Source organism: Ensifer sp. LC11 (assembly GCF_001695835.1).
Taxonomy (GTDB): domain Bacteria; phylum Pseudomonadota; class Alphaproteobacteria; order Rhizobiales; family Rhizobiaceae; genus Ensifer.
Genome location: NZ_MBSO01000001.1, coordinates 56711 through 112977, shown reverse-complemented (window position 1 = coordinate 112977; position 56267 = coordinate 56711). Strand labels below are relative to the sequence as shown.

Sequence of the window (56267 nt, the reverse complement as noted above, 5' to 3'; positions counted from 1 at the left end):
GACGTAGATCATCGTCGTCTTCAGGTCCTGGTGCAGCTGGCTGATTTCCAGCCGCATGTTGACGCGCAGTGCCGCGTCGAGGTTCGACAATGGCTCGTCGAACAGGAACGCCTTCGGCTGGCGCACGATCGCCCGGCCGATCGCCACGCGCTGGCGCTGGCCGCCGGATAGCTGCCGCGGCTTGCGGTCGAGATAGTCGGTGAGGTTCAGCACCCGTGCTGCATCCGACACCTTCTTGTCGATGACCGCCTTGTCCTCACCCGCCATCTTCAGCGGAAAGGCGATGTTCGAGCGCACGCTCATATGCGGGTAGAGCGCATAGGACTGGAACACCATCGACAGGCCACGTTGGGCCGGCGGCAGTTCGGTGGCGTTCTTGCCGTCGATGACGATGTCGCCGTCACTGACGTCTTCGAGGCCTGCGATCAACCTCAAGAGCGTCGACTTTCCGCAGCCCGACGGTCCGACGAAGACGACGAACTCGCCGTTGTTGATGTCGAGATCGATCGACGGGATGACGGCATGGGCGCCGAAGACCTTCGATACCTTGCTGAGTGTAATGCTTCCCATTGTCGTATCCCTTATTTGACCGCGCCGAAGGTGAGGCCGCGCACGAGCTGCTTCTGCGAGAACCAGCCGAGTATGAGGATGGGGGCGATCGCCATTGTCGAGGCGGCCGAGAGCTTGGCGTAGAACAGACCTTCCGGGCTCGAATAGGAGGCGATGAAGGCGGTCAGAGGTGCTGCCTTGGCGGCGCTGAGGTTCAGCGTCCAGAACGCCTCGTTCCAGGCGAGGATGATGTTCAAGAGCAGTGTCGAGGCGATGCCGGGGATCGCCATCGGCGTCAGCACATAGATGATCTCCTTGGTGAGCGAAGCGCCGTCCATGCGCGCCGCCTCCAGGATCTCGCCGGGGATCTCCTTGAAGTAGGTGTAGAGCATCCAGATGATGATCGGCAGGTTGATCAGCGTCAGCACGATGACCAGGCCGGTGCGGGTGTCGAGCAGGCCGGTGTTGCGGAACAGCAGATACATCGGCACCAGCACGCCGACCGACGGCATCATCTTGGTGGAGAGCATCCACATCAGCACGTCCTTGGTGCGTTTGGTCGGCGAGAACGCCATTGCCCAGGCGGACGGGATGGCGATGATCAGGCCGATCAGCGTCGAACCGAAGGAGACGACGACCGAGTTCATGAAGTGCAGGAAGTAGTTCGAGCGGCTCTGCACCTCGTGATAGTTCTCCGTTGTCCAGTCGAAGAAGAACAGGGACGGCGGCGAAGCGATCGCCTCCGCCTCGGTCTTGAAGCTCGTCAGGAACGTCCAGAGGATCGGGAAGAAGATCAGGATGCCGATCGTCCAGGCGACGACGGTCACGACGATCTTTCTTTGGGTGGAGACGTTGCGTGCCATGGTTTTCAAGCCTCCAGCGTCTTGCCGATCATGCGCATCAGGAAGAATGCGACGATGTTGGCGAGGATGACGGCGATGATGCCGCCGGCCGATGCGCCGCCCACGTCGAACTGCAGCAATGCCTGCGCGTAGACGAGGAAGGTCAAATTCGTGCTCTGCGTGCCAGGTCCGCCATTGGTCGTCACCAGGATCTCGGCGAAGACCGAAAGCAGGAAGATCGTCTGAATGAGGATGACGACGGTGATCGCGCGGGAGAGATGCGGCAGCACCAGGTAGATGAAGCGGCTCCAGGCGCCGGCACCATCCATCTGCGCGGCTTCCTTCTGCTCCTCGTCGAGCGACTGCAGCGCGGTCAGAAGGATCAGCGTCGCAAAGGGCAGCCATTGCCAGGCGACGATCAGGATGACCGACATCAGCGGCGCATTGGCGAGGAAGTCGAAGGGTTGCAGCCCGAAGAGCTTGGCAACCCAGGCAAAGAGCCCGTTGACCGGGTTCATGAACATGTTCTTCCAGACGAGCGCGGCCACCGTCGGCATGATCAGGAAGGGCGCAATCACCAGGATGCGCACGATCCCCTGCCCGAACATCGGCTGGTCGAGCAAAAGCGCCAGCGCGATGCCGCCGACAACGGTGATGAACAGCACGCCGAGCACGATCGCCAGCGTATTGAAGATCGCCTGGAAGAAGGCGGGGTCGGTCAGGAAGTAGCTATAGTTCGAGAAACCGGCGAACTCTTCCATTCCCGGCATCAACAGGTTGTAGCGCAGGAACGAGAAGTAGATCGTCATGGCCAGGGGAACAATCATCCAGGCCAGAAGCAGAAGCACCGAAGGCGCGATCATCAGCCGCGCGGCGGAGCGTGTGTGCAAGGTCGCCATGGCGTCCCCCCAAAGACGGAATTCAACGCTTGTTCGAAAGCTCGGACCGGGCGCGCACGGGTCACCGCGCGCGCCGCGGAACGTCCTCCGGGAGAGCGGCCCGGAGGAGAATTACCGGGGCACCGGCCATTTGCGACCAGCACCCCGGGCCCTTGGGAGCCTCACTTGATGTAGCCGGCCTTGGTCATCTCACGCTCGGTGAGCTGCTGGGCACTGGCAAGTGCATCGTCGACGCTCATCTGGCCGGCAAGTGCCGCCGAGAATTGCTGGCCGACCGCCGTGCCGAGCCCTTGGAATTCCGGGATCGCCACGAATTGCACGCCGACATAGGGAACCGGCTTGACCGCCGGGTTCTTCGGGTCGGCCGCGTTGATCGAGTCGAGCGTCATCTTCGCGAACGGCGCCGCCTTCTGGTACTCGGCATTCGCATAGAGCGAGGTGCGCGTGCCCGGAGGCACGTTGGCCCAGCCTTCCTTGTCGGCAACGAGCTTCAGATAGTCCTTGCCGGTTGCCCAGGCGATGAACTTCTCTGCAGCTGCCACCTTCTGCGAGCCTGCGGGGATCGCAAGGTTCCAGGCCCAGAGCCAGTTGCCGCGCTTGCCAAGACCGGTGTCGGGAGCGAGCGCGAAGCCGACCTTGTCGGCAACCGTCGATTCCTTCGGGTTGGTGACGAAGGAGGCGGCCACCGTCGCGTCGATCCACATGCCGCACTTGCCGGTCTGGAACAGCGACAGGTTCTCGTTGAAGCCGTTCGAGGATGCGCCGGGCGGTCCGGCGTCGTTCATCAGCTTGACGTAGAAGTCGAGCGCGTTCTTCCACTCCGGCTGGTCGAACTGCGGCTTCCAGTTCTCGTCGAACCAGCGCGCGCCAAACGCGTTCGCGGTCGCCGTCAGGAAGGCCATGTTCTCGCCCCAGCCGGCCTTGCCGCGCAGGCAGATGCCATAGATTTCGTTGTTCTTGTCGGTGATCTTGCGCGCCGCATCGGCGATGAAATCCCAGGTCGGCGCATCGGGCATCGTCAGCCCCGCCTTCTCGAACAGGTCCTTGCGGTACATCACCATCGAGCTTTCGCCGTAGAACGGCGCTGCATAGAGCTTGCCGTCGATGGTCAGGCCCGAACGGATCGCCGGCAGGAGGTCGTCGACGTCATACTCGGCGCCGAGATTGTCGAGCGGCAGCAGCCAGCCCTGCTTTGCCCAAATCGGCACTTCATAGGTGCCGATCGTCATGATGTCGTACTGCCCGCCCTTGGTGGCGATGTCGGTCGTCACGCGCTGGCGCAGCACGTTTTCCTCGAGCGTCACCCACTCGAGCTGAATGTCCGGATTCTTGGACGTGAAATCATCCGTCAGCTTCTGCATCCGGATCATGTCGCCGTTGTTCACGGTCGCGATCGTCAGGGTTTCTGCTTGGGCCAGACCCGACAGCGCGACTGCCGAGCACGTGCCCAGCAGGAAAGTTCTCAAATTCATCGACTTCCTCCCAGAAGAAAATGAGCATTTGCCTTGCTCATGGGCAATTACTCACTTCTCGTGACAAATTGTCAATGCGCAATCGTTGCTGCGCCGCACACGAAAACATTAGAAGATTGTTTTGATTGCTGATTTTTTCATCACGCAAATGCGAAAGGCCGGCACATCGGCCGGCCTTTTCAAACGTTTCGTGTTGCGATCACGCGTTGAGCAGATAGCTCGCTGTCGCCTCATCGGTGATAAGACCGTTGATGATTCCGCCCTTCACGGCCGCCCGCAGCGCCTCGTACTTGCGCCGGCCCTTGGCGAGACCGATCACCGACGCCTTGTCGCGCGACGGAAGCGGCACCGACGCAACGCGCTCGTTGAAGCTGCCGGATAGCAGCGCGCCGTCGTGGTCGAACATCCAGCCGCAGATCTCACCCGCCGCTCCAGCCTTGGTGAGATCAGCCATCTCGTCCTGGGCCAGAAACCCGTCCTGACAGAGCGGCGCGTCGGGGCCGAGTTCGCCAACGCCGACAAACGCAACATTCGCCTCAGCACCAAGCTTCAATGCCACCTGCACCAGGCTCTGGCTGTGCAGCACCTCGCGCTCCTCCGGCGAGGCGGCGAGCACCGGCAGCGGCATCGGAAAATGCCGCGCCTTGACCGCATCAGCCATGCTGAAGATGACGTTGTAATAGGCGGCCGAGCCGTCAAGACCGATATTGCCGGTGAGCGATACGATGCGGTGCTGCGGACATTCCATCGGCGGCAACTGGTCGACCGCTGCCTTCAATGTGCGGCCGGTACCGATCGCCAGCACCTGCGGTTCGGTCGACTTCAGCCAGCGCTCGATTTCGGCAGCACCCGCTTCGGCGATGCCGACCGTCGTCGAGGTGGACCCCGGATCGCTCGGCACCACCTCCACATACTTCAGTCCATATTTGTCGCGCAGGCCCGCGGCAGCCTCCAGGCAGGCGGCGATCGGATGATCGAGCCGAACCTTGATCAGCCGCTCGGCCATGGCGAGCGAAACCAACCGCTGCGCCGACTGCCGCGAAATTCCCATAACGGTCGCGATCTCGTCCTGGGTGCGGCCGGCGACATAGTATAGCCAGCCCGCCCGGGCAGCATCGTCAAGCCTGTTGTTCGCCTCGCTCCTGCGCGCCATGCCTGTTCTCCGTTCCCCTCTTGATCTGCTGCCACTATTGCCCCGCCCTGTCAAACATCGGTCAAGAACAAGGGCTTGGCAGGTGTGCCGCAAAGCCCGACATCACAAGGCTTTTTGGTCGTTTCGACCTCAAACTTTTACCGTTTGATAAAAAAATAAAGCGTGTTACCGTTCCATCATCCTGAGAAAACATTGGGAGCCAAAAATGGGAACGACACAATCTGGGATCCTCGGCGGCCGCTTGCCGCTCGGGGAGTACGAGAGCAATTTCTCCGACCTGCATCCACCGCTCGACAAGCACGAGGCCCTCGTCGCTTCCGACCGCTGTTACTTCTGTCATGACGCGCCGTGCATGACGGCCTGTCCCACCTCCATCGATATCCCGCTGTTCATTCGGCAGATATCGACGGGCAACCCGATCGGATCGGCCAAGACGATCTTCGATCAGAACATTCTGGGCGGCATGTGCGCCCGCGTCTGTCCCACCGAAACGCTGTGCGAACAGGCCTGCGTTCGCAACACCGCCGAGGAGCGTCCAGTCGAGATCGGCCGCCTGCAGCGCTACGCGACCGACGTGGCGATGAAGGAGAACAAGCAGTTCTACACCCGCGCCGAAACCTCCGGCCGCAAGGTTGCCGTCGTCGGCGCCGGCCCGGCGGGACTGGCGGCGGCGCACCGCCTTGCCGTCAAGGGCCACGACGTGGTGATCTACGACGCGCGTCCGAAGTCCGGCGGCCTCAACGAATACGGCATCGCCGCCTACAAATCCGTTGACGACTTCGCCCAGAAGGAAGTCGACTACGTGCTGTCGATCGGCGGCATCGAAGTGAAGAACGGCCAAGCGCTCGGCCGTGATTTCACCCTTGCCGATCTCTCGGAACAATATGACGCCATCTTCCTCGGTCTTGGCCTTGCGGGTGTCAACGCGCTGCGCCTCGAAGGCGAAAACGCCGCGGGCGTCGATGACGCCGTCGACTTCATCGCCGCCTTGCGCCAGTCGAAGACCAAGGCCGATATCCCCGTTGGCCGCCGCGTCGTCGTTCTCGGCGGCGGCATGACCGCGATCGACGCCGCCGTTCAGGCGAAGCTGCTGGGCGCCGAAGAGGTGACGATCTGCTACCGCCGCGGCAAGGAGCACATGAACGCGTCCGAGTTCGAGCAGGATCTGGCCGCCTCCAAGGGCGTCACCATCCGCCATTGGCTGCAGCCGAAGCGCATCGCCGAGAAGGATGGCAAGGTTGCCGGCATCGAGCTCGAATATACGACGCTCGCAGACGGAAAACTGACGGCGACGGGCGAAACGGGTATCATAGCAGCCGACCAGATCTTCAAGGCGATCGGCCAGAGCTTCCTCGGAAGCGGCCTTGGCGCGCTGCAACTCGAAGGCGGCCGGATCGTTGCGGACGCCGAAGGACGCACGTCGATCGACAACGTCTGGGCCGGCGGCGACTGCGTGCTCGGCGGTGAGGACCTGACGGTTTCCGCCGTCGCCATGGGCCGCGACGCCGCTGAATCGATCAACCGGGCTTTCGCCGCGGCTGCGCCGCGCGCGAGCGCAGTTGCCTAAAGGATCGGGAGGAAGAACCAATGGCTGATCTTCGCAACAATTTCGTCGGCATCAAGTCCCCGAACCCCTTCTGGCTGGCATCCGCCCCGCCGACGGACAAAGCCTATAACGTCGAGCGCGCCTTCAAGGCGGGCTGGGGCGGCGTCGTCTGGAAGACGCTCGGCGAGGAAGGACCGCCCGTCGTCAACGTCAATGGACCACGCTACGGCGCAATCTGGGGTGCGGACCGGCGGCTGCTCGGTCTCAACAACATCGAGCTCATCACCGACCGCGACCTCTATGTGAACCTGCGCGAAATGAAGCAGGTGAAGATGAACTGGCCGGACCGGGCGCTGATCGCCTCGATCATGGTGCCCTGCGAGGAAGAGGCGTGGAAGGCGATCCTGCCGCTGGTCGAAGAGACCGGCGCCGACGGCATCGAGCTCAATTTCGGCTGTCCGCACGGCATGTCCGAACGCGGCATGGGTGCCGCGGTCGGCCAGGTGCCTGAGTATATCGAGATGGTCGTGCGCTGGTGCAAGCAGTACACCCGCATGCCCGTCATCACCAAGCTGACGCCGAATATCACCGACATTCGCAAGCCCGCCCGCGCCGCCAAGGCCGGCGGCACCGACGCCGTGTCGCTGATCAACACGATCAACTCGATCACCTCCGTCAACCTCGACACCTTCTCGCCAGAGCCGTCCATTGATGGTCGCGGCAGCCATGGCGGCTATTGCGGCCCGGCGGTCAAGCCGATCGCGCTCAACATGGTCGCCGAAATCGCCCGCGATCCGGAAACCCACGGCCTGCCGATCTCGGGCATTGGCGGCATCACCACCTGGCGCGACGCGGCCGAGTTCCTGGTGCTCGGCGCCGGCAACGTCCAGGTCTGCACCGCGGCCATGACCTACGGCTTCAAGATCGTCCAGGAAATGATCTCGGGCCTATCCGACTGGATGGACGCCAAGGGCCACCGCACGCTCGACGACATCACCGGCCGCGCGGTTCCGAATGTCAGCGACTGGCAGTATCTCAACCTCAACTATGTCGCCAAGGCAAAGATCGACCAGGATGCGTGCATCAAATGCGGTCGCTGCCACATCGCCTGCGAGGACACCTCGCACCAGGCGATCACCCAGTTCGTCAACGGCGTGCGCCACTTCGAGGTGATGGAAGACGAGTGCGTCGGCTGCAATCTCTGCGTCAACGTCTGTCCCGTCGAGAACTGCATCACCATGGAAGAACTTCCGGCCGGCACGCTCGACCAGCGCACGGGCAAGCTTGTCGACCCGAACTATGCCAACTGGACGACGCACCCGAACAACCCGATGGCCCGCCAGGCCGCGGAGTAAAGATCTCGTTGCAACCGATAGAAACGCCGCCGGACCCACGATCCGGCGGCGTTTTCCGCTTCAAGGTCAGAATTCGACCACGACCTTGCCGAACGGCCCGCGGTCGAGATGCGCCAGCGCATCCTGGAACCGCTCGAACGGATAACGGGCATCGATGACCGGCTTGATCCCGGTGCGGTCGATGGCACCGACCAGATCCGCAAGCGCCCGGCGATGGGCGACGCCGATGCCCTGAATGACAGGCGATTTCAAAAGAACCGGCGTTACCGGCGCCGAGATTTCGGCACCCTCGAACACCCCGATGACCGAGATCCTCCCCTGCACGGCAACCGCCTGCAGCGACTTGCCGAGATTGGCGCCGCCGGCGATCTCCAGGATATGATCGGCACCGCGATCGCCGGTGATCTCAAGGACACGTTCCGCCCAGTCCTCGGCCAGGCGGTTGATGCCATGGTCAGCGCCCAGAGCAAGCGCGCGTTTGAGCTTGTCCTGACTGGCCGAGGTGACGATGACCTCGGCCCCATGCGCCTTGGCGATCTGCAATCCGAACAGCGACACACCGCCGGTGCCCTGCACGACGACACGGTCGCCGGCCTTCGGATGTCCCTTCTCGACCAGAGCAAACCAGGCCGTCACCCCGGCGCAGGGCAATGTGCTCGCCTCGCCATCGTCAAGGCTTTCGGGCGCCTTTACGAACCAGTCTTCGGGGAAGGCGACATATTGCGAAGCAACGCCTGGGTTGAGGCCGCCGAGCGCAAACGACGTTGGATGGCGGGCGGTTCCCGGCTTTTGACCGTCGATCCAAGTGGGATCGAAAACCGAAATCACGCGCTCGCCGGGCTGGAAACGCGTCACGCCGCTCCCGACGGCCTCAACGACGCCGGCCATGTCGGAGCCCGGCACGAAAGGGAAGGACAGCGGCATGCCCATGCCGTTTTCCAGCACCAGCTTGTCACGAAAGTTGAGCGACACGGCGGTCGTGCGAACCAGCACCTCGCCCGGTCCTGCTTCTGGAACGGGTCGCTCCGTGATCTTGAGGTTCTCGGCTCCAAGTGTGTCGATCGTCCATGCCTTCATCAGTCTCGCCATGGTTCGCTCCTTTGCTGGATTGATCTGATGGCGAAACCATAGCGTTGAAATTATCTCGCCAGTTGCGATAAGATTTCGCCATATTGGTTCCAGAAAGGATACAATTATGGAGCGATTGGGAGGGATTTCCGCCTTTGTCGAGGCGGCCGAAGCCGGTGGATTTTCGGCCGCAGCCGAGCGGCTCAATCTCTCACGCTCCGCAGTCGGCAAGGCGATTGCCAAGCTCGAACAAAGGCTTGGCGTGCGCCTCTTCCATCGCACCACCCGCACCCAGAGCCTGACTGTTGAAGGCCAGCTCTTTTACGAAAGCTGCCTGAGGGCGCTGGGCGAAATCCGGACCGGCGAAGCACTGCTTGAATCGGGAAAGCAGGACATCCGCGGCCGGTTGCGGATGTCCATGCCTGTGGTTTTCGGACGGCAATGCATCATGCCGCTGCTGTCGGAGTTGCTGCGCCAGCACCCGCATCTGGAACTCGATGTCAATTTCAGCGACCGAAGGATCGACCTCGTCGAGGACGGCTTCGATCTCGCCATTCGCACCGGCCCGCTGCAGGACGACCCGGATTTGATGGCGCGCAAGGTTGCCGACCAGCCAATGACGGTCTGCGCCTCCCCTGCCTACCTCGAGACGCACGGTACCCCACGCAGCATCGACGACCTTCTTAGCCATCAGGCAATCCTCTACCGGCGCAGCAGTGATGCACTGTCATGGTCTTTCCCGATCAAGGGAGCAGCGCCGCGGCAGGTGACGCCGCCGGCGCGGCTGAAGCTCGACGATCTCACGTCGATCGCCGATGCGGCGGCTGACGGTTTCGGCCTTGCCTGGCTGCCATGCTGGCTCGTGCGCGGTCACGTCGCCTCCGGGCGCCTCGTCAGGATCCTCACCGATGTGCCCGCCCTCTCCTTCGGAGCGCACGCCGTATGGCCGCGCACGCAATACATGCCGCCGAAATTGCGCCTGATGATCGACACGCTTGCCGAGCGGCTGGCTCCCATGATGGAATGAGTGGGAAAGCAGCCGTGACTTTCGGAGGTGCTCGACATGCAGAAAGCGACCGGCATTGGCGGCCTCTTCTTTCGCAGCAGCGATCCCGAGGGGCTTGCGGCCTGGTATGAGACCCATCTCGGCCTCAAGTCCGTGCCGTCGAACTATGGCGATCCGTGCTGGCAGCAGCGCGCCGGCAGCACGGTCTTTGCCCCGTTCAATCGGGACACGGACTATTTCGGCCGAAAGGAACAGATGTGGATGGTCAACTTCCGCGTCGACGATCTCGACGCAATGGCGGCGCAGCTGCGGGCCGCCGGCATTGACGTGACGATCGATCCCGAAGCCTATCCGAACGGCCGCTTCGCCCGACTCCGCGACCCTGAAGGCAACCCGATCGAGCTCTGGCAGCCGAACCCCGGTGAATAACGTTCCCGGCCGATAACGAACAGGACACGAAAACGAAACAGATTGTGTAAAAATGGTAAGTTGTCGGCCCGCACGATCTGGATAATAAGGGAGAACTCATACGGGGTGCGTGACGCGTTCGATCAAGGGCTGCGGCGCATTTTCCGACGTTCTGACACTGCAGCCGGACGAAGCTCCGGCAGAGCCGGACCAGCTGCTTGACGATCATTTCGGCCAACCGACGCAAGCGAATGCACCTCGTTTCCGGGGCGATTCTCGGCACGTTCATCCTGGCGCATTTTTTCAATCATGCGCTTGGCCTGATCTCCATCGAGGCGATGGAAACCGCGCGCAAGGCTTTCAACCTCATCTGGCACAGCGTTCCCGGCACCGTGCTCCTCTATGGCGCCTTGTTCCTGCATTTCGCCATGGCGCTCGACAGCCTCTACCGGCGCCAGACGCTTCGCATGCCCGCCCGCGAAGCGCTGAAGATCATCTTTGGCCTCAGCCTGCCCTTCCTGTTGATCGGCCATGTGACCGCTGCCCGGGTCGAACCGCTGCTTACCGGCATCGATACGGACTATCCGACCATGCTGAGGGTATTGTGGTCGAGTTCGACCAACGCGATCAGGCAGTCGGCAGCGCTCTTGCTCGCCTGGGGTCATGGCTGCCTCGGCGCCTGGTTTTGGATGCGCGGGCGAACCTGGTTTCCCCGTTACGAAATCCTTCTCTACACGGTCGCGATCCTTGTGCCGATCTTCGCCCTGCTCGGCTTTGTCAGCGGCGCCCGCTCGCTCGAAAATGACTATGCCGAACATGGCGGCTACGGCGACCGGGCCTACACGAAGCCAGCCGTAGACCTCACGCTTCTCGAGGATATCCGCCTCGGCCTCTATTTCGGCTTCAGCGGGCTGATCGGCGGCACCTTCCTGCTGCGCGCCATGCCGAAGGGCGGCCGCATTCGCGTCCGCTATCCCGATGGCCGGGTCGCAACCGTCAATCTCGGATTCAGCGTGCTCGAAGCAAGCCGCGCCGCCGGTATTCCGCATGTCTCGGTCTGCGGCGGCCGCGGCCGTTGCTCGACCTGCCGCGTGCGCGTCATCCAGGGCATGGAGGACCAGCCCGCCCCCGAGGATGCGGAGCTTGCGACCCTCACCCGCATCGGCGCGCCTGACAATGTGCGGCTCGCCTGCCAGTTCCGCCCAGTGCACAACGTCACGGTCGTGCCGATCCTCGACAGTGACAGCCTCGGCATCAAGAAGCAGCTCGGACGCGAGGGCGGCGAAGGCCGGGAGCGGCGGATCGCCGTGCTCTTCTGCGACCTGCGCGATTTCACCAGCATCGCCGAGCACAAGCTGCCCTTCGACACCGTGTTTCTGCTCAACCGCTACTTCGAGATGGTCGGCGAAGCCGTCGAGGATTCCGGCGGCATCATCGACAAGTTCATCGGCGATGGCGCGCTGGCGATCTTCGGCCTCAAGAGCACCTATACCGAAGCCTGTCGGCAATCGCTGGCAGCCGCGGTACGGCTCTCCAAGGGTATCGAGGCCCTCAACCAGACCTTCCGCGGCGAGCTCGACGAGCCACTGCGCATTGCGATCGGGCTGCATGCCGGTCCTGCCATCATCGGCGAGATCGGCTACGGCCAGGCAACCTCGCTGACGGCCGTCGGCGATACGATCAACACCGCAAGCAGGCTCGAGGGCCTGGCCAAGGAACACGACGTCCAGCTCGCCGTCTCGGCCGAGCTCGTCAACCGCGCCGGCCTGATAATCGAAGGACACGAGCGGCTGGACATCAGCCTGCGCGGCCGGCAGGCGACGCTCGAAACCTGGATTGTCGAAGATGCCGCGCGCATCTCCGCGGCCTTGCAACCGGCGCCGTCAAACGCTTAGGTAGACTTCCTTCGCCCCAGTGTCCCGGAAGCCCGCATGAAACAAGACGTCTCCCCGAAAACGGCTCACCAGGTTCATGCGACGGGCATAGAGAAACTCAAGGCGCATCTGGCGATGCTGACCTTCGCCATCCTGATCGCCGGGTCCTTTTCCTTCGGCGGGCTTGCCACCCAGCACATGGGCGCCGGACCACTGACCCTCTGGCGCTACCTTTTGACCGTCGTCGTGCTCGGGCTGATGACCTTCGGCTACGCGCGCGTTCCCCTCCATTTCCCCAAGCAATCGTGGCGCTTCCTGATCCTCGGCGGCCTGATCGCCGTTTACATGCTGACGATGTTCAAGGCGCTCGAGTTCACCAATCCGGTATCGACGGGCGCGGTCTTCACCCTGATGCCGCTGTTGAGCGCCGGCTTTGCCTTTCTGCTGCTTGGCCAGCATACCCGCCCGGGCGTGCTCGCCGGCCTCATCATCGCAGCACTCGGCGCGGTCTGGGTGATCTTCCGCGCCGATATCGGGGCGATCCTTGCCTTCGATGTCGGCCAGGGAGAGCTGATCTTCTTCGTCGGCGTCGTCTGCCACGCGGCCTATGTGCCGCTGATCCGCAAGTTTGGCCGCGAGGAAAGCCCATTTGCCTTTGGATTCTGGGTTGCCGTTTTCACGGTACCCTGGCTGCTGGTGCCGGGCGGCGTTGGCCTCGTCACGGCAGACTTTGCGAACCTGCCTCCAGTCGTCTGGATCGCCGTCCTCTACCTGGCGGTGGTCACCACGGCGATCACCTTCCTGCTGCTGCAGTATGCCTCGATGCGGCTGCCGGCGTCGAAAGTGCTCGGCTACGGCTATCTGACGCCAAGCTTCATCATCCTGCTGGAAGGCCTGCTCGGCCACGGCTGGACCAGCCTGCCGGTTCTTGCCGGCGCACTGACCACGGCCTGCGGGCTCCTGTTGATGGCGCTCTTGCCCGATTGACCAGTTGAAGGCCCTATGGGGTCGGCTGCTCGCTCACCTGCAGTCCGTCGACGAAGAGCCGTTCGAGAAAGCGGGCCGCGTCTTCGAAGCGCCCGTCGCCTGAATTGCCCTGGCCGAGCACAGCGCGCACCTGCACGTCGAAGTCGGCATAGTGCTGGGTGGTCGACCAGATCGCGAAGATCAGGTGATAAGGGTCGCATTTGGCGATCTTGCCCGCCTTCGCCCAGGCACGGATTACCTCGGCCTTCTCGTCGACCAGCGCCTTCAGCGGCCCCTTGAGTTCGTCTTCGATATGGGGAGCGCCCTGCAGCACCTCGTTGGCGAAGAGCCGGCTTTCACGCGGATAGTCGCGGGCCATCTCGAGCTTGCGCCGGATATAGCTGCGGATTTCGGCAACCGGATTTCCCTCGGCATCGAACGCGCGCAGCGGGTCGAGCCAGGTATCGAGCACCCGGTCGATCAGCGCCCGGTGCATGGCCTCCTTGGTGCGGAAATAATAGAGCAGGTTTGGCTTCGACATGCCCGCCACGTCAGCGATCTGGTCGACGGTCGCGCCGCGAAAACCATTGGCCGAGAAGACTTCGAGCGCGGCTTCCAGGATGCGCTCTTCCTTCTCCTCCTGGATGCGTGTCCGCCTCTGGGTCCTTGCCGCTCTCGGTAGTACCATCTGTCCCCCTGCCGGTATCCGCGCGCCTCGCCGCGCAGGAACCGATCTGCCCAATTTCCGGCCTCGCCATCTTCTTGGGCAACAACCTCGTTTTTTTGTTTTTCCGGCTTGAGTGCCGCAACGGAAGTTGTAATGTTTACCAACCGGTCAAATTATCAGCCAGTTCACCGCCAAAGGCAACGGCTGATCGAAGGGCACCAGAAAAAACCAAGCCTGGATTTGACCACGGGAACAGGAGGGCCCGCCGACGAGGCAAAGCCCTGAAAAAGAAGAGGAGACCGCCGTGGCTGCACCTGGCGAGAACATGCGCGTCAATGCCGACCGCCTGTGGGATTCACTTATGGAAATGGCCAAGATCGGCCCTGGTGTCGCCGGCGGCAACAACCGCCAGACGCTGACCGACGCCGACGCCGAAGGGCGCCGCTTGTTCGAGTCCTGGTGCGAGAAGGCGGGTCTCTCCATGGGCGTCGACACCATGGGCAACATGTTCTTCACCCGACCCGGCACCGACCCGGATGCGCTCCCCGTCTATGTCGGCTCGCATCTCGACACGCAGCCGACCGGCGGCAAGTTCGACGGCGTGCTCGGCGTGCTTTCCGGCCTTGAAGTCGTGCGCTCGATGAACGACCTCGGCATCAAGACCAAGCATCCGGTCGTCGTCACCAACTGGACGAACGAGGAAGGCGCACGCTTCGCGCCGGCGATGCTCGCCTCCGGCGTCTTTGCCGGCGTCCACAGCCAGGACTTTGCCTATGGCCGCAAGGATCCGGAAGGAAAGACCTTCGGCGACGAATTGAAGCGCATCGGCTGGGCCGGCGACGAAGAGGTCGGCGCCCGCAGGATGCATGCCTATTTCGAATATCACATCGAGCAGGGCCCGATCCTCGAAGCCGAGGGGAAGGACATTGGTGTCGTCACCCACTGTCAGGGCCTGTGGTGGCTGGAATTCACGCTGACCGGACGCGAAGCCCATACGGGCTCGACGCCGATGAACATGCGTGTCAACGCCGGGCTCGCCATGGCCCGCATCCTGGAAATGGTCCAGGGTGTCGCCATGGAGAACCAGCCGGGCGCCGTCGGCGGCGTCGGCCAGGTGATCTTCTCGCCCAATTCCCGCAACGTGCTGCCGGGCAAGGTGGTCTTCACCGTCGATATCCGCTCGCCCGACAGGGCCAAGCTCGACCGCATGCGCGCCAAGATCGAGGCGGAAGCGCCAAAGATCACCGAACCGCTCGGTGTCGGCTGTTCCATCGAGGCGATCGGCCATTTCGAGCCGGTCACCTTCGACCCGAAGCTGGTCACGGCAGTGCGGAGCGCCGCCGAACGCCTCGGCTATAGCCACATGAACCTCATCTCCGGTGCCGGCCACGACGCCTGTTGGGCCGCCAAGGTGGCGCCGACGACGATGATCATGTGCCCCTGCGTCGGTGGCCTCAGCCACAACGAGGCGGAGGACATCTCCAAGGAGTGGGCCAGCGCCGGCGCCGACGTCCTCTTCCACGCCGTCGTCGAAACGGCCGAAATCGTCGAATGAGTTTGCGGGCGGGACGAAAGTTCCGCCCTTTTTCGTGGCGCCGCCTGGGCGCCGGAAGCGCAATCGCGAGGATTAAGAACCATGAGCAGTGTCATCAAGGGTGGAACCATCGTCACGGCCGACCTCACCTACAAGGCGGACGTCAAGATCGAGGGCGGCAGGATCGTCGAGATCGGCCCTGATCTCTCCGGCGACGAGACGCTGGATGCGAGCGGCTGTTACGTGATGCCGGGCGGCATCGACCCGCACACCCACCTCGAAATGCCCTTCATGGGCACCTACTCCTCCGATGATTTCGAAAGCGGAACGCGGGCGGCCCTTGCGGGCGGCACGACCATGGTGGTCGACTTTGCGCTGCCCTCGCCCAACCAGTCGCTGCTCGAAGCGCTCACCATGTGGGACAACAAGTCCACCCGCGCCAACTGCGACTACTCCTTCCACATGGCGATCACCTGGTGGAGCGAACAGGTCTTCAACGAGATGGAGACCATCGTCAAAGACAAGGGCATCAACACCTTCAAGCACTTCATGGCCTACAAGGGCGCACTGATGGTCGACGACGACGAGATGTTCTCGTCCTTCCAGCGCTGTTCGGCCCTCGGGGCACTGCCGCTGGTGCATGCGGAAAACGGCGACGTCGTCGCCCAGTTGCAGGCAAAGCTGCTTGCCGAAGGCAACAACGGACCGGAAGCGCATGCCTACTCGCGCCCGGCCGAAGTGGAGGGCGAAGCCACCAACCGCGCGATCATGATCGCCGACATGGCCGGCTGCCCCGTCTACATCGTGCACACCTCGTGCGAGCAGGCGCATGAAGCGATCCGCCGTGCCCGCTCCAAGGGCATGCGCGTCTTCGGCGAGCCGCTGATCCAGCACCTGACGCTCGACGAAACCGAATATTTCAACAAGGACTGGGACCATGCGGCCCGCCGCGTGATGTCGCCGCCCTTCCGCAACAAGCAGCATCAGGACAGTCTCTGGGCCGGCCTTGCCTCGGGCTCGCTGCAGGTGGTGGCGACCGACCACTGCGCCTTCACCAGCGAACAGAAGCGCTTCGGCGTCGGCGACTTCACCAAGATCCCGAATGGCACCGGCGGCCTCGAGGACCGCATGCCGATGCTTTGGACCCATGGCGTCAACACCGGCCGCATCACCATGAACGAGTTCGTGGCGGTGACCTCGACCAACATCGCCAAGATCCTCAACATCTACCCGAAGAAGGGCGCGATCCTCGTCGGCGCCGATGCCGATCTCGTGGTCTGGGATCCGAAGCGGACCAAGACGATCTCGGCCAAGAGCCAGCAGTCGGCGATCGACTACAACGTCTTCGAGGGCAAGGAGGTCAAGGGCCTGCCGCGCTTCACGCTGACCCGCGGCGTCGTCGCGATCGAGGAAAGCACGATCAAGACCCGCGAAGGCCACGGCGAGTTCGTCTCCCGCGATCCGTTCCCGGCGGTCAGCTCCGCGCTTTCGACCTGGAAGGAAGTCACGGCCCCGCGCGCCGTCCAGCGCACCGGCATTCCGGCGACCGGCGTCTGAGGCCTCATGTTTCGCGGCTTGCACTTCTTCGCGCCGCTCTGTCCCACCGGACATGCCTCGCCAGATCGGCGCGGCGGTTCGGCTTGGGATGCTTCAGGCCGGCACGAGCGCATCGAGTTCGGGGAGAAGCACGAGGCTTTCGCGCTGGTTCGGGTCGGTGCGCGCGATGACGGCCGAACAGGGCGCGTCCGAACGGTTTTCGGGCAGATGCGGCACACCGGCCGGAATGTAGACCATCTCGCCCGCCCGCGCGACGACGTGCTCCTCCAGCCGCTCGCCAAACCAGGTCCAGGCTTCGCCAGAAAGCACGTAGATCGCCGTCTCGTGGCTTTCGTGCAGATGCGCCTTGGCGCGCGCACCGGGCGGGATCGTGACGATATGCATGCAGAGGCCTGTCGCCCCGACGGTCTCGGCCGCGATGCCCTCGAAATAGTTGAGCCCCTGCTGGCCGGCCATGACGCCTGCGGGACGAACCACGCGACAGCCCGGATTGGATGATCGAGACATGAGCGTTCTCCAGAATTCCCTGAAAAACCAGCAACAAACGGCTCCGCAGCCAAATCCGCGATTGCATGTTGCCGGTCCGGATAGCAGTCTGACACAGACCAGCCAGAATGAGTATTTGCCGATGACGTCCAATACCGCATCCGTGGTTTCGGCCCGGGACCTCTGCCTGACTTTTGAAACCGCCGATGGGCCGGTGCATGCGCTGACCGGTGTCAACCTGGACGTCGCCAAGGGCGACTTTGTTTCCTTCATCGGCCCGTCCGGCTGCGGCAAGACGACCTTTCTGAGGGTCATCGCGGATCTCGAAAAAGCAACCTCCGGCAAGATCAGCGTCAACGGCATGAGCGCGGAAGAAGCGCGCAAGCAACGCGCCTATGGCTACGTGTTCCAGGCCGCGGCGCTCTATCCCTGGCGCACGATCGAGAGCAACATCGCCCTGCCGCTCGAGATCATGGGCTATTCCAAGGAAGAGAAGAAGGCACGCATTGAGCGCACGCTCGACCTCGTCAATCTCACGGGCTTCGGCAAGAAATATCCCTGGCAGCTCTCCGGCGGCATGCAGCAGCGCGCATCGATCGCCCGCGCGCTCGCCTTCGACGCCGATCTGCTCCTGATGGACGAGCCCTTCGGCGCGCTCGACGAAATCGTCCGCGACCACCTCAACGAACAGCTGTTGAAGCTCTGGGCGCGCACCAACAAGACGATCTGTTTCGTCACCCATTCAATCCCCGAGGCCGTCTACCTCTCCACCAGGATCGTGGTGATGAGCCCGCGCCCCGGCCGTGTCACCGACGTCATCGAATCGACGCTGCCGCGCGAGCGCCCGCTCGGCATTCGCGAAACGCCGGAATTCCTGGAAATCGCCCATCGCGTTCGCGAGGGCCTGCGCGCGGGACACAGCTATGACGAATAGTGCCGTGATCCGCCCGGCCGAACGGACCGACATGGCCGCCTGTGCCGGCATCCTCAACCGCTGGATCGACGCCACGCCGTGGATGCCACGCGTGCACGATCATGCCGATGTCGAACGCTACTACGCCGACACGGTGTTTGCCGAGCGCAGGGTGATCGTCGCGGAGCGGAAGAACGACGTCGCGGGCTTCCTTGCTCTTTCCGACGACCGCTATGTCACTGCGCTTTACATCGACGCGCCTCATCGAGGCGCCGGCATCGGCTCCCAGCTCGTGGAGGCCGCCAAGGACTTGTCCCCGGAAGAACTCAATCTCTGGACCTTCGAACACAATCGTGGTGCCCGGCGCTTCTACCAGAACCAGGGCTTCAACGTCGTGAGGCGGACGGACGGCGACAACGAAGAAAGGCTTCCCGATATCCTCTATCGCTGGCGGGCCAAGGAGATGCAGGCATGAACCTCGCCTATGGCCTCTGGATGCTGCTGGCAACGACGATCTTCCTTGGCGGCGCGACGGCCTCGCGCGCCTACGTTTCGAACAACCATCTCGGCATGCTCTGCCTCGCCCTCGGGCTCTATGTGATCGGCAACATCATCATGGTGAAGCTGATGCGCGAAGGCGGTCTGGGGCTCGCGATCTCGCTTTCGGCGATCGTGCAGCTCGTGCTCGTCAACGTCATCGCCTTTGCAGTCTTTGGCGAACGGATGAGCCTGACACAGGCCGCCGGCGTGCTTCTGGGCATCGTCGCCATGGGCCTGATGCTGTTCCCGGCAAGCGGAAAGGCGTGACGATGCAGGAACCAAGCTTCCTCAGGGACAAGTTGCTGCCGGTCGGCACCGTCGTCCTGTTGTTGATCGCCATTTGGTATGCCGCGGTCGTCTTCCTCAACGCCCCCTTCGAGCGCGACACGGCGGCGCGCGCCGGCACCGAGATCACCTTCTCAGAAATCGCGCGCAACACCATGGCGCAGGAACGCCCGGTGCTGCCGGCGCCGCATCAGGTGATCGCCGAAATCTGGGACACCACCTTCAACAAGGCAATCACCTCCAAGCGCAGCCTCGTCTATCACGCCTGGATCACGCTCTCGGCAACCCTGCTCGGCTTCGGCATCGGTGCAGCACTCGGCATCCTGCTTGCGGTCGGCATCGTGCATAACCGCGCCATGGACCGCTCGCTGATGCCCTGGGTCATCGCCAGCCAGACGATCCCGATCCTCGCCATCGCGCCGATGATCATCGTCGTCCTGAACGCCATCGGCATTTCCGGGCTCTTACCGAAGGCGCTGATCTCGACCTACCTGTCCTTCTTTCCCGTCGTCGTCGGCATGGTGAAGGGACTGCGCAGTCCCGAAGCGATCCAGCTCGACCTGATGCACACCTATAACGCTTCCTCGGCGCAGACCTTCTGGAAGCTCCGCTGGCCGTCGTCCATGCCCTATCTCTTCACCTCGCTGAAGGTCGCCGTCGCCATCTCGCTTGTCGGCGCGATCGTCGGCGAGCTGCCGACCGGCGCCGTCGCCGGCCTCGGCGCCCGTCTGCTTGCGGGCTCCTACTACGGCCAGACGGTGCAGATCTGGGCAGCGCTGTTCATGGCAGCGGCCCTTGCAGCAGTCCTCGTCATGATTGTCGGCTTCGCCCACACGGCCGTCCTGAAGCGCATGGGAGCCAAGCCATGAACCTTACCGTCCTCGCCGCGGCGATCATCTTCTGGCTCGCCGCCTGGGCCTTCAACGAGTGGCTGGTGCGGCAGAAGTTCCAAAGCGATGCCGCCAACAGTGCCGCGCGCTTTGCCGTGCCGCTGATCTTCGGCATCACCATCCTCGTCCTCTGGGAAGGCATCGTGCGCGGCTTCCAGGTCCCGTCGGTGCTGCTGCCGGCGCCCTCGATGATCTGGCAGAAGCTGATCAATTCGCTGCCGACGCTTGGCGCCGACTTCCGCCAGACGTTCCTGAAGGCCGTTCTGATCGGCTACACGCTCGGCTGCGGGCTCGGCTTCGCCGTCGCGATCCTGATCGATCGCTCGCCCTTCCTGCAAAAGGGCCTGCTGCCGCTCGGCAACTTCGTCTCGGCCCTTCCTGTGATCGGCGTCGCACCGATCATGGTCATGTGGTTCGGCTTCGACTGGCAGTCGAAGGTCGCCGTTGTCGTCATCATGACTTTCTTCCCGATGCTGGTGAACACGGTCGCCGGCCTTGCCGCCGCCAGCCACATGGAGCGCGACCTGATGCGCACCTATGCCGCGTCCTGGTGGCAGACGCTCGTCAAGCTGCGCCTGCCGGCCGCCTGGCCGTTCATCTTCAACGCGCTCAAGATCAACTCGACGCTGGCGCTGATCGGCGCCATCGTCGCCGAGTTCTTCGGAACCCCCATCGTCGGCATGGGGTTCCGGATTTCCACGGAAGTGGGACGCATGAATGTCGACATGGTCTGGGCCGAAATCGCCGTCGCGGCGGTGGCAGGCTCCGCCTTCTACGGGGTGGTCGCACTCGTCGAGCGTGCCGTCACCTTCTGGCATCCTTCCATCCGCGGAGGGCGCGCCTGACAAAACTGCCTGAGCAATTCCAGGAAAGTGTGAAACGGTTTTCCGTCGGAAATTGCGCAGTTGAAAGAAAATGAAGCAAAAACAAGAGGGAACTAACATGAACAAAAGACTTGCATCGCTTCTCGCCGCAGGCGTCTTTTCGCTCGCAGCGTTCCAGGCTGAAGCTGCCGAGAAGGTGACGCTGCAGCTGAAATGGGTGACCCAGGCTCAGTTCGCCGGCTACTATGTCGCCAAGGACAAGGGCTTCTATGAAGAGGAAGGCCTCGACGTCGACATCAAGCCCGGCGGTCCGGATATCGCCCCGGCTCAGGTGATTGCCGGCGGTGGCGCCGATGTCATCGTCGACTGGATGCCCTCGGCGCTCGCCACCCGCGAAAAGGGCGTGGCGCTCGTCAACATCGCCCAACCCTTCAAGAAATCGGGCATGATGCTGACCTGCCTGAAGGAAACCGGCGTCACCAGCCCCGACAAGTTCAAGGGACAGACGCTTGGCGTGTGGTTCTTCGGCAACGAGTATCCGTTCCTCTCCTGGATGTCGCACCTGAAGATCCCGACCGACGGCGGACCGAACGGCGTGACGGTCCTGAAGCAGGGCTTCAACGTCGACCCGCTGATCCAGAAGCAGGCGGCCTGCATCTCCACCATGACCTACAACGAGTATTGGCAGGTCATCGACGCCGGCATCAAGCCCGACGATCTCGTCACCTTCAAGTACGAGGACCAGGGCGTGGCAACGCTGGAAGACGGTCTCTACGTGCTGGAAGACAAGCTCAAGGACGCCGCCTTCAAGGAGAAGATGGTCAAGTTCGTGCGCGCCTCGATGAAGGGCTGGAAATACGCAGAAGCCAATCCGGACGAAGCCGCCGGCATCGTTCTTGAAAACGACTCCACCGGCGCCCAGACGGAGAAACACCAGAAGCGCATGATGGGCGAAATCGCCAAGCTCACGGCCGGCTCGAACGGCGCGCTCGACGAGGCCGACTACAAGCGCACGGTGCAGTCTCTGCTTTCGGGCGGTTCCGATCCCGTGATCTCCAAGGAGCCTGAGGGCGCCTTTACGCACGAGGTCACCGACGCCGCACTGAAATAGGACCATCGGGCTTCATAGCAAGAGAGGGTCGCACGACGGGTAATCGTGCGACCCTCTTCCGTTTTCTTAGCGGTCGTTCGCATCCGCCAAGTTGCCGCCGGGTACCGGGCGTGGGGGTAGGTATTCCGACAAGCAACGACGCTACCGTTGCTTGCGATCGTCAAGATCGTGTCAAGATCGCAACCATAACCGCAGAACGAACGGAATATTGAGGCACCACCGCTTCGTGCACCTTGTAAGTGCAAGGACCCGAGATTACATAGGCGGCGATGTTTGTTGGAGGCAGGCATGACGGAGGACACCATTTTCCTGATGCATTGCCTGCGGTAACCGGTCCCAGTTCCGCCCGCGTCTACGGTCTGATACCGTGCACGCGGAACGCGAAGTGAGGAAAACGCCATTTCCTGTTCCCGTGCGATCGCCCGGGCGTGATGGCGGCGTGATAAAATAGCCTGATTGCCCGTGGATGCTGCCTTGAGCGGCGATCCGCTCGATGTTGTTTCCATTGCCGGGACTGTGAAGCCAATGGCTCAAAAAGTACTGCCCCTTCTCAGCCTGTGCGCTGCGATGACGTTTGGTTCGTTTTCGCCGGTTCGGGCCGACGAAGCCACGCAACCGGCGCCGACAGCGAACCTTCCCTCCATCGTTGTGACCGCCGCAGTCGACCAGCCGATCAGCGACCGTGTCGTTGCGACCGGCACCATACAGGCGGTCGAGCAGGTCTATGTCGCCCCGATGGTCGATGGTCTTTCCATCCGCTCGCTCAATGTCGATGTCGGCGACAAGGTCGAAGCGGGAAGCGTGCTCGTGGTTCTAAACGACGATGCGCTTCGCTTGCGCAAGAGCGAGCTCGAAGCTGCCCTTGCCAAGGCCGATGCCGGACTGGCGCAGCTGAACGCCCAGCTCAGCGAAACCAAGGCGAACAACGACGAGGCCAGGCGGGTCAGCGATCGCGCTGCAGGGCTCTCTAAGAACGGCACCGTTTCGACGGCCGAGGCCGACCGGGTCCGGGCGCTCGCCATTGCGACGCAAGCGCGGGTCCGTTCCGCCGAGCAGGCTGTGGCTGTCGCCAATGCAGACATCAAGGTGGCGCAGGCGCAGATCGACGACATCGACCTCCGCCTGACCCGCACCGAGGTCAAGGCCCCCGTTGGCGGCGTGATCTCCGCCAAGAACGCCAAGATCGGCGCGATTGCCAATGGCAGCAACGAGCCGCTCTTCGCAATGATCCGCGACGGCGCCATCGAGATGAAGGCCGACGTCGCCGAAGCCGATATCATCAAGCTTGCGGTCGGCCAGCCCGCGACCGTGACACTTGCCGGCGGCAACGCCAAGGTGGAAGGATCGATCCGCCTGATCGCTCCGACCGTCGATCCGGTCAGCCGCCTCGGCACGGTTTTCATCAGCCTCAACGACACCGCCAAGGCCCGCGCCGGCATGTATGCGAGCGCGCTGATAACCGCCGAACAGAAACAGGCGGTGGTCCTGCCGCAAACGGCGGTTACCAACGAGGACGGCCGCACCATCGTTCGCAAGGTCGAAAACGGCGTCATCCGCATCCTGCCGGTCAAAACAGGGATTTCCGATGGCAAGTTCGTCGAGGTCCTCGAAGGACTGACCGCCGGTGAGGAGGTCGTGGCAAGGGCCGGCGCCTATGTCCGCGACGGCGACCGCATCAACCCCGTCAAGTCAGCGCAACCAGCGACAAACTGACAGGAAAAGTGACCATGAACTTCTCTGCCTGGTCCATACGCAATCCGATCGCTCCGATCCTCTTCTTCGTCGTGCTGATGGTACTGGGCTACCAGTCCTTCGTATCGCTGCCGATCACCCGCTTCCCCAACATCGACGTTCCGATCGTCTCGATCAGCGTCGCGCAAAGCGGCGCTTCGCCGGCCGAGCTTGAAACGCAGGTCACCAAGGAGATCGAGGACGCGGTCGCCAGCGTCACCGGTGTCGACCATATCCAGTCGACGATCAATGACGGCACCTCGACGACCGCCGTGATCTTCCGCATGGAGGTGCCGACCACCCAGGCGGTTCAGGACGTGAAGGATGCGATCGACCGCATCCGCAGCGACCTGCCGACCTCGATCGAGGAGCCGATCGTCTCCAAGGTCGACGTGGAAGGTCAGGCGATCCAGACGTTCTCGGTTTCTGCACCCGGCATGTCGCTCGAAGAACTCTCCTGGTTCGTGGACGACGTCATCAAGCGCGAGATCCAGGGCAAGAAGGGTATTGGCCGGGTTGACCGCTATGGCGGCGCCGACCGGGAAGTTCGTGTCGAACTCAACGAAGACAAGCTGAACTCGCTCGGCATCACCGCCGCCGACGTCAACGGCCAGCTCCGGCGCATGAACATGGACCTCGGCTCCGGCCGCGGCCAGGTCGGCGGCAGCGAGCAGGCGATCCGCACGCTGGGCGACACCCGTAACGTCGACCAGCTCGCCAATACGATGATCTCGGTGCCAAGCGGTCGCTTCGTGCGCCTTTCCGACCTCGGAACGGTCACCGACACCTATGAGGAACCGCGTTCCTTCTCGCGTTTCAACGGCAATCCCGGCGTGACCTTCGCGGTCTTCCGCGCCAAGGGCGCCTCCGAAGTCAGCGTCGCTGAAACCGTCGCTACTTCGCTTGAAAAGATCCGCGCGGCCAACCCCGACGTCACCATCGAGATGGTCGACGATTCCGTCTACTTCACCTACGGTAACTATGAGGCGGCGCTGCACACACTGATGGAAGGCGCGCTGCTCGCCGTCATCGTTGTCATGCTGTTCCTCCGCAACTGGCGCGCCACGCTGATTTCGGCCGTTGCGCTGCCGCTTTCGGCGATCCCGACCTTCTGGATCATGGACCTGCTCGGCTTCTCGCTGAACCTCGTCAGCTTCCTCGCCATGACGCTTGCCACCGGTATCCTCGTTGACGACGCGATTGTCGAGATCGAGAACATCGAGCGGCACATCCATATGGGCAAGTCGCCCTACCGCGCCTCGATCGAGGCGGCCGACGAGATCGGCCTGGCAGTCATTGCAACGACGTTTACGATCATCGCCGTCTTCGTGCCGGTCTCCTTCATGCCGGGCATTCCGGGCCAGTACTTCATTCAGTTCGGCTTGACGGTTGCCGTCGCGGTGTTCTTCTCACTGCTGGTCGCCCGCCTGATCACGCCCGTCATGGCCGCCTACCTGATGCGCCCGTCGGACGCAGGCAGCGGTGACCATGACAAGGACGGCTTCATGATGCGCCATTACACGCGCCTCGTGGTCGTCACAACGAAGCACTGGTACACGCGCTACCTGACGCTTCTTGCGGCAATCGCCTTCTCGGTCGGCTCGGTAATCGCACTCGTCCTCTATGTGCCGGGCAGCTTCCTGCCTCCGGAAGACGCCTCGCGTGTGAGCCTGTCGATCGAACTGCCGCCGGACGCCATGCTCGAGGATACCGACCGCACCACGACGGAGATCTACACCCGGGTCAAGGATATCGACGGGGTCGACAACATATTTGTCCTCGGCGGCGCCTCGCCGAAGGGCGACCTGGAACTGCGCCGCGCGACCGTAACGGTGCTGCTCAAGAAGCTCGACCACTCGCTCTTGAACAAGATCGTCAATGACGTCATCGGCCGAACGCCGCTGATCGGCGCCTATTTGCCGAAAATACCGCCGGCCGGACGCATCGTGCCGCAGTCGCAGATCGAGAAGGAAATCTTCGCCCGCGTCCGCGACATACCGGATGTTCGGGTCATCAAGCTCAACGACCGGGGTGAGCGCGATCTCGCGTTCAACCTGCTCTCCAACAACGAGGCCGATCTCGACCAGGCGGTGGCGACACTGGAGGCGAAGCTGCGCAGCGATCCGCTGCTCGCCAATGTGAGCCCGGACGGCGCACTTCCCCGCCCGGAACTGCAGATCCGTCCGCGTGACGAGCAGATGTCGCGTCTCGGCATCACCACGGCGCAGATTTCCGAGGTGATCCGTGTGGCCACCATCGGCGACATCGACGCAGCGCTCACCAAGATCGCGCTCGACGGCCGCCTGATCCCGATCCGCGTGCAGATCAACCGCGATTTCCGCACGGATATCGCCGCGATCCGCAACCTGAAGATCACGACCGCTTCGGGCGCCACAGTGCCGCTCTCGAGCGTCGCCGACATCAACTATTCGGAGGGCCCGAGCTCGATCAAGCGATACGACCGCAACCGCGTCGTGACGCTTGGGGCGGACCTGCCGGTCGGTGTCGCGCTCAATACCGCCTCCGACCGCTTCAAGCAGATCGCCGGACAGGCCCAACTGCCGAAGTCCGTCGAGTTCCTCGAAAGCGGCGACGCCGAGGTTCAGGCGGAAATGCAGCAGAGCTTCGGCAATGCCATGCTGCTCGGCCTCATGCTGGTGCTCGTCGTACTGATCCTCTTGTTCAAGGACGTGATCCAGCCCTTCACCATCCTGTTCTCGCTGCCGCTCGCCATCGGTGGCGTTGCCGCGGCGCTGATCCTGACGCAGAACGCGCTGTCGATGCCGGTGCTGATCGGCATCCTGATGCTGATGGGCATCGTCACCAAGAACGCGATCCTGCTCGTCGACTTCGGTATCGAGATGATGCACCACGGCATGGACCGCCAGATGGCTATGATCGAGGCCGGTCGCAAGCGCGCCCGCCCGATCATCATGACCTCGATCGCCATGTCGGCGGGCATGTTGCCGTCGGCGCTCGGCGTCGGCGAAGGCGGCTCCTTCCGCGCGCCGATGGCGATCGCCGTGATCGGCGGCATCATCGTCTCGACGGTGCTGAGCCTTGTGATCGTGCCGTCGTTCTTCCTGATCATGGACGACCTGTCGCGGCTGCTTGCCCGCATCTTTGGACGCTTCGTCGGCAAGAAGGATGAAGAGAATCTGCCGCTCGATCGCGAGGCGCTGACCGGCCTCGCGCAGGAGCAGGGAAAGACGATCGAAGAGCTGGAGGATCGTCTGAGGACGCTGGAATCCGAACAGACCAAGGGGCGGCCCGGCGGAAAGGTGATCAACCACCCGGCACTGGCGGCCGAATAGCCGATCGCTCTGAGGCACCGACATAGACACCCGCGCCCCACAGGCGCGGGCTTTTTGTTGTCATAATTTGATCGAGGTCAAATCGCCAGCGTGAAAGGGTCACTACCCTGCTCCTGAGACTTACGCAGGACGGGTACGATGAAGACGTTGCGATTGAATGCGAACGACCGGGCGGTGCTGCTCGGCTCTTGCTTCTTCGAAGAGCTGCCGACAGCGGCAGCGGGCGCCATTCTCGATGATGTCGTGGTGTCTACCCATGAAGAGCATGACATTCTCTTTGGCCAGGGCGAACCGCTCGATCACGTCTTCTTCGTGCTCTCGGGGCTGGTGCGCCTGTATCGGTTGGGCAAGGATGGGCGAGAGGCAGATATAGCCGTTTTTCCCAAGGGAGAGCTTTTCGGCGAGAGCGCCATGTTTCTCGGCAACCGCGCAACCGCCAACGCCCAGGCGATCGAGACCACCATGCTCGCCCGAATCGACAGTCGCAAGTTGCGCAGTCTCGCCGAACAGACGCCCGAGATCGCAGAAGCATTGATGCTGCTTCTGTGCCGACATGCGCAAATGGCAGAAGATTGCCTGGCCGAAGACCGGCTTTTGACGGCACCGCAACGGGTCGCGAGCTACATTCTTGGAAACTGCCCGGATGGCATCACCAGTTTTTCCTTCCGCCTGCCCTTCCAGAAAAACGTGCTGGCCGGCAAGCTGGGCCTTGCGCCGGAAGCGCTGTCGCGCGCGTTCTCAGCACTTCGTCGCTCAGGCGTAACCGTCAGGGGCCGGATCATCGAGATCCACGACCGGCAGGCGCTGGAACGCTTCTGAGGCGCCAGCGACTATTTGCGCCGTCAGAAAAAGAAGCGCACGGTGGCGTCAGAGCCCACCATGCAGCGTCAGGAAATCGACGATCCGGTTGACGCCGTCGCCGCGCTTCATGTCGGTGAAGACGAAGGGTTTCTCCGCCCGCATCCGCGTCGCGTCCCGCTGCATGACATCAAGGTCGGCCCCGACATGAGGTGCCAGATCCTTTTTGTTGATGACAAGCAGGTCGGATTTGGTGATGCCTGGTCCACCCTTGCGCGGAATCTCTTCGCCCTGGCAGACCGAGATCACATAGATCGTCAAATCAGCAAGATCGGGCGAAAAGGTCGCGGCAAGATTGTCGCCGCCGGATTCAATGAAAACGACATCGAGATCGGGAATGCGGCGATTGAGGTCGGCAATCGCCTGCAGGTTGATCGTCGCATCCTCGCGAATTGCCGTATGCGGGCAGCCGCCGGTCTCGACGCCGACGATGCGGTCGGATGGAAGCGCCTGCATGCGCACCAGCGCCTCCGCATCCTCCTTGGTGTAGATGTCGTTGGTGACCACGGCGACGGAATATTTCTCCCGCATCGCCTTGCAGAGCTTGTCGGTCAGCGCCGTCTTGCCCGAGCCCACCGGCCCGCCGATGCCGATGCGAAGGGGGCCGTTCTTCGATGCCATCTGGTTGTCCTTTCGAGGTCGTCTCAAGCAATCCCGGGAAAAGTGTGAAACGTTCCGTGCGGAATTGCGCAGTCATGAAAAGTTACGAGCGGAAGAGCCGCGAATGCAGAGTTTCGTGTTTCAGCGCCGAGATATCCGCCATGATCGTGGCCGAGCCAAGGTCGTCCAGGGTGGCGGCAGCCGCCTTACTTGCCGTCGCCGCAATCACCGGTTCGAGCGCGGCGATCACGCCGACGCCATCGCGCTGGCCGATCACGCCGCAACGGATCGCGACTGAAACGGCGTTCGAAACGGACGCGTTGAGATAGGCGGCGAGCGCCGGCTCGAGGCCGGTCTCATGGGCGCCGGCAACCGCTCCGACCGCGACCGGATAGGCGGCGGTCTCGCCGATTGCGTCGAGAACCGGATGTGGCCACGATCGCGCGGCCGCCAGAAACGCCTGTCCCTGCAGCATGGTCTCCATATGCCGCTCCCGACTTCCGGCGAGCGCTTCTGCAAGTTCCGCCACCAACAACAGCCGGGCACTGTCGCCAGCGGCCCGGTAGCTTTCGGCAAAGAGCAGCGCGTCGTTCCAGCCTGAGCCGTGACCGATGACCGTCTCCAGCCACAAACGCAACTCCTCCGCCTCGGTGATAACGCGATCATGCACGGCCTGTTCGAGGCCGCTCGAATAGGAGAAGGCGCCGACCGGGAAGGCCGGCGAAAGCCAGGTTACAAGGCGAAGCAGCGCCTGGGTATTGACCTGTTCAGCCATGGTGATGGCCGTGATTGTGCCCGCCGGCATGGTAGGCGCCGCGCACCGGATGGAAGGGCTCCGAAACCTCGCGGACCTCGGCCGACAGCCCTTCGAGCATCTGGCGGATGACGGGATCGCGGCTGATCAGGATGCGGCCCGTCTCGATCTGCGCCGCCAGGTGCCGGTTGCCGAGATGCCAGGCGAGCTCGATCAGATGCAGCGGGTCGCGCGGGCGGATTTCGTAGAGCGCCTCGGGTGCTGCCACAATGCGGATATAGCCGCCGCCTTCCAGCACCAGGAGGTCGCCATCGGCCAGCATCACCGCTTCCTTGAGATCCAGCATCACCACGTCGTCATTCTCGAGGTGCAGCAGCTTGCGGCGGAGATGCCGCGCGTCATGCGCAAGCGCCACGCTGTGAAGCGGCGTCTTGTCCTTTGGCCCCGGAGACAGGACCTCGGTGGAGCGATACGGCATCTCTAGAGCACCTCAACCTTTTCCGGCGACACGAGCTCGATGCGCGCTTCGATGAGCAGATCGGCCATAGCCGCCTGGAAGGCTTTGAGGTGTGGTTCTTCGAAATGCGCGTCGACGGCCGCCTTGTCTTTCCAGGTTTCGACGAACACGAGCGCGTCCGGATCGGTGGGCTTGCGATAGAGGTCGTAGGTGATGCAGCCGGCTTCACGGCGCGTCGCCTCAATTAGGGGCGCGGCAAGCGACACCACTTCGTCACCCTTGCCCGGGTGCGCGGTCAGATAGGCGATTATGTAAACCATTGAACCCTCGATACCTTTTATGTCCACCAGTGTAGCAAGAAAAAGCCTCGACGCCAGTCGCAGGGCGGCCTTTCCGGCGCTCGCCTTCAACACGGGCGAACAACAAAAAGCCCGAAGACCGGATCCGATCTTCGGGCTCTCTCAATTCAGGAATGGAAGCGATCTCGCCGCATCAGGCCGCGAGCTTCTCGGACTTCAGCGTCTCCAAGATGTTCTGCGGCGAGGAAACGCCGTAGGGATCGCTGTCGCAATTGTCGGAGTAACCCTCTTCCTCGAACCACTGCTCGACGAGACCGTTGTTGATCACGGCAGCATAGCGCCAGGAACGCATGCCGAAGCCGAGATTGTCCTTGGCAACCAGCATGCCCATCTTGCGGGTGAACTCGCCCGAACCGTCCGGGATCAGCTTGACGTTTTCAAGGCTCTGCGACTTGCCCCAGGCGTTCATGACGAAAGCGTCGTTGACCGAGATGCAGTAGATTTCGTCGATGCCTTCGGCACGGAAATCGGCGGTCAGCTTTTCGAAATCCGGGAGCTGGTAGGTCGAGCAGGTCGGCGTAAACGCGCCCGGCAGCGAAAACAGTACAACGCGCTTGCCGGCGAAATAATCGTCGGACGAAACGTCCTGCCAACGGAACGGATTGGAGCCGCCGACGGCCTCGTCGCGAATACGGGTACGGAACGTTACAGCGGGAACTTTTCTGCCAAGCATCGTCATCTCCTATCGTGCGGCTCTCGGTCGGCAGGTCTTGGGAGGATTGCTGGTAACCGAGGAAAGATCAGCCGCTTTCCTATCGGAATTTCCGCTGCGGCGCAGCACGAAAGGCCCCGATTCACATGCAGGCATGGCAGCCATGCGGTGACCGCATGGCTCTCATTCCTCACGCAAAGCGTCAATTGTGAATGCGCAAAGAGAGCCCCAGGCTCGGCGGAACGGGGTTCCACAGGCCCGTTCTCAAGCCCGCTTGACGCAGCGCCCGCGCCGTCCAGGTGTTGCAGCCAAACAGCGCGTTGAAGCTGCCCGCGGCTTCGAAGAAGCGGTCGTTGCCGTTGTAGGAGAAGCCGTCGATCGAAACGACAGCACCGGCGTCTCGTGTAAAACTATCGGAGATGAAGGCGAGCAGCCGCTCGAAACCCGCCGCGTCCAGGTCGAAGCTGGCAACGGAAGCTTGCGGCTCAATGATCCGACCGGCGATGTCCACATGCATCACCGAACGGTCAAGCGTCAGCGCCTTGAGAACCGGCACCGCCTTCAGCTCCGACCAGGTCGGGGTTTCCAGATAGAAGGAACGCCCGCCCCAGCCGAAAATCAGCCATTGCGCCTGCGGATGCGCGATCGGCACGCCGGCGGCTTCGACGAAGCGGAAACGCGCTCGCGTTTCCTCAGTCAAGGGCACCGCGATGTCAGTGTGAATCGGCCCCGAGAGCACCAGGATGCGCGCGCTCCCTGCCCCTGCAGCAGAGGCGGCCGCCGGCAGCAACGGCCGTGGCAGCAGCGTTCCGAGAACGACCGCAAGCATCGCGGCCAGCAGGCCGTAGAAGACCCATTTCAGGCCGCGCTTCATGCTTTGTCTCTGCGGGCTCAGAACAGGAAGTAGCGCTGTGCCATCGGCACGATCGTCGCCGGTTCGCAGGTCAGCAGCTCGCCGTCGGCGCGCACCTCATAGGTCTCCGGATCGATCTCGATCTGCGGCGTCAGGTTGTTATGGATCATCGACGCCTTGCCGATGCCGCCGCGGGTGTTCCTGACGGCCACGAGCTGCTTGGCGACACCGAGCTTGGCGGCCAGCCCTACGTCGAGCGAGGCCTGCGACACGAAGGTGACGGAGGAGTTCGTGCGGCACTTGCCATAAGCCGCAAACATCGGCCGGTAGTGCACCGGCTGCGGCGTTGGGATGGAGGCATTCGGATCGCCCATCGGCGCCATGGCGATCGAGCCGCCGAGCAGAACGAAGTCTGGCTTCACGCCAAAGAAAGCCGGGTTCCAGATGACGAGATCGGCGCGCTTGCCGACCTCCAGCGAGCCGATCTCATGGCTGAGCCCGTGGGCGATCGCCGGGTTGATCGTGTACTTGGCGACATAGCGCTTCACCCGGAAATTGTCGTTGTCGCCGGTTTCCTGCGGCAGCGGCCCGCGCTGGCGCTTCATCTTGTCGGCGGTTTGCCAGGTGCGGATCGCCACCTCGCCGACGCGGCCCATGGCCTGACTGTCGGAGGAGATGATCGAGAACGCGCCGATGTCGTGCAGGATGTCTTCGGCTGCGATCGTTTCTTTGCGAATGCGGCTTTCGGCAAAGGCGATATCTTCCGGGATCGACGGCGACAGGTGATGGCAGACCATCAGCATGTCCAGGTGTTCAGCCAGCGTGTTCTTGGTATAGGGCCGGGTCGGGTTGGTCGAGGACGGAATGACGTTCGGCTGACCGCAGATCTGGATGATGTCGGGCGCGTGGCCACCGCCTGCACCTTCCGTGTGGAAGGCGTGGATCGTGCGCCCCTTGATCGCTGCGATCGTATCCTCGACGAAACCGCTCTCGTTCAGCGTATCGGTGTGGATCATCACCTGCACGTCGTATTCGTCGGCAACACCGAGGCAGCAATCGATCGCCGCCGGCGTCGAGCCCCAGTCTTCGTGCAGCTTCAGCGCGGTGGCGCCGGCGAGCACCATTTCCACCAGCGCGCCCGGCCGCGAGGCATTGCCCTTGCCGGCAAAGGCGATGTTCATCGGGAGGCCATCGGCCGCTTCGATCATGCGGGCAAGATGCCACGGGCCGGAGGTGCAGGTGGTGGCAAGTGTCCCATGCCCCGGTCCGGCGCCGCCACCCAGCATGCAGGTAATCCCGCTCACCAGAGCTTCCTCGATCTGCTGCGGGCAGATGTAGTGGATATGGCTGTCCATGCCGCCGGCGGTGACGATCTTGCCTTCGCCGGCAATCACTTCCGTCCCAGGACCGACGACGATGGTCACACCGGCTTGAGTATCCGGGTTGCCGGCCTTGCCGATCCCGGCGATGCGGCCATCCTTGAGGCCGATATCCGCCTTGACGATGCCCCAGTGGTCGACGATCAGCGCGTTGGTGATGACCGTGTCGACAGCCCCCTCGGCGCGCGTCGCCTGGCTCTGCCCCATGCCGTCGCGAATGACCTTGCCCCCGCCGAACTTCACCTCCTCGCCATAGGTGGTGAAATCCTTCTCGACCTCGATGAAGAGTTCGGTGTCCGCAAGCCGCACCTTGTCGCCGACCGTCGGGCCGAACATGTTGGCATAGGCCGCGCGCGACATCTTGTAGGGCATGGTTCAGGCTCCTTGGGACGAAGAAGAAAATGGATGGAGGCGGCGAAGGCGGCCGCTCGCCGCCAGCGCGTCGACATAGCGGCGCTCTGCCGCAAAGGGATGCCATAACCAGCCGACATGGCCGAAGCCGGCAAGAACGACATCGTCAACAGGTGTTGCGAGATGTGCGAGGATATCGGCGATGACGATCATGCCACTCGACGGAACGACGTAACGATCGGGCGCGTAGCCGGCGAGATCGCGATCCACCTGATCGTGCACAGCCACCGGTACGATGCGAAAGCTCCGGCCGGTTGAACGGCTGAAGCTCTCGAAGCCGACGGTATAGTCGTCACAGAAATCATCGAGATCCGGATGGGTTTCGGCAAGCCCGGCCCGCATCGCGGCAAATCTCGCACCTGTCCGCACGCACCAGATCTCGCGCGCCTGCCGGACGGCGGCATTCGTCTTCCAGCGACCGCCGCCGAGCATGGCGAGCCCGGGACGCCCGGTGTTGCAGACGGCAACGATATCGGTCTTTTGGCCACCGGCGCCGACGGAACGGCAATCATTGAAACGCACGACGATATCCGCGGCGTCGATCGTCGCACCGGCGCCGTCAGGAACCTCGCCATTGCCCACGATCATGATGACGCGGCGACCTTGCACGGATCAGTTCCCCTGCGCTTCGAGAAATTCTTTAAGCTCGGCGGTGCGCTTCTGTGTCAGCTCGGAAAGACATCCCGAGACCAGCATCGGCTCGGCCTGCCCGCCGCGCGCCTGGAATCCGGCCAGTTCGCATTGTCCATCACGATAGGTGATCCAGGCCCGCTGCGCCTTCTTCAACGCCTCGACAGCGCCGACATCGGCACCGTCGCGCTCGTTGTCGATGGTGTGCACCGCCGTCATCGCCTGCTTGTAGACCCTGTTCAGCTCGGTATCTGCCGCCTCGTATTCCTGATAGGCGCATGCGTTCAGATCCGGCTGAGCCGTTGCACGTGCACAATCCACCTTCGCTTCTTCCTCGGCGAATGCCGGCGCGGCAAAGACGAGGAGCAGGCCGAGGACCAGAGCCGCTGCCCTCATAGCTTGCCCATCACCTGTTGGCGGAACCCGTAAACCTCGCGCTTGCCGGAAAGCGGGATCAGCGTCACCTGACGCGTCTGGCCGGGCTCGAAGCGCACGGCGGTGCCGGCGGGGATATCCAGGCGCTTGCCATAGGCGGCCGATCGGTCGAACTGCAGTCCGGCATTGGTTTCGGCGAAGTGGTAGTGGCTGCCGACCTGGATCGGGCGGTCGCCGCTATTGGCGACGTCGATGGTCGTGGTCTCAAGGCCGGCGTTGAGTTCGAGCTCGCCGGCGGCGGCAATGATTTCTCCCGGGATCATGATTTTCTCCTCAAGCAGCGTTGGCGTGAGCGCAGCCTTGCGGCTTCAGCACGCGCTCGGTAGAGGCCGGGTACTTGTCGAGCAGCGCCGCCGGGCGAACCGGGCGACGGGTGAACTCACCGCCGCAATTCGGGCAGGTGCCACCAAGCGTGCCTTCAGCACAATCGACGCAGAAGGTGCATTCGAACGTACAGATCATCGCCTCGCGGCTATCCGGCGGCAGGTCCTTGTCGCAGCATTCGCAGTTTGGGCGCAAAGCCAGCATGTTTGCCTCTCAGATCTTCTGTTGTGACAGCGACGGCAGAACGACCGCACGCACTGGGCCTCGTATCAGCGGATCGGCTCGTGCACGGTGACGAGCTTGGTACCATCAGGAAACGTCGCCTCGATCTGGATGTCATGGATCATCTCCGGGATGCCCTCCATGACCTGATCGCGGGTCAGGACCTGGGCGCCCGCCTCCATCAGTTCGGCGACCGAGCGCCCGTCACGCGCGCCCTCGACGACGAAGTCGGTAATCAGCGCAATCGCCTCGGGATGGTTCAGCTTCACGCCGCGCTCCAAACGTCGGCGCGCGACGATCGCCGCCATGGAAATCAATAGCTTGTCCTTTTCGCGCGGAGTCAGATTCATGCGGGGTCACCGGTTGTTCGTGGATGAGGCAGTTCCAGGAAAATCAAGCGTTTCTCCAGCTGGAACTGCGTGGTTTCAAGATGCGGGATCATGTCACTGTTTCGCTGAAACACATAAAATGGCCCTAGAGAACCCAGACTTTCGGCACTGTTTTCTGCAGGCGCAAGTGCGAAATAACCGGGATCAGGATTTTTCTGAGGGCGAAGCCGTCAGGTGCTGCGAAGCGCGCAATCAGCTTGTCGCGACCGCCCACCTGCACGTGGCTGACGCCGACACCACGCTCGCCCTCAAGCAACGACCGAAGACGCTGCAATTGGGCCTCGCAGTCGACACCGACATAGATGAGCGTCGCAAAGGCTGCCACGCCGTCGAGCACCGCCGGCCGTGCTCCGAGAGTGGCGATGGCGCCCGCGAGCGAGAGATTGTCCGCGTGCAGCAATTGGCCTTCAACGCGGATACGCCAGCGATCGCGAAAAAGTCCTTCATGCACCGCCTCACCCATCGCCTTGCGTCCGAGCAGAACCGCCTCTACCGCGAGGAAAGTGGCATCGGCGGCCAAATCCACCTCGAGCGAGCGGGACAGCGATGCGCGGTCAAACAGGATCGTCTCCTGCGGCAGCCAATCGACGCGCGCGCCGGCGGCAACCTCGATGCGGGTGGTCACGCCGACCGTGTCGGCGCTCGCCTTGTAGATCTTTTCGCAGGCCTGGGTCGTCACCGTCACATCCGTTCCGGCGCCAGCGGCAATCTCCCAGACCATGCGATCGCCGCCCGTGAGCCCGCCGGAGGAGTTGATCAGCACCGCTTCCATGGAGGCGTCAAAGGTCTTCGGCAGTCGGATCTTGGCACAGCCTTCCTGGTAGAGTTCGGCAATGCGGCTTTGGCCGAGCGCGGCCTTTGCGACCAGCCGTCCCCTACCCCAGGCCCGCTGCGGGGCGATGATTGCCGCATTGTTCATTTTCGTTAGCCGAGCGAAGCCTTCCAAACTTTGACACCGTCCCCGCCCGGAGCCGGCCGCCTTGCTCCCGCACGCAAGGACGCGGCAGCAAGTGGCGCTATCGTCCGCATCGTGGAACGACAAGTCAAGTTATTGTTTTGCTAAGAAAATCGTCAATGCGCTGAATTTTCGTGCAGGCATTGCGCAGGAAAGAGGCATCCCCTCAAGCCACCCGATCCGGCGGCATGCGCCCCTCGAAAAATGCCGTCACGTTATCGACCACTTTCATGCCCATGGCGACGCGGGTTTCCTCCGTAGCGCTGCCGAGATGCGGCAACAGCACGACATTCTCGAGCCTGCGCAGGGGTTCCGGCACGTTCGGCTCCGCCTCGAAGACATCGAGGCCGGCGCCGCGAATGACGCCGTTCTCAAGTGCGGCGATCAATGCCGCTTCGTCGACCACGTCGCCGCGCGCCGTGTTGACGAGATAGGCCCCCTTCTTCATCAGCGCCAACCGTTCCGTGTTGATCAGATGCCGGTTTTCGCCGCCGCCGGGGCAATGCAGCGACACGAAGTCGGCGGCCTTCAACACATCCTCCACGGTGTCCAACTGACGGGCGCCGTAGCGGCTCGCCTCGGCCGGGTCGATGCGCGAGCGGTTGTAGAAGACGACATCCATGTCGAAGCCGAAATGACAGCGTTTGGCCATCGCCTTGCCGATGCGGCCGAAGCCGATGATGCCGAGCGTCTTGCCGGTGACCTTGCTGCCGATCATGTGGGTCGGCCGCCATCCGCTCCATTCGCCGGCCCGCACCTGCCGCTCGCCCTCACCTGCCCGGCGCGCAACGGCAAGCAGCAGCGTCATGGCAATGTCGGCCGTGCAGTCGGTCAAAACACCTGGCGTATTGGTGACGACGATATTGGCGACCTTGGCGGCCGCGACATCGATGTGGTTGTAGCCGACGCCATAATTGCCGAGGATTTTCGCCCGGATGCCGCCGCCTTCAAAGAGTTCCGCCGGAAGCCGATCGGAGACGGTTGGCAGAACGGCATCATAGCTCCGAAGCGCATCGGCCAGCCCTTCGGCCGTCATCGGTACATCCCGTTCGTTCAAGGTGGTGTCGAAGCGTTCGGCAAGCACCTGCTCCACCGCCATCGGCCAACGACGGGTGACGAGAATGCGGGGTTTCGAACTCATGCCTGCCTCCGGATCAGAATCGTCGGGAGATAGTGCACGAAACGACGCTCAGCGACAGCCATTCCGGCAGACGAAACAGCTATTACAAAAAAGCAGAAAGGAGGCGCCGACTCCGGCGCCTCCTTCGTACCGACGAAGCGAACTTCTTAGTTCACGACCGCGCGAAAGCCAGCAGGTCGGCGTTGAGCTGGTCCTTGTGGGTGTCGGTGATGCCATGCGGTGCGCCGGCATAAACCTTGAGGTCCGCATGCGGCACCAGCGTCTTCGCGGCGCGCGCCGCCGCATCGATCGGCACGATCTGGTCGTCGTCGCCATGGATGATCAGCGTCGGCACGTCGAACTTCTTCAGGTCCTCGGTAAAGTCGGTCTGGGAGAAGGCGACGATCGAGTCATAGGTGTTCTTGTGGCCGCCCGTCATGCCCTGCAGCCAGAAGCTGTCGATCATGCCTTGCGAGGCGACCGCGCCCGGCCGGTTGAAGCCGAAGAACGGACCCGAGGCGATGTCGCGGTAGAGCTTGGAGCGATCCTTGAGGCTGGCCGCCTGCAGGCCGTCGAACACCTCCTTCGGCAGGCCGCCGGGGTTGCTATCGGTCTTGACCATCAACGGCGGCACCGCCGAGATCAGCCCGACCTTGGCGACGCGGCCGGTGCCATGGCGGCCGATATAGCGGCTGATCTCGCCGCCGCCGGTGGAAAAGCCGGCAAGGAAGATGCCGTTCAGATCGAGCGCATGGATGAGATCGGCCAGATCGTCGGCATAATGATCCATGTCGTTGCCGTCCCAGGGCTGCGACGAGCGGCCATGGCCGCGGCGATCATGGGTGATGACGCGAAAGCCGTTGTTGGCGAGGTGGAAGGCCTGCGCCTCCCAGCTGTCCGACGACAGCGGCCAGCCGTGGCTGAGCACGACGACCGGGCCGTCCGTCGGCCCCCAGTCCTTGTAGTAGATCTCGACGCCGTCGCGGGTGATGATGCGGCTGCCCACGGTCCTTGCGCCTTCCCGGCCGGACGCAGCGGCGGCTGATGTCGATGCGGATGCGGCCCTGGCCGGCGTGCCGACGGCGTGAACGGCTGCTGCGGTTGCTGCCGCGCCGAAGGCGGCCGAAAGTACGTTGCGGCGGGAGATGCTGTCGGTCTCGACCTTGCTGACTGCCTTGCTCATGGAACGGCTCCTTTTTGTCTGCGGTCACACCGCGCTTTTCCATATTTAGCGATTAAATCGTGCGCGATATATATGAGCGAAGAAACGGATGAACTCGCCCGAACTTTGCATCGCTATCGATTAGATCGTGCACAAACATTTATATCGCGATCCTGCAGCTGTCAATGCCTTGCGATTATATCGCGAACGATTTATTTTGGTCGCGACAGGAGATGCTGATGGCTGACACCAAACACACGGACGACGAAATGCTGACGCTCGACAGTTTCCTCTGCTTTGCGGTTTATTCCGCAAACCACGCCTTCACGCGCATCTACAAGCCGCTGCTGGAGGAACTCGACCTCACCTATCCGCAATATCTCGTCATGGTGCTGCTCTGGGAGAAGGATGACCAAACAGTCGGCGGTCTTGGCGAGCGGCTCTTTCTGGAGTCAAGCACGCTCACGCCCATGCTGAAGCGGCTCGAGGCCGCTGGATACATCGCCCGCGTCCGTGACAAGGCCGATGAGCGACAAGTGCGCGTACAGTTGACGGACATGGGCAAGGCGTTGCGCCAGAGGGCGACCGATGTGCCGCGCGGTCTTGCCCAGGCAACGAAGCTCAGCCCCGATGATATCGAGCGACTGCGCGCCGAAGTTTCGTTGCTGCGAGATACTCTGCTGAAATAGCTGATATCTGCGGGCAGTACGGCCAAAAAGAAAGAGCCCGGCGATCGCTCGCCGGGCTCTTTGGACAGGCACACGCCGTGTCCGGAACAAGACTACTCGTTCTGGAAGTAGCTGTACTTGCCGTCGTCACCCTTCTTCCAGGTGTACATGACGTAGTCCGGGCGGGTGATGTCGCCCTTTTCGTCATAGCCGAGTTCGCCGATTGCGGTCTTGAACGGACCCTTTGCCTTGACGGCTTCGGCAACGGCCTGCGGGTCGTTGCCGCCGGAGGCCTTGGCAGCTTCGGCGATGACCTGGAGCGCGGCATAGGCGTAGAGCGTGTAGGCTTCCGGTTCGAAGCCAGCAGCGCGGAACTTCTCAACGAGTTCCTTGGCGGCCGGGTTCTTGCGCGGATCCGGAGCGAAGGTCATCAGCGTGCCGTCGACGGCGTCACCGGCGATCGAGGCCAGTTCGTTCGAAACGATACCGTCGCCCGACATCAGCGTTGCCTTCAGGCCCTGGTCCTTCATCTGGCGCATGATCAGGCCGGCTTCGGTGTGCAGACCGCCGTAGTAGACGATCGAAACGCCGGCTTCCTTCATCTTGGCGATCAGAGCCGAGAAGTCCTTGTCGCCGGTGTTGATGCCTTCATAGAGGGCTTCGGTGAGACCGGCTTCGTTCATACCCTTCTTGGTTTCGTCGGCAAGGCCCTGACCGTACGGGGTCTTGTCGTGAATGACGGCGATCTTCGCGTCCTTGAAGTTGGCGGCGAGGTAGGCACCGGCTACGGCGCCCTGCTGGTCGTCACGGCCGCAGGTGCGGAAGGTGTTCCAGAGGCCCCGCTCGGTGAACTGCGGGTTGGTGGAGGCCGGCGTGATCTGCAGGATGCCGTTTTCGGCATAGACTTCCGAAGCCGGGATGGACACGCCCGAGTTGAAGTGACCGACAACGAACTTCACGCCATCAGCGACGAACTTGTTGGCGACCGAAACGCCCTGCTTGGCGTCCGAAACGTCGTCGCCGAGCACAACCTTGATCTGTTCCCCATTGATACCGCCAGCCGCATTGATGTCGGCAGCAGCCTGCTCTGCACCTTTCTGGAGCTGTGCGCCGAAGGCGGCGTTCGGGCCAGTCAGCGGGCCGGCGACACCAACGAGAATATCAGCCCAGGCGGTGCCGCTGAAGGCAACCATAGCCGTCAGCGCGACCGCCGACAGAAGAGACTTTTTCATCTTGTTACTCCCAATTATTCGAGCGGGTCTCGTTTCCAACCTGCGCAATGCCCACCATAGTTGCGCCGGTGTTTCTTTCGCACCGGCCGCGGCGGACCGGCACGCGCTGTTCCCTTTTATTTAGTCTTCCAGGAGAAGGGTGAGGCCTTCTCATAGAGCCAATAATAGATATTGGTCATTTGCTTGGTCCGGTAGTACCGGAAACCTGCGGTAGCAAACAACAAAAGTACGATCGTGTCCACGATATAGTATTGCAGGCTGAACATCGTGCCCTCGAAGAGGGCGTGATGGATGAAGCGAATCCCCAGCCCCAGCAACGCCACGTAGAGAAGCAGGCGCGGCATGCCCTGCCAGCCTTCCGCGACGCTCTTGCCGGTTCGCCATGCGGTCCAGCCGCCAAGCACGCAACTGATGAAAAGAAACTGCCAGATCGACGCTTCTTCGTAGAGAATTCCATGCATGTCACTTGCTCCAGATGCAGCCCGTCAATGACGGCCGCCTTCGAGATAGGCCGCGCGAACTTCCGGGTTGGCGAGCAGGTCCTTGCCGGTGCCGCTCATCGTCACCCGCCCGTTGACCATCACGTAGCCGCGATCCGAAAGTTTGAGCGCCCCGAAGGCGTTCTGCTCGACGAGGAAGACGGTCAGCCCCTCCTCCTTGTTGAGCTTCTTGATCGCCTCGAAGATGCCCTTGACGATCAGCGGTGCGAGGCCGAGCGACGGCTCGTCGAGAAGCAGCAGCTTCGGACGGGCCATCAATGCGCGGCCGATCGACAGCATCTGCTGCTCGCCGCCGGAAAGCGTGCCGCCGCGCTGTGCCTGACGTTCCTTGAGCCGCGGAAAGAGCCTGAAGATCTTTTCCACGTCCTCATCGAAATGCTTCAGATTGTCGAGACTCGCACCCATCTGCAGGTTTTCGAAGACCGTCATGCGCGGGAAGATGCGTCGTCCCTCCGGCGACTGCGCGATGCGCAACCGCGCGATTTCATGGGTCGGCAGGCGCGTGATGTCATGACCGTCGAACATCACCGTACCGGTGCGTGCCTGCGGACTGCCGCAGATCGTCATCATCAAAGTCGACTTGCCGGCGCCGTTAGCGCCGATCAGGGAAACGATTTCTCCGCGATGGACCTCGACATCGACGCCGCTCAGCGCGCGGATGTTGCCATAGTAGGTCTCGACGGCTTTGACTTGGAGAAGAGGCGCCGTCATCAGTTGGTGCCTCCCTTTCCGCCTTCGATTTCCTCGATTTGTTCGATCACCTGTTCAACCTCTTCATCCTCGACACCCAGATAGGCCGCGATGACCCTTGGATCGTTCTTCACGAAATCCGGATTGCCGTCGGAGATCTTCTGACCATATTCGAGCACGACGACATGGTCCGAGATCTCCATGACCACGGACATATCGTGCTCGATCAGCAGGATGGAGGTGCCGGTGTCATGGCGGATGCTCTGCAACAGTTCATTGAGTGCATGCGATTCGCGCGGGTTGAGACCGGCTGCAGGCTCATCGAGGCACAACAACTCCGGTTCCGTGCACATGGCACGGGCAATCTCCAATCGTCGCTGCGCGCCATAGGGCAGGTCCCCGGCCGGGTCGTCGGCCCGGTCGATCAGCGACGCCTTTTCGAGCCAATGCTGGGCGAGCTCCTTCGCCTCCCTGGCGGCCTGCCGATAGGCAGGAAATCCAAGGAGCCCGAGCACCGTAAAGCCCGACGCCAGCATCAGTTTGTTATGCTGCGCCACCAGCAGATTCTCGAGCACGGTCATGCCCGAGAACATCCGGATGTTCTGGAACGTGCGCGCCACCTTCGCATGCTTGGTGATCTCGAAGTCCGGCAGCCGCTCCAGGAGATACTCCTTTCCGGACCGCTGCTTCATGGTGATCATGCCCATTGTCGGCTTGTAGAAGCCGGTGATGCAGTTGAAGACGGTGGTCTTGCCCGCTCCGTTCGGGCCGATCAGCGCGGTGATTTCGCCGCGATGGGCCTCGAAGGAGAAGTCGTTGATGGCCATCAGACCGCCGAAGCGCATCGACAGGTGCTCAACCTTGAGAATGGGGTCTTGTGTCATTGTCATCGTCGTGGTCTCGAGGGCCATCAGCCATGCCCTTCCTTGGTAAAGCTGCCGGAGACGGCCTTGCGCTCGCGCAGAAACGCGGTCGGCTCACGCGATCCGACGAAGCCGCGCGGCTTCCAGACCATGACGACGACCATGGCCAGGCCAAAGATCAGCATTCGGTAGAGTTCCGGCGTGAAGTTCGGCCCGAAGACGACCTTCAGGAAGGTGAGCTCGCGCAGGATTTCAGTGCCGCCGATCATGACGACCGCTGCGATCGCAATGCCGGTCAGCGATCCCATGCCGCCGAGAACGACGATTGCGAGGATCACCGCGGATTCGAGGAACACGAAGGATTCCGGCGACACGAAGCCCTGACGTACGGCGAAGAAGGACCCGGCGATGCCGCCGAACATGGCGCCCATGGCGAAGGCCGTCAGCTTGGTGGTAACCGTGTTGATACCGAGCGACTTGCAGGCGATCTCATCTTCGCGCAGCGCTTCCCAGGCGCGCCCGATCGGCATGCGACGCATGCGGATCGTGACGAAGGCCGTCAGCAGGCAAAGGCCGAGGATCAGATAGAACAGGAAGATCTTGTAATAGGCCGACGACATCGGCAGACCCATCAATGCGGCGAAACCGTCCTTCGAGGCATCGAACTTGATGCCGAACAGCGTTGCCTTGGCGATGCCCGACACGCCGAAGGTACCCTTGGTCACCTCGGTCCAGTTGATCAGGACGAGGCGGATGATTTCGCCGAAGGCGAGCGTGACGATCGCCAGATAGTCGCCGCGCAAGCGCAGCACCGGGAAGCCGAGAACCATGCCCCAGCAGGCGGATAGAAGACCGGCCACCGGCAGCAGCACCCAGAAGGACAGGCCGAAATAGGTCGATAGCAGCGCATAACTATAGGCGCCGACCGCATAGAAGGCGACGTATCCGAGATCAAGCAGACCAGCGAGCCCGACGACGATGTTGAGACCCCAGGCGAGCATGACATAGATCAGGATCTGGACGCCGAAATTATCCACCCACTTCAGCGATCCCTGGATGCCGTAGCCCATGCTGATGCAGGCCATGACGACGATCGGCGGATAGAGGACCAGGAACGCTATTGCGAGCTTCGAGAAGTTGCGGCTGAAGAAGGTTTCCTCCTTCACCACGTTCTCGGCTTCCGCCTTGGCGGCCTTGCGCCTTGCAAGCGCCGGCTGAACATAGGCAACCATGACGAAGCGGCCGACGGCAGCAACGATCACGAAGATCGCGAGCAGGCCCCAGCGCTGGTTAAGCACAAGCTCGTTGCGGATGTTTTGCGTGGTCTCGAGACCGACGAACAACACGAAAAGGCCGAGGGAAATCAGGCCCGCGAAGACAGCCTCGCGCAGGGCCCGCGCCGTCAGGTCAGTGCCGGCGCTTGCAGTTGTAGAAGCAATGTTTGCCATTGAATTATACCTTCTCGACTTCCGGTCGTCCGAGAATACCGGACGGCTTGAAGATCAGGACGATGGCGAGAATGGAGAAAGTCGCGACGTCCTTGTAGTCGATGGTGAAATAGGCCGACCAGAGGGACTCGATGAGCCCGATCAGCAGTCCGCCGAGAACGGCGCCCGGCAGCGATCCGATGCCACCGAGAACGGCCGCGGTGAACGCCTTGACGCCCGGAACGAAACCGTCGGTAAAGACGACGACGCCGTAATACATGAGATACATCGTGCCGGCGACCGCCGCGAGTGCAGCACCCATGATGAAGGTCACCGAGATGGTGCGATCGACGTCGACACCGAGCAGCGCCGCCATCTTGCGGTCCTGTTCGGTCGCGCGCTGGGCACGGCCGAGCGGCGTCTTGTTGACGATATACCAGAAGATGGAAAGCAGGATCGCCGTGATGATGATGATGATGATCTGCTTCAGCGAAATGGTGATGCCGAAAACCTCATAGACCGAGGAAACGAGCGGCGGGATCGGCTTGTTGCGCGGGCCCTGCGTTACCTGGATGAAGTTCGACAGCGCGATCGACATGCCGATCGCGGTGATCAGCGGCGCAAGGCGGAACGAGCCACGCAATGGCCGGTAGGCCACCTTCTCGATCGTCCAGTTCCAGAGACCCGCGGTCAGCATGCCGACGATCATCATCAGCAGCAGCGCAAGTACAACCGGGACGCCCCCGATGAATGTTGTGAGAATTAGAAAGACAATCAAAGCAGCGAAGCCGCCAAGCATGAAGATATCGCCGTGGGCGAAGTTGATCATGCCAATGATGCCGTAGACCATGGTATAACCAATTGCGATCATACCATAAATAGACCCAAGAGTCAGCCCGTTGACGAGCTGCTGGACGAAATACTCCATCAATCTTCCCCTGGACCAGATCCCTAAGGTCTGGTCTCTTGTTTTTTTGAGCTCATTTTGAGCACTGTGTTTGATCGATTCCATACCTCTTTCAAACGAAAAGGAAAGCTAAAAAACGCAAGTTCGACAAAATCTTCCTCGATAAAATCGATTTGACGCTTTTGGAGCCAGAAAAATCAAATTTTCCGCAGCTTCCGCCCGCGAAATCATCAACTTTAGTCGTAAGAACTCCGGAATTACCACGTCGGCCTGCTCGCTGAAGGACCAGGCCGACGCCTCATTGCCCTTAGGTTCGCATGCGTTGCCCGCCTGGATCGAACAAAGGATTCGACTGCAGACGCGCCGGCAGGATCTCGCCAAGCAGCTCGATCGACCATCCGTCGCAGCGGTCGGCGACCTCCTTCGGCACATAGCCCATGGCCACCGAAACGCCACTTACATGCGCATACCCGCCCGACGTCACCCAGCCACGCACGACGCCGTCGAGATAGATCGGCTCGTCGCCGATGACATCGGCATCCTTTGCTTCGATAAGGAAGGTTCGAAGGCTGAGGGCGCCGCCCTCTTTCTTCTCCTGAATTGCCGCCGACTTGCCGATGAAATCCGCGTCCTTGCCGGTCGCGACGAACCGACCGAGCCCAGCCTCGACGGGTCCGTAGAGTGGCCGGTACTCCCGCGCCCAGCTGCCGAATGACTTTTCGACGCGCAGCGCATTCAGCGCCCTGAGCCCAAACAACCGGATCCCGGAGGCTGCCCCCTTCTCCATCAGCAGATCGAAGAGATAGCGCTGATATTCAGGCTTCATCCAGATTTCGTAGCCGAGATCACCGGTATAGCTGACACGGCCGACGATGGCAGGCGCCATGCCGAGATCCATCCGACGGATGTCCATGAAGGCAAAGGCTGCGTCGGAGACATCGAGATGGGTAAGGCTTGCGAGCACCGCGCGTGCGTTCGGCCCGGCGATCGACAGGCCGACCAGTTCGAGCTTCAGTGCCCTTAGCGAAACAGATCCGTCCGTCGGCAGATGCGCCTCGAACCAGCGCATGTGATAGTCCTCGGCGATGCCCGAGCCGATCAGCAGGAAGTCCCCCTCCCCGAGCTTTGCCAGCGTGAAGTCGCCAATCAGCTTGCCGTCTTCCTTCAGCATCGGCGCCAGCGTCATGCGCCCCACCTGCGGAATGCGGCAAGCGAGCATCCGGTCAAGCCAGGCTTCAGCCCCCTTGCCCTTGATCGCGTATTTGGCAAAGCCCGAGGTCTCCATCAGGCCGACCCCTTCGCGCACCGCTCTTGCTTCGGCACCGACGGTCTCGAAGTCCGTCGAGCGGCGCCAGGAGAAGGCATCCGCAACGCCCTCAGGCGCGAACCACAATGGGGTCTCCAGACCATAGGATGCACCAAAGACGGCGCCGGCCGCCTTCAGCCTGTCGTAGACCGGCGTCGTCAGCAGTGGCCTTGCCGCTGGCAGTTCCTCATTCGGATAGCGGATTGAGAAGCGGCGCGAATAGTTCTCGCGCACCTTGGCATTGGTATAGGCAAGCGTCGCAAAGTCGCCGTAGCGGGCAACGTCCATGGCGAAGACATCAAATCCCGGGTCGCCGTAGATCATCCAGTTGGCGAGCGCCAGTCCGACGCCGCCCCCTTGACTGAAGCCGGCCATGACGGCGCAGGCCGACCAGAAGTTCCTGAGGCCACGCACAGGCCCGACCAGCGGATTGCCGTCAGGCGAGAAGGTGAAAGGGCCGTTGATGATCTTCCTGATGCCGGCCTTGTTGAAGGCGGGGAAATGCCTGAAACCGACTTCGAGTTCCGGCGAGATGCGGTCGATGTCTTCGGCCAGCAGCTCATGACCGAAATCCCAGGGCGTCGTCACCGGCGACCACGGACGGCACGCCTTCTCATAGGTGCCCATCAGCATGCCGTTGCGTTCCTGGCGCAGGTAGATCTCGCCGTCGAAATCGACGCAGTGCATCAGCTCCTTGCCGCGCGTCTGGTTGAACTCGATCACCTCGGGCATATCCTCGGTGATCAGGTACATATGCTCCATGGCAAGTACCGGGAGTTCGAGGCCCACCATGCGGCCGACCTCGCGCGCCCAGAGACCGGCGGCATTGACGACATGCTCGGCGACGATTTCGCCCTGGTTGGTGATCACCCGCCAGGAGCCGTCCTCCCGCTGTACCAGGTCCTCGACCTTGGTGTGAAGGTAGATCTCGGCACCATTCTTCTTCGCCGACTTGGCATAGGCATGCGTCGTACCGTAAGGGTCGAGGTGGCCCTCCACCGGATCGAAGACGGCGCCGACGAACTGGTCGGGGTCGAGCAGCGGCATCAGGTCATGCGCTTCCTGCGGCGTCAAAAGCTCGGCTTCGAGCCCCATGTAGCGCCCCTTGGCAAGGATCGACTTCATCCAGTCGAAACGTTCCTTGGTGGCCGCCAGCATCATGCCGGAGGTCATGTGCAGGCCGACATCCTGGCCGGAATATTCCTCAATTTCCTTGTAGAGTTCGACGGTATACTTCTGCAACTTGGCAACGTTCGGATCACCATTGATCGTGTGCATGCCGCCGGCCGCATGCCAGGTGGAGCCCGAGGTCAGTTCCGATCGTTCGAGCAGAACCGCATCCGTCCAACCGAATTTCGTCAGGTGGTAGAGCACCGAACAACCGACGACACCACCACCGATGACGACGACCTTGGCATGGCTTTTCATGCGTACACTCCGTCTTCCCACGCTCCGCTCGGGGCGTGGCCAAATTGTCAGGAAGATTCAAGCACGGTGATCGCCCGCCCTCCCGGTATGAGGCCACAAGCGGCGAACATCGGAAGCCTAGACAGAAAGGCGGCGGCGATAAAGCCACGGCTGCGAAGGACGCTTGTCCATTTCCGCCGTTTCTTGGCGAAGGGGCGACCCGTTTGCGGCATCGAATGCCGCATTTGCTCATGACCTCAAGAAGCGGCCCGTTCCGGCGGTCGGTAGGCTACGGCAGGTCAATCGGCAAAAGCCGCGGTGAGCTCGAATTCCCGCCCCATCCGCATCAGGTCGTCGAAGAGCGATTCGGCGAAACTGCGCGGCGCGATCAGTTCGAAAACATCCTCGCCAACGCGCGCGAGATTGATCGGGATGTGGCCGCACAGCACATTGGCACTGCCACCCGACGAGAAAACGTCAGGGTGAAGATCGACACCGATACCCTTGGCAAGGATGCGACGCCCGTTGGGTCCGGAGAGGCGAAAGACGACGCGCCCGTCGCTTAGGTCGATGACATGGGCCATTGCGCCGCAAAGCTCTTCGAGGCGTCGCGCAAGCCCGCTTGGAGCCTCGGCCTCGGAGATCACGAGCCATTCCGCCGGCGCAGAAAACCGCATGGCGAACTCCGGCACGGACGCGATTGCCCGCTGCACGGTCTCCTCCTGCCCTGATCGCGCCAGAACCGTCGCAACGGCACGCCAATGGCCGACCATCAGGTGATCGGCCGCCGGTGGGGTGGGTGCTGCGCGCAGTTTCTGCTCCAGCGCGTGGCGGTTGTTGTAATCGCGAACCATCACCGCCTCCTCAGGCCTTCAGCTTCTCATTTTGCGGATCGACGAACACCGGGTCGCAGACCTCGGCAACAATCTCCTGATCGCGCAACTTGTCAAAAATGATGACCCTTTCGCCATAACGCTCTCGTCCGGACTTCAGGAAGGCGAGCGCGATCGCGTGTCCGAGAACCGGCGAGAAGCCGGCCGAGCTTATCCAGCCCTGGTCGTTCAGGGTTGAAGGCTTTGTTCCTTCCTTCAGGAGATGGGCACCGGCGCGCATGTCCTTGTCGGCGTCGACAGGCTTCAGACCGACGAGTTGCATGCGATCGGCCGCCGTCAGGCCGTAACGGGTCGACAGCCGCTTGCCGATGAAGTCGGTCTTCTGCATCGACAGCATGCGGCCGAGGCCCGCGTCATCAGGCGTCACGCGGCCGTCGAATTCGGCATGTGTCAGCAGCCCCTTCTCCAGCCGCAACACGTTCAGAGCCTCCGCACCATAGGCGCAGATATCATGCGGCCGACCGGCCTCCGTGATCTGGTCTGCCACGGCCTCGCCGTAGCCCGCCGGTACGGCAAGTTCGAAGGCGAGTTCGCCAGAGAAGGATATGCGGAACAGCCGCGCCGAAACACCCGTCTTCAGCACGATCTTCCGGGCAGCAAGAAACGGGAGCGCGCGGTCGGAAATATCATCATCGACAAGGTGTTGCAGCACCGCCCGCGCCTTCGGCCCAGCGATTGCCATCTGCGCCCACTGGTCCGTCGACGAGGTGAAACGGACGTCAAGATCCGGCCAGAGCGCCTGGGCGCAGTATTCCATGTGGGACATGACCGCGCCGGCCATCGCCGTCGTCGTCGTCAGGAAGAAATGCTCTTCGCCGAGACGGCTCACCGTGCCGTCATCGAAGACGAAACCATCCTCTCGCAGCATCAGGCCATAACGCGCCTTGCCAACAGGCAGTTTGAGGACCGGGTTGCAGTAGAGCCGATTGAGGAATTCGGCTGCGTCCGGCCCGAAAACCTCGATCTTGCCGAGCGTCGAGACGTCGCAGAGTCCGACATTGGCGCGAACGTTCAGCACCTCCCGGTCGACGCTTTCGCGCCAGGTCTTCTCGCCCGCGCGCGGGAACCAGGCGGAGCGATGCCAGAGCCCCGCCTCGACGAAGGTCGCACCATTTTTGATCGCCCAGCCATGCAGCGGCGACTTGCGCGCCGGCACCGCATGCTCGTCGCGCGCCGCCCCTGCAAGTGCGCCGAAGGAGACGGGCGTATAGAAAGGCCGGAAGGTTGTGGTACCGACGTCAGCCGGGCTGACGCCGCGCATGCCCGAGAGAATGCCGACTGCATTGATGTTGGAAAGCTTGCCCTGGTCAGTCGCCATGCCGTTGGTCGTGTAGCGCTTGGCGTGCTCCACATGGCCGAAGCCTTCGCGCAGCGCGAGACCAAGGTCTTTCGCATGCACGTCGTTCTGGAGGTCGATAAAGGCCTTCGACTTGGCGCCCGGCACATACCAGAGCGCAGCGAAGGATGATGCCGTTTCCCCGTCGATAACAGGAGACGCGCCCAGGCTGGCGCTGAAGCCGAGTTCGGCTGCAATCGCCGCGGCCTTCTGCGCACCATCGTCGAAGCATCCGGAGAGCGAATAGACGCCATTTGCTGAGCCCACCGGCCGCAAGCCGCCGCCGACGTCGGGCGGGGCGAACGCCTTTAGCTCCTCAGACCAGATCGGCTTTGCCCCACGCTGGCAGGCCAGATGTACGACCGGGCTCCAGCCGCCGTGCATGCCGAGCGCGTCGCAGGCGATCAGTTCCTCGAAGCCGGAACGTTCGACAACGATGCCCTTGAGACGCTTGCTGCCCTTGGTGTCGACGACGGAAGCGGAACGGATGATGCGTACGCCATCCGGCGCCTGATCGTTGGCTTCGGCCCTGGCATCGACGATCGCCGCGATCGAGATGCCCTTGGCTGAAAGTGCGCGCGCAGCGCGGTAACCGGCGCTGCCGCTGGTGAAGATCGCGACCGCCTTGCCGGCCGCAACACCGTAGCGTTCGGCATAGGTGGTCATGGCGCCCGCCATCATCACGCCGGGGCGATCATTGCCGCCGAAGACCAACGGCCGTTCCTCAGCACCCGTCGCAAGCAGCGCGCGCTTGGCGACGATGCGCCAGATGCGTTCGCTGACAAGTTTCGCCGAGGGTTCGGCGACATGCTTTTGCACCCGCTCGACCGCGCCGAAGACATTGTCGTCATACCAGCCAAAGACGGTGGTGCGCGAAAGCAGCGTGACATTGGGCAGGGATTGCAGTTCCGCGACGGCGCGGTCAGCGAAGATCGAAGCCGCAGCGCCGTCAATGGTCTCGCTGGTCGAAAGCAGCGAGCCGCCGAACCGGAAGTCTTCGTCGGCAACAATGACCCGCAGGCCTGCGCGACCGGCCGTCAGCGCCGCCATCAGGCCGGCTGGACCGCCACCGATAACGAGCAGGTCGCAGAACGCCCAGGATTTTTCATAGGCCTCAGGATCGCGCTCGAGCACCGCCCGACCGAGACCAGCCGCCCGCCGAATGAAGGGCTCATAGACGCGCTCCCAGAACTGCTTCGGCCACATGAAGGTCTTGTAGTAGAAGCCGGCGCCGAGAAACGGCGACAGCAAGCCGTTGGCCGCACCGATATCGAAGCCGAGCGACGGCCAGCGGTTCTGGCTCTTCGCCGCCAGCCCGCCATAGAGCTCGGCGACGGTCGCCTTGGTGTTCGGGTCGCGGCGCGCGCCGGAACCGATCGTGACGAGCGCGTTAGGCTCCGACGGACCAGCGCTGACGATGCCGCGCGGTCGGTGATACTTGAAACTTCTACCCACCAGAAGCTGATCGTTGGCAAGGAGCGCCGATGCCAGCGTGTCGCCGGCAAAACCTCGCAGGGGCCGGCCGTCGAACGTGAAGCTCAGCGACTTGCTGCGATCGACGAGACCGCCGGAGGAAAGGCGATAGCCGGTCATCTCTCAGCCCTCCGAGCAAATTCGGCGGCATCGGCGACGGAATAGACCTCGTGGGTGGCGGTGTCGCGCTCGACCACCAGAAAGCGGCGACAGCCGGCAATGTGATGCCAGTGTTCAACGGCACGGCCGCGCGGGTTGGCACGGACATAGACATAGTCGTGCCAGGCCTCATCGGAATCGAGCGGCTCCGGACGAACGCACGAAGCGTCGCCGCGGATCGCGAACTCTTCCTTCGGTCGCACCCCGCAATGCGGGCAGGTAATCAGGCTTGCCATCGTTTTCCGTGTCCTGAAGCCGCGGTCGGCTTCCTGTTCATTCCATGCGGGCCAGCGCTGCGGCCACCTGTTGTCAGTGAAGGTTGGGCTGCGGGCCTGCGCCAGCCTCGTCGACGGCGTAACCGCGGGCAAAGCGGTCGAGCCTCAGAGCGTGCGCCACCGGGTGCGTGTCGTTCTTGGCGATCAGGTGCGCAAAACAGTAGCCCGAGGCCGGCGTCGCCTTGAAGCCGCCGTAACACCAGCCGCAGTTCAGGTAGAGATTGTCGATCGAGGTGCGGTCGATGATCGGCGAGCCGTCCATGCTCATATCCATGACGCCGCCCCAGGCGCGCAGGACCCGCACCCGCGACAGGCCGGGGATCATCGCCACCCCCTCCTCCATCACATGCTCGGCGGTGGCAAGATTGCCGCGCTGGGCATAGGAGGCGTAGCCGTCGATTTCGGCCCCGAAAACCAAGCCGCCCTTGTCCGACTGCGAAATATAGAAGTGGCCGCCGCCATAGACGATCACGTGATCAATGCAGGGCTTCAGCCCCTCGGTGACGAAGGCCTGCAGCACATGGCTTTCGAGTGGCAGCTTGAGATCGGCCATCTCACCGACACGCGAGGAATTGCCGGCCGCCGCCAGCGCCAGCTTGCCGCAGCCGATGAAGCCCTTGGTCGTTTCGACACCGGTAACCCGGCCGTTTTCCCGACGGATGCCGGTCACTTCGCAATGCTCAATGATGTCGACACCATGCCGGTCGGCACCGCGCGCATAGCCCCAGGCAACGGCGTCATGTCTCGCCGTACCGGCGCGCCGCTGCAACAGGCCGCCAAGGATCGGATAGCGGGCGTGATCGTAATTGAGGAAGGGGATCATCTTCTTCAGCTGTTCGCGCTCGATGAGCTCGGCCGCCACACCTTCCATCCACATTGCATTGCCGCGCCGGACATAGGCGTCGCGCTGGGCATCACTGTGGTAAAGCATGATGACGCCGCGCTGCGAGAGCATCACATTGTAGTTGAGATCCTGTTCCAGCCCTTCCCAGAGCTTCATCGAGAATTCGTAGAAGGGTTCGTTGCCGGGCAGCATATAGTTGGAGCGCACGATCGTCGTGTTGCGGCCGACGTTCCCCGAGCCCAGATAGCCCTTCTCCAGCACGGCGACGTTCTTCACGCCGAATTCCTTGGCAAGGTAATAGGCCGTCGAAAGCCCGTGGCCACCGCCGCCGATGATGATCACGTCATAGTGGGATTTCGGCTGGGGCTGGCGCCAGTGCGGCTTCCAGTTCAGATTTCCGGAAAGGGCGTTCCTGACGATCGAGAATGCGGAATAACGCATGAAGGCATCCAGTTCAGTTGCGTCGGCACATTTGCACAGCCGCAGCGCGGAAGCCAAGACTGAAGCCTCGCGCAGGCGCAAAAAACCTCCATCGGCCATGTCGCGCGCGTCGTTGCCCGACAACTTGCATCCAAGACAATGGAGCCACGGGAAAAGCACGGGTATTTTCTTGTCCCCGATGTGCTAAGGGCTGGGGTGATGGAACTGGAAAACGAGGCGATGCTGGAAATTCTGCAACAATCGGCGATTGCCGCGGGTCGCGCCATTCTCGACGTCTACAATGCCGGGCCGGAGGTCACCTACAAGCCCGACTGTTCCCCGGTCACCGATGCCGATGCGACCGCCGAGCGCATCATTCTTGCGGACCTCGCCCGTGCGTTTCCGAATATTCCGGTTGTCGCCGAAGAAGCTGTCGCCGCCGGCTTCGTGCCCGATACCTCCGGCAGATCCTTCTTCCTGGTCGACCCGCTGGATGGCACCAAGGAATTCATCAGCCGGAATGACGACTTTACCGTCAATATCGCGCTGATCGAAAATGGAGCGCCGGTCGCGGGTGTCGTCTATGCGCCAGCGCTCGGCATCCTCTATGCGGCAAACCACGGCAAGGCAGTGAAGGCTGTCATCGATGATGACTTTCGTCCCACGGCTAAAACGGTGATCGGTTGCCGCAGTTGCGGCGATCGCGTGGTGGGGCTGGCCAGCCGTTGGCACAACAGCGCCGAGACAACCGCCTATCTCGCCGAACACGGCATCGACGACTACCGGACGGTCGGCTCGTCACTCAAGTTCTGCCTCCTCGCCGAAGGGCTTGCCGACGTCTATCCGCGCTTCAGCCGCACGATGGAGTGGGACACGGCCGCCGGCGACGCCATTCTGCGGGCCGCCGGCGGTGAAACCCTGACGATGGATGGCATGCCGCTCGTCTACGGCAAGCGGAACCAGAAAGACGACAGCGACTTCGCCAATCCCTGGTTCGTCTCGCGCGGCAAGCCTTGATCGCTTCCCCCTGGCCGCGGAAACGATGCTCAGGCATCGCCTTTATGCGTTCCGGCGGCGATCAACTGGCTGATTGATTTTTCGCTGAAGGGTTTGTCGATCCGTGGAATATGCCTGAGAGACGGCGGGAAAAGCTCTGAATCTCCGTAGCCACTAGTGAAGCCGAAGGGCATGCCGCGGGCGAGCATGGCGTCAGCGACGCCGAAGCTCGTGTGATCGCCGAGACTGACATCGAGGATCGCGAAATCGAACGGCTGCAGGGTCAGAAGTTCCATCGCCTGGTTCGCATTCGTCGCGATCGTAACGTTTGAGATTCCGAGCGAAGCCAGGATTTCCTCGACGTCCATGGCGATGATGAAGTTATCCTCAAGAACGAGGACGGTCCGGACGGGCTGCGGTAGTTCGGCCATGCGCTGCACTCCATCTTTCGCACACGACAGCTCCGCTGAGGTCGCCTCGCGCCAATGCGCAGAGCTTAAGTCTCCTCCCCCGCACTGGCATTTAAAAAAGACATGTGCCACACGACCCGGGCGATCGGAACAACCGTCCACCGGCAGCGAAGCGGCTGCACGCCGCATGCGCGACGCCGGCACCAAGGCCGATGACAATGGCGACCTCGTCACGACAGACATGCTGACCGACCGCCTCGATTTCCACGAAAAAGCGCTGTGGATGCTGCAGGCTATCGTTGCGGCCTGAGCAACGACGAGGCACCGATGCGGCAGTTGCGCCGCATCGGTCAGGAAGCATGAACCGCAATTTCAGATGAGCGGCCGCTTCGGCTCGTGCAGCCCCTCCCAGCCCGAGACCGCAAGCAGGCCATCGATATCACGCACGTTACAGCCTTTGTCGGCCCAGCGGATCAGGCCGCGCTCGGCAAGCTTTTTCAGCGTCTTGTTGGTATGGACGATCGAAAGGCCGAGCGTATCCGCCACATGCTGCTGGGTGACCGGAATGGCGACGCGGCTGCTGCCGAAGAGATCGAGCACCTCGGCTCTCTGGTAGAGAAAGGCGAGGAGATAGGCAGCCCGCTCCAGAGCCGACCGGCGACCGATGCTCAGAAGGTTCTCATCCAGAATGCGTTCCTCGCGCGCCGCGATCCAGGTGAGATCGTAGGCGAGCTCGGGATAGCTGGCAAACAGCCGGCTGAGCTTGCCGCGTTCGAAAACGCAGAGTGTTACGGGCGACAGTGCTTCGATCGAATGCTGCATCTCCCCCATCAGGCTGCCCTGCAGGCCGATCAGATCGCCCGGCATGACGTAATTCAGGATCTGGCGGCGACCGTCGTCGAGCATCTTGTAGCGAAAGCCCCAGCCGGAAAGCACCGTGAAGAGGTGGGCGCTGTGCGCGCCTTCGACCAGGATGGTCGCTCCGCTATCGACCGCAAGTTCGCCGGTCTTGAATTGCGATACGAAAGCAAGTTCCTCGTTCGTGAACGCGCGAAAATGGTCGAGCTTGCGCAAAGGACATTTTTCGCATGGGGTGCGCTTTTCGTTGCGGGTCGCTGTATCGCTCATCGTACCGTCCGCAGGATCCTATCGGTCGTGCTCAAGTCCCAAGCTGCAAGTAGCGCCGACACTTCGAGGAACAAGGGACCATCTTGAAAACACACGCGTTTTCAAGGGGCCATGGTCGCAGTGGCAATGGACAGGCGGCCGCTTGCGCCCTATCTGTTGCACGCGATCCCGCCACAGGAGTTCCGTCATGTCCCATCCTGCCTTCGCCCCCAACAACCTGGCTGTCGTCACCGGTGCCGCCTCCGGCATCGGCCTGGCCGCCGCCCGCCACTTCGCCTCGCTCGGCATGCGTGTCGTACTCGCCGATCTCGCAGGCGAACGGCTGGAGAAGGCGGCCGCCGAAGTTGCGGCCCTGTCGCCAGGGCGGGCGCAGCATATCGTGGCGATTCCGACCGATATCTCCCGCCTCGAAGACATCGAAGCGCTCGAACGCGGGGTGCATCAACGCATGGGCGATGTGCATGTTCTCATGAACAATGCCGGCATCCAGCCGGGTAGCGCGATACTCGGCCCCCTGGCAGCCTGGGAGGCGACGCTCGGGGTCAATCTCTGGGGCGTCATCAACGGTTCGCGCGTCTTCGCAACGCGCATGATCGCCCATGGCAAGCCGGCCGTCATCATCAACACCGGCTCGAAACAGGGCATCACCACGCCGCCGGGCGACCCGGCCTATAATGTCTCGAAGGCGGGCGTGAAGGTGTTCACCGAAGCGCTGGAACACGAGTTGCGCAACACGGCCGGCAGCCAGGTCCACGCCCATCTCCTCATCCCCGGTTTCGTCTA

The 56267-nt window shown here is 62.5% G+C and carries 57 protein-coding genes (2 of these 57 running past the window's edge); 21 read left to right on the top strand and 36 right to left on the bottom strand.

Annotated features, from left to right (window positions below):
• The 5 genes from BBX50_RS00550 to BBX50_RS00530 form a co-directional block, all read right to left on the bottom strand.
• Positions 1-570, bottom strand: partial view of an ABC transporter ATP-binding protein gene (locus BBX50_RS00550; RefSeq protein WP_065773370.1) — the 5' portion only. The gene continues 435 nt to the left of window position 1, outside the view; the window shows 570 of its 1005 coding nt (coding positions 1-570); it begins with the start codon at positions 568-570; the stop codon falls past the left edge of the window.
• Positions 571-581: 11 nt separating this feature from the next.
• Positions 582-1412: a carbohydrate ABC transporter permease gene (locus BBX50_RS00545; protein ID WP_053248074.1), complete on the bottom strand. Its 831-nt coding sequence runs from the start codon at positions 1410-1412 to the stop codon at positions 582-584.
• 5 nt (positions 1413-1417) lie between these two features.
• A complete protein-coding gene (locus BBX50_RS00540) occupies positions 1418-2290 on the bottom strand; it encodes a sugar ABC transporter permease (protein WP_057249060.1) in 873 nt (290 codons plus the stop codon).
• A 161-nt stretch (positions 2291-2451) separates the two neighbouring features.
• A complete protein-coding gene (locus BBX50_RS00535; protein WP_065773369.1) occupies positions 2452-3762 on the bottom strand; it encodes a sugar ABC transporter substrate-binding protein in 1311 nt (436 codons plus the stop codon).
• Between the two features lie 199 nt (positions 3763-3961).
• Positions 3962-4915, bottom strand: coding sequence for a sugar-binding transcriptional regulator (locus BBX50_RS00530; RefSeq protein WP_065773368.1), 954 nt, complete (start codon positions 4913-4915; stop codon positions 3962-3964).
• 205 nt (positions 4916-5120) lie between these two features.
• Between BBX50_RS00530 and BBX50_RS00525 the strand changes: the two genes are divergently transcribed.
• On the top strand, positions 5121-6482 hold the full coding sequence (locus tag BBX50_RS00525; protein ID WP_065773367.1) for an NAD(P)-dependent oxidoreductase: 1362 nt from the start codon (positions 5121-5123) through the stop codon (positions 6480-6482).
• 20 nt (positions 6483-6502) lie between these two features.
• Positions 6503-7816, top strand: a complete 1314-nt coding sequence (preA, locus tag BBX50_RS00520) for an NAD-dependent dihydropyrimidine dehydrogenase subunit PreA (RefSeq protein ID WP_065773366.1) — start codon at positions 6503-6505, stop codon at positions 7814-7816.
• A 66-nt stretch (positions 7817-7882) separates the two neighbouring features.
• Here the strand turns inward: preA and BBX50_RS00515 are convergent, their stop codons facing one another.
• Positions 7883-8905, bottom strand: a complete 1023-nt coding sequence (locus BBX50_RS00515; protein ID WP_065773365.1) for an NAD(P)-dependent alcohol dehydrogenase — start codon at positions 8903-8905, stop codon at positions 7883-7885.
• Positions 8906-9011: 106 nt separating this feature from the next.
• On the opposite strand from BBX50_RS00515, the gene BBX50_RS00510 reads away from it, so the two are divergent.
• The 4 genes from BBX50_RS00510 (at position 9012) to BBX50_RS00495 (ending at position 13159) form a co-directional block, all read left to right on the top strand.
• Positions 9012-9911 carry a LysR family transcriptional regulator gene (locus BBX50_RS00510; protein ID WP_065773364.1) on the top strand — a complete coding sequence of 300 codons (900 nt, stop codon included), beginning with the start codon at positions 9012-9014 and terminating at the stop codon, positions 9909-9911.
• A gap of 36 nt (positions 9912-9947) precedes the next feature.
• Positions 9948-10319, top strand: a complete 372-nt coding sequence (locus BBX50_RS00505; RefSeq protein ID WP_065773457.1) for a VOC family protein — start codon at positions 9948-9950, stop codon at positions 10317-10319.
• Between the two features lie 197 nt (positions 10320-10516).
• On the top strand, positions 10517-12193 hold the full coding sequence (locus tag BBX50_RS00500; RefSeq protein ID WP_065773363.1) for an adenylate/guanylate cyclase domain-containing protein: 1677 nt from the start codon (positions 10517-10519) through the stop codon (positions 12191-12193).
• Between the two features lie 36 nt (positions 12194-12229).
• On the top strand, positions 12230-13159 hold the full coding sequence (locus tag BBX50_RS00495; protein ID WP_065773362.1) for a DMT family transporter: 930 nt from the start codon (positions 12230-12232) through the stop codon (positions 13157-13159).
• Between the two features lie 13 nt (positions 13160-13172).
• Here BBX50_RS00495 and rutR read toward each other — a convergent pair whose 3' ends face one another.
• A complete protein-coding gene (rutR, locus tag BBX50_RS00490; RefSeq protein ID WP_065773361.1) occupies positions 13173-13826 on the bottom strand; it encodes an HTH-type transcriptional regulator RutR in 654 nt (217 codons plus the stop codon).
• Between the two features lie 283 nt (positions 13827-14109).
• Here rutR and BBX50_RS00485 point away from each other — a divergent pair, with 283 nt between their 5' ends.
• Both BBX50_RS00485 and hydA read left to right on the top strand, forming a co-directional pair.
• The gene (locus BBX50_RS00485) at positions 14110-15360 is read left to right on the top strand and encodes a Zn-dependent hydrolase (protein ID WP_139108423.1); all 1251 of its coding nucleotides are present in this window, start codon (positions 14110-14112) and stop codon (positions 15358-15360) included.
• Between the two features lie 81 nt (positions 15361-15441).
• Positions 15442-16896: a dihydropyrimidinase gene (hydA, locus tag BBX50_RS00480; RefSeq protein ID WP_065773360.1), complete on the top strand. Its 1455-nt coding sequence runs from the start codon at positions 15442-15444 to the stop codon at positions 16894-16896.
• Positions 16897-16989: 93 nt separating this feature from the next.
• Here hydA and BBX50_RS00475 read toward each other — a convergent pair whose 3' ends face one another.
• Positions 16990-17403, bottom strand: coding sequence for a cupin domain-containing protein (locus BBX50_RS00475; protein WP_065773359.1), 414 nt, complete (start codon positions 17401-17403; stop codon positions 16990-16992).
• Between the two features lie 121 nt (positions 17404-17524).
• Here BBX50_RS00475 and BBX50_RS00470 point away from each other — a divergent pair, with 121 nt between their 5' ends.
• The 9 genes from BBX50_RS00470 to BBX50_RS00430 all read left to right on the top strand — a co-directional run bounded on the left by BBX50_RS00470 (position 17525) and on the right by BBX50_RS00430 (position 27809).
• Complete coding sequence (locus BBX50_RS00470; protein WP_065773358.1) at positions 17525-18316, top strand: ABC transporter ATP-binding protein; 792 nt, start codon at positions 17525-17527, stop codon at positions 18314-18316.
• On the top strand, positions 18306-18770 hold the full coding sequence (locus BBX50_RS00465) for a GNAT family N-acetyltransferase (RefSeq protein WP_065773357.1): 465 nt from the start codon (positions 18306-18308) through the stop codon (positions 18768-18770). Before BBX50_RS00470 ends, BBX50_RS00465 begins: the two co-directional genes overlap by 11 nt.
• Complete coding sequence (locus BBX50_RS00460) at positions 18767-19102, top strand: hypothetical protein (RefSeq protein ID WP_065773356.1); 336 nt, start codon at positions 18767-18769, stop codon at positions 19100-19102. Before BBX50_RS00465 ends, BBX50_RS00460 begins: the two co-directional genes overlap by 4 nt.
• A 2-nt stretch (positions 19103-19104) precedes the next feature.
• Positions 19105-19989, top strand: coding sequence for an ABC transporter permease (locus tag BBX50_RS00455; RefSeq protein WP_065773355.1), 885 nt, complete (start codon positions 19105-19107; stop codon positions 19987-19989).
• The gene (locus BBX50_RS00450; protein ID WP_065773354.1) at positions 19986-20855 is read left to right on the top strand and encodes an ABC transporter permease; all 870 of its coding nucleotides are present in this window, start codon (positions 19986-19988) and stop codon (positions 20853-20855) included. Before BBX50_RS00455 ends, BBX50_RS00450 begins: the two co-directional genes overlap by 4 nt.
• A gap of 97 nt (positions 20856-20952) precedes the next feature.
• Entirely contained in the window at positions 20953-21945 is a 993-nt protein-coding gene (locus BBX50_RS00445; RefSeq protein WP_065773353.1) for an ABC transporter substrate-binding protein, read from the top strand.
• 525 nt (positions 21946-22470) lie between these two features.
• Positions 22471-23658 carry an efflux RND transporter periplasmic adaptor subunit gene (locus BBX50_RS00440; protein WP_065773455.1) on the top strand — a complete coding sequence of 396 codons (1188 nt, stop codon included), beginning with the start codon at positions 22471-22473 and terminating at the stop codon, positions 23656-23658.
• Positions 23659-23672: 14 nt separating this feature from the next.
• Positions 23673-26990, top strand: coding sequence for an efflux RND transporter permease subunit (locus BBX50_RS00435; protein WP_065773352.1), 3318 nt, complete (start codon positions 23673-23675; stop codon positions 26988-26990).
• A 138-nt stretch (positions 26991-27128) separates the two neighbouring features.
• Positions 27129-27809 carry a Crp/Fnr family transcriptional regulator gene (locus BBX50_RS00430; protein ID WP_065773351.1) on the top strand — a complete coding sequence of 227 codons (681 nt, stop codon included), beginning with the start codon at positions 27129-27131 and terminating at the stop codon, positions 27807-27809.
• A 48-nt stretch (positions 27810-27857) separates the two neighbouring features.
• Here the strand turns inward: BBX50_RS00430 and ureG are convergent, their stop codons facing one another.
• From ureG to BBX50_RS00355, 15 genes are all read right to left on the bottom strand, one after another.
• Positions 27858-28469, bottom strand: coding sequence for an urease accessory protein UreG (gene ureG, locus BBX50_RS00425; protein WP_065773350.1), 612 nt, complete (start codon positions 28467-28469; stop codon positions 27858-27860).
• A gap of 82 nt (positions 28470-28551) precedes the next feature.
• Positions 28552-29223, bottom strand: coding sequence for an urease accessory protein UreF (locus BBX50_RS00420; RefSeq protein ID WP_065773454.1), 672 nt, complete (start codon positions 29221-29223; stop codon positions 28552-28554).
• Positions 29216-29680 carry an urease accessory protein UreE gene (ureE, locus tag BBX50_RS00415; RefSeq protein ID WP_065773349.1) on the bottom strand — a complete coding sequence of 155 codons (465 nt, stop codon included), beginning with the start codon at positions 29678-29680 and terminating at the stop codon, positions 29216-29218. Before ureE ends, BBX50_RS00420 begins: the two co-directional genes overlap by 8 nt.
• 2 nt (positions 29681-29682) lie before the next feature.
• Complete coding sequence (locus BBX50_RS00410; protein ID WP_065773348.1) at positions 29683-29979, bottom strand: putative quinol monooxygenase; 297 nt, start codon at positions 29977-29979, stop codon at positions 29683-29685.
• A gap of 172 nt (positions 29980-30151) precedes the next feature.
• On the bottom strand, positions 30152-30691 hold the full coding sequence (locus BBX50_RS00405; protein WP_065773453.1) for a peroxiredoxin: 540 nt from the start codon (positions 30689-30691) through the stop codon (positions 30152-30154).
• A 181-nt stretch (positions 30692-30872) separates the two neighbouring features.
• Positions 30873-31544, bottom strand: coding sequence for a TIGR02117 family protein (locus tag BBX50_RS00400; protein WP_065773347.1), 672 nt, complete (start codon positions 31542-31544; stop codon positions 30873-30875).
• Positions 31545-31561: 17 nt separating this feature from the next.
• On the bottom strand, positions 31562-33274 hold the full coding sequence (gene ureC / locus BBX50_RS00395; protein WP_065773346.1) for an urease subunit alpha: 1713 nt from the start codon (positions 33272-33274) through the stop codon (positions 31562-31564).
• Positions 33275-33277: 3 nt separating this feature from the next.
• A complete protein-coding gene (locus BBX50_RS00390) occupies positions 33278-33922 on the bottom strand; it encodes a Urease operon accessory protein (protein ID WP_065773345.1) in 645 nt (214 codons plus the stop codon).
• Between the two features lie 3 nt (positions 33923-33925).
• The gene (locus BBX50_RS00385; RefSeq protein WP_065773344.1) at positions 33926-34339 is read right to left on the bottom strand and encodes a lysozyme inhibitor LprI family protein; all 414 of its coding nucleotides are present in this window, start codon (positions 34337-34339) and stop codon (positions 33926-33928) included.
• On the bottom strand, positions 34336-34641 hold the full coding sequence (locus BBX50_RS00380; protein ID WP_065773343.1) for an urease subunit beta: 306 nt from the start codon (positions 34639-34641) through the stop codon (positions 34336-34338). Before BBX50_RS00380 ends, BBX50_RS00385 begins: the two co-directional genes overlap by 4 nt.
• 10 nt (positions 34642-34651) lie before the next feature.
• Entirely contained in the window at positions 34652-34906 is a 255-nt protein-coding gene (locus BBX50_RS00375) for a DUF1272 domain-containing protein (protein ID WP_065773342.1), read from the bottom strand.
• A gap of 65 nt (positions 34907-34971) precedes the next feature.
• On the bottom strand, positions 34972-35274 hold the full coding sequence (locus tag BBX50_RS00370; RefSeq protein WP_065773341.1) for an urease subunit gamma: 303 nt from the start codon (positions 35272-35274) through the stop codon (positions 34972-34974).
• A gap of 124 nt (positions 35275-35398) precedes the next feature.
• On the bottom strand, positions 35399-36232 hold the full coding sequence (locus BBX50_RS00365) for an urease accessory protein UreD (protein ID WP_065773340.1): 834 nt from the start codon (positions 36230-36232) through the stop codon (positions 35399-35401).
• Positions 36233-36434: 202 nt separating this feature from the next.
• Positions 36435-37409, bottom strand: coding sequence for a D-glycerate dehydrogenase (locus BBX50_RS00360; protein WP_065773339.1), 975 nt, complete (start codon positions 37407-37409; stop codon positions 36435-36437).
• A 151-nt stretch (positions 37410-37560) separates the two neighbouring features.
• Complete coding sequence (locus BBX50_RS00355; protein WP_065773338.1) at positions 37561-38571, bottom strand: alpha/beta hydrolase; 1011 nt, start codon at positions 38569-38571, stop codon at positions 37561-37563.
• Between the two features lie 212 nt (positions 38572-38783).
• Here BBX50_RS00355 and BBX50_RS00350 point away from each other — a divergent pair, with 212 nt between their 5' ends.
• Positions 38784-39239 (top strand): MarR family transcriptional regulator, encoded by a 456-nt coding sequence (locus BBX50_RS00350; protein WP_065773337.1) that lies wholly within the window; start codon positions 38784-38786, stop codon positions 39237-39239.
• A 92-nt stretch (positions 39240-39331) separates the two neighbouring features.
• Here BBX50_RS00350 and BBX50_RS00345 read toward each other — a convergent pair whose 3' ends face one another.
• The 11 genes from BBX50_RS00345 to BBX50_RS00295 all read right to left on the bottom strand — a co-directional run bounded on the left by BBX50_RS00345 (position 39332) and on the right by BBX50_RS00295 (position 52971).
• Positions 39332-40450, bottom strand: coding sequence for a branched-chain amino acid ABC transporter substrate-binding protein (locus BBX50_RS00345; protein ID WP_065773336.1), 1119 nt, complete (start codon positions 40448-40450; stop codon positions 39332-39334).
• A gap of 116 nt (positions 40451-40566) precedes the next feature.
• Positions 40567-40911: a DUF6867 family protein gene (locus BBX50_RS00340; protein ID WP_065773335.1), complete on the bottom strand. Its 345-nt coding sequence runs from the start codon at positions 40909-40911 to the stop codon at positions 40567-40569.
• Between the two features lie 24 nt (positions 40912-40935).
• Positions 40936-41661: an ABC transporter ATP-binding protein gene (locus BBX50_RS00335; RefSeq protein WP_065773334.1), complete on the bottom strand. Its 726-nt coding sequence runs from the start codon at positions 41659-41661 to the stop codon at positions 40936-40938.
• On the bottom strand, positions 41661-42551 hold the full coding sequence (locus BBX50_RS00330) for an ABC transporter ATP-binding protein (protein ID WP_139108424.1): 891 nt from the start codon (positions 42549-42551) through the stop codon (positions 41661-41663). Before BBX50_RS00330 ends, BBX50_RS00335 begins: the two co-directional genes overlap by 1 nt.
• Complete coding sequence (gene livM, locus BBX50_RS00325; RefSeq protein WP_065773333.1) at positions 42551-43951, bottom strand: high-affinity branched-chain amino acid ABC transporter permease LivM; 1401 nt, start codon at positions 43949-43951, stop codon at positions 42551-42553. The genes BBX50_RS00330 and livM overlap by 1 nt, the downstream gene beginning before the upstream one ends.
• Before the next feature lie 4 nt (positions 43952-43955).
• On the bottom strand, positions 43956-44858 hold the full coding sequence (locus BBX50_RS00320; protein WP_065773332.1) for a branched-chain amino acid ABC transporter permease: 903 nt from the start codon (positions 44856-44858) through the stop codon (positions 43956-43958).
• 286 nt (positions 44859-45144) lie between these two features.
• Positions 45145-47571 carry an FAD-dependent oxidoreductase gene (locus BBX50_RS00315; protein WP_065773331.1) on the bottom strand — a complete coding sequence of 809 codons (2427 nt, stop codon included), beginning with the start codon at positions 47569-47571 and terminating at the stop codon, positions 45145-45147.
• 278 nt (positions 47572-47849) lie between these two features.
• On the bottom strand, positions 47850-48404 hold the full coding sequence (locus BBX50_RS00310; protein WP_065773330.1) for a sarcosine oxidase subunit gamma family protein: 555 nt from the start codon (positions 48402-48404) through the stop codon (positions 47850-47852).
• A gap of 10 nt (positions 48405-48414) precedes the next feature.
• The gene (locus BBX50_RS00305; RefSeq protein WP_065773329.1) at positions 48415-51372 is read right to left on the bottom strand and encodes a sarcosine oxidase subunit alpha family protein; all 2958 of its coding nucleotides are present in this window, start codon (positions 51370-51372) and stop codon (positions 48415-48417) included.
• A complete protein-coding gene (locus tag BBX50_RS00300) occupies positions 51369-51647 on the bottom strand; it encodes a sarcosine oxidase subunit delta (protein WP_065773328.1) in 279 nt (92 codons plus the stop codon). Before BBX50_RS00300 ends, BBX50_RS00305 begins: the two co-directional genes overlap by 4 nt.
• Before the next feature lie 73 nt (positions 51648-51720).
• Entirely contained in the window at positions 51721-52971 is a 1251-nt protein-coding gene (locus BBX50_RS00295; protein ID WP_065773451.1) for a sarcosine oxidase subunit beta family protein, read from the bottom strand.
• 219 nt (positions 52972-53190) lie between these two features.
• On the opposite strand from BBX50_RS00295, the gene cysQ reads away from it, so the two are divergent.
• Positions 53191-53967, top strand: coding sequence for a 3'(2'),5'-bisphosphate nucleotidase CysQ (cysQ, locus tag BBX50_RS00290; RefSeq protein WP_065773450.1), 777 nt, complete (start codon positions 53191-53193; stop codon positions 53965-53967).
• A 29-nt stretch (positions 53968-53996) separates the two neighbouring features.
• Here cysQ and BBX50_RS00285 read toward each other — a convergent pair whose 3' ends face one another.
• Positions 53997-54377, bottom strand: coding sequence for a response regulator (locus tag BBX50_RS00285; RefSeq protein ID WP_065773327.1), 381 nt, complete (start codon positions 54375-54377; stop codon positions 53997-53999).
• 166 nt (positions 54378-54543) lie between these two features.
• Here BBX50_RS00285 and BBX50_RS30915 point away from each other — a divergent pair, with 166 nt between their 5' ends.
• Entirely contained in the window at positions 54544-54666 is a 123-nt protein-coding gene (locus BBX50_RS30915; protein WP_274534031.1) for a hypothetical protein, read from the top strand.
• A gap of 62 nt (positions 54667-54728) precedes the next feature.
• On the opposite strand, the gene BBX50_RS00280 is transcribed toward BBX50_RS30915, so the two are convergent.
• On the bottom strand, positions 54729-55484 hold the full coding sequence (locus BBX50_RS00280) for a Crp/Fnr family transcriptional regulator (RefSeq protein WP_065773326.1): 756 nt from the start codon (positions 55482-55484) through the stop codon (positions 54729-54731).
• A 187-nt stretch (positions 55485-55671) separates the two neighbouring features.
• Here BBX50_RS00280 and BBX50_RS00275 point away from each other — a divergent pair, with 187 nt between their 5' ends.
• A protein-coding gene (locus BBX50_RS00275; RefSeq protein WP_065773325.1) for an SDR family NAD(P)-dependent oxidoreductase crosses the window boundary here: on the top strand, positions 55672-56267 show its 5' portion. It continues 262 nt past the right edge of the window; only the first 596 of its 858 coding nucleotides appear in the window; it begins with the start codon at positions 55672-55674; its stop codon lies off the right edge, out of view.

Coding starts and splice junctions, on each gene's coding strand:
- BBX50_RS00545 (WP_053248074.1), bottom strand. CDS start 1,412: ATGGCACGCAACGTCTCCACCCAAAGAAAGATCGTCGTGACCGTCGTC.
- BBX50_RS00540 (WP_057249060.1), bottom strand. CDS start 2,290: ATGGCGACCTTGCACACACGCTCCGCCGCGCGGCTGATGATCGCGCCT.
- BBX50_RS00535 (WP_065773369.1), bottom strand. CDS start 3,762: ATGAATTTGAGAACTTTCCTGCTGGGCACGTGCTCGGCAGTCGCGCTG.
- BBX50_RS00530 (WP_065773368.1), bottom strand. CDS start 4,915: ATGGCGCGCAGGAGCGAGGCGAACAACAGGCTTGACGATGCTGCCCGG.
- BBX50_RS00525 (WP_065773367.1), top strand. CDS start 5,121: ATGGGAACGACACAATCTGGGATCCTCGGCGGCCGCTTGCCGCTCGGG.
- preA (WP_065773366.1), top strand. CDS start 6,503: ATGGCTGATCTTCGCAACAATTTCGTCGGCATCAAGTCCCCGAACCCC.
- BBX50_RS00515 (WP_065773365.1), bottom strand. CDS start 8,905: ATGGCGAGACTGATGAAGGCATGGACGATCGACACACTTGGAGCCGAG.
- BBX50_RS00510 (WP_065773364.1), top strand. CDS start 9,012: ATGGAGCGATTGGGAGGGATTTCCGCCTTTGTCGAGGCGGCCGAAGCC.
- BBX50_RS00505 (WP_065773457.1), top strand. CDS start 9,948: ATGCAGAAAGCGACCGGCATTGGCGGCCTCTTCTTTCGCAGCAGCGAT.
- BBX50_RS00495 (WP_065773362.1), top strand. CDS start 12,230: ATGAAACAAGACGTCTCCCCGAAAACGGCTCACCAGGTTCATGCGACG.
- rutR (WP_065773361.1), bottom strand. CDS start 13,826: ATGGTACTACCGAGAGCGGCAAGGACCCAGAGGCGGACACGCATCCAG.
- hydA (WP_065773360.1), top strand. CDS start 15,442: ATGAGCAGTGTCATCAAGGGTGGAACCATCGTCACGGCCGACCTCACC.
- BBX50_RS00475 (WP_065773359.1), bottom strand. CDS start 17,403: ATGTCTCGATCATCCAATCCGGGCTGTCGCGTGGTTCGTCCCGCAGGC.
- BBX50_RS00470 (WP_065773358.1), top strand. CDS start 17,525: ATGACGTCCAATACCGCATCCGTGGTTTCGGCCCGGGACCTCTGCCTG.
- BBX50_RS00465 (WP_065773357.1), top strand. CDS start 18,306: ATGACGAATAGTGCCGTGATCCGCCCGGCCGAACGGACCGACATGGCC.
- BBX50_RS00460 (WP_065773356.1), top strand. CDS start 18,767: ATGAACCTCGCCTATGGCCTCTGGATGCTGCTGGCAACGACGATCTTC.
- BBX50_RS00455 (WP_065773355.1), top strand. CDS start 19,105: ATGCAGGAACCAAGCTTCCTCAGGGACAAGTTGCTGCCGGTCGGCACC.
- BBX50_RS00450 (WP_065773354.1), top strand. CDS start 19,986: ATGAACCTTACCGTCCTCGCCGCGGCGATCATCTTCTGGCTCGCCGCC.
- BBX50_RS00445 (WP_065773353.1), top strand. CDS start 20,953: ATGAACAAAAGACTTGCATCGCTTCTCGCCGCAGGCGTCTTTTCGCTC.
- BBX50_RS00440 (WP_065773455.1), top strand. CDS start 22,471: ATGGCTCAAAAAGTACTGCCCCTTCTCAGCCTGTGCGCTGCGATGACG.
- BBX50_RS00435 (WP_065773352.1), top strand. CDS start 23,673: ATGAACTTCTCTGCCTGGTCCATACGCAATCCGATCGCTCCGATCCTC.
- BBX50_RS00430 (WP_065773351.1), top strand. CDS start 27,129: ATGAAGACGTTGCGATTGAATGCGAACGACCGGGCGGTGCTGCTCGGC.
- ureG (WP_065773350.1), bottom strand. CDS start 28,469: ATGGCATCGAAGAACGGCCCCCTTCGCATCGGCATCGGCGGGCCGGTG.
- BBX50_RS00420 (WP_065773454.1), bottom strand. CDS start 29,223: ATGGCTGAACAGGTCAATACCCAGGCGCTGCTTCGCCTTGTAACCTGG.
- ureE (WP_065773349.1), bottom strand. CDS start 29,680: ATGCCGTATCGCTCCACCGAGGTCCTGTCTCCGGGGCCAAAGGACAAG.
- BBX50_RS00410 (WP_065773348.1), bottom strand. CDS start 29,979: ATGGTTTACATAATCGCCTATCTGACCGCGCACCCGGGCAAGGGTGAC.
- BBX50_RS00405 (WP_065773453.1), bottom strand. CDS start 30,691: ATGCTTGGCAGAAAAGTTCCCGCTGTAACGTTCCGTACCCGTATTCGC.
- BBX50_RS00400 (WP_065773347.1), bottom strand. CDS start 31,544: ATGAAGCGCGGCCTGAAATGGGTCTTCTACGGCCTGCTGGCCGCGATG.
- ureC (WP_065773346.1), bottom strand. CDS start 33,274: ATGCCCTACAAGATGTCGCGCGCGGCCTATGCCAACATGTTCGGCCCG.
- BBX50_RS00385 (WP_065773344.1), bottom strand. CDS start 34,339: ATGAGGGCAGCGGCTCTGGTCCTCGGCCTGCTCCTCGTCTTTGCCGCG.
- BBX50_RS00380 (WP_065773343.1), bottom strand. CDS start 34,641: ATGATCCCGGGAGAAATCATTGCCGCCGCCGGCGAGCTCGAACTCAAC.
- BBX50_RS00375 (WP_065773342.1), bottom strand. CDS start 34,906: ATGCTGGCTTTGCGCCCAAACTGCGAATGCTGCGACAAGGACCTGCCG.
- BBX50_RS00370 (WP_065773341.1), bottom strand. CDS start 35,274: ATGAATCTGACTCCGCGCGAAAAGGACAAGCTATTGATTTCCATGGCG.
- BBX50_RS00365 (WP_065773340.1), bottom strand. CDS start 36,232: ATGAACAATGCGGCAATCATCGCCCCGCAGCGGGCCTGGGGTAGGGGA.
- BBX50_RS00360 (WP_065773339.1), bottom strand. CDS start 37,409: ATGAGTTCGAAACCCCGCATTCTCGTCACCCGTCGTTGGCCGATGGCG.
- BBX50_RS00355 (WP_065773338.1), bottom strand. CDS start 38,571: ATGAGCAAGGCAGTCAGCAAGGTCGAGACCGACAGCATCTCCCGCCGC.
- BBX50_RS00350 (WP_065773337.1), top strand. CDS start 38,784: ATGCTGATGGCTGACACCAAACACACGGACGACGAAATGCTGACGCTC.
- BBX50_RS00345 (WP_065773336.1), bottom strand. CDS start 40,450: ATGAAAAAGTCTCTTCTGTCGGCGGTCGCGCTGACGGCTATGGTTGCC.
- BBX50_RS00340 (WP_065773335.1), bottom strand. CDS start 40,911: ATGCATGGAATTCTCTACGAAGAAGCGTCGATCTGGCAGTTTCTTTTC.
- BBX50_RS00335 (WP_065773334.1), bottom strand. CDS start 41,661: ATGACGGCGCCTCTTCTCCAAGTCAAAGCCGTCGAGACCTACTATGGC.
- BBX50_RS00330 (WP_139108424.1), bottom strand. CDS start 42,551: ATGGCCCTCGAGACCACGACGATGACAATGACACAAGACCCCATTCTC.
- livM (WP_065773333.1), bottom strand. CDS start 43,951: ATGGCAAACATTGCTTCTACAACTGCAAGCGCCGGCACTGACCTGACG.
- BBX50_RS00320 (WP_065773332.1), bottom strand. CDS start 44,858: ATGGAGTATTTCGTCCAGCAGCTCGTCAACGGGCTGACTCTTGGGTCT.
- BBX50_RS00315 (WP_065773331.1), bottom strand. CDS start 47,571: ATGAAAAGCCATGCCAAGGTCGTCGTCATCGGTGGTGGTGTCGTCGGT.
- BBX50_RS00310 (WP_065773330.1), bottom strand. CDS start 48,404: ATGGTTCGCGATTACAACAACCGCCACGCGCTGGAGCAGAAACTGCGC.
- BBX50_RS00305 (WP_065773329.1), bottom strand. CDS start 51,372: ATGACCGGCTATCGCCTTTCCTCCGGCGGTCTCGTCGATCGCAGCAAG.
- BBX50_RS00300 (WP_065773328.1), bottom strand. CDS start 51,647: ATGGCAAGCCTGATTACCTGCCCGCATTGCGGGGTGCGACCGAAGGAA.
- BBX50_RS00295 (WP_065773451.1), bottom strand. CDS start 52,971: ATGCGTTATTCCGCATTCTCGATCGTCAGGAACGCCCTTTCCGGAAAT.
- cysQ (WP_065773450.1), top strand. CDS start 53,191: ATGCTGGAAATTCTGCAACAATCGGCGATTGCCGCGGGTCGCGCCATT.
- BBX50_RS00285 (WP_065773327.1), bottom strand. CDS start 54,377: ATGGCCGAACTACCGCAGCCCGTCCGGACCGTCCTCGTTCTTGAGGAT.
- BBX50_RS30915 (WP_274534031.1), top strand. CDS start 54,544: ATGCGCGACGCCGGCACCAAGGCCGATGACAATGGCGACCTCGTCACG.
- BBX50_RS00280 (WP_065773326.1), bottom strand. CDS start 55,484: ATGAGCGATACAGCGACCCGCAACGAAAAGCGCACCCCATGCGAAAAA.